General features: G+C 69.8%; 50 protein-coding genes, 1 tRNA gene and 1 riboswitch (1 of these 52 cut by a window edge). Of the genes, 28 read left to right on the top strand and 23 right to left on the bottom strand.

Going from position 1 to position 56,146, the window contains the following annotated elements:
* The first annotated feature begins 248 nt into the window (after positions 1-248).
* A complete protein-coding gene (locus tag KF708C_RS20175) occupies positions 249-1,076 on the top strand; it encodes a DUF1266 domain-containing protein (RefSeq protein WP_231586538.1) in 828 nt (275 codons plus the stop codon).
* A gap of 100 nt (positions 1,077-1,176) precedes the next feature.
* A complete protein-coding gene (locus KF708C_RS20170) occupies positions 1,177-1,467 on the top strand; it encodes a hypothetical protein (protein ID WP_059413033.1) in 291 nt (96 codons plus the stop codon).
* Positions 1,468-1,608: 141 nt separating this feature from the next.
* Here KF708C_RS20170 and KF708C_RS20165 read toward each other — a convergent pair whose 3' ends face one another.
* Entirely contained in the window at positions 1,609-2,115 is a 507-nt protein-coding gene (locus KF708C_RS20165) for a hypothetical protein (protein ID WP_156173884.1), read from the bottom strand.
* A gap of 268 nt (positions 2,116-2,383) precedes the next feature.
* Between KF708C_RS20165 and KF708C_RS20160 the strand changes: the two genes are divergently transcribed.
* Entirely contained in the window at positions 2,384-3,067 is a 684-nt protein-coding gene (locus KF708C_RS20160; RefSeq protein ID WP_029044030.1) for a Fe2+-dependent dioxygenase, read from the top strand.
* A 222-nt stretch (positions 3,068-3,289) separates the two neighbouring features.
* Here the strand turns inward: KF708C_RS20160 and KF708C_RS20155 are convergent, their stop codons facing one another.
* Entirely contained in the window at positions 3,290-3,589 is a 300-nt protein-coding gene (locus KF708C_RS20155) for a hypothetical protein (RefSeq protein WP_029044031.1), read from the bottom strand.
* 266 nt (positions 3,590-3,855) lie between these two features.
* Between KF708C_RS20155 and KF708C_RS20150 the strand changes: the two genes are divergently transcribed.
* Both KF708C_RS20150 and lpxO read left to right on the top strand, forming a co-directional pair.
* Complete coding sequence (locus KF708C_RS20150) at positions 3,856-4,167, top strand: hypothetical protein (protein ID WP_020205036.1); 312 nt, start codon at positions 3,856-3,858, stop codon at positions 4,165-4,167.
* Between the two features lie 179 nt (positions 4,168-4,346).
* Positions 4,347-5,249 carry a lipid A hydroxylase LpxO gene (lpxO, locus tag KF708C_RS20145; protein WP_020205037.1) on the top strand — a complete coding sequence of 301 codons (903 nt, stop codon included), beginning with the start codon at positions 4,347-4,349 and terminating at the stop codon, positions 5,247-5,249.
* Between the two features lie 91 nt (positions 5,250-5,340).
* On the opposite strand, the gene KF708C_RS20140 is transcribed toward lpxO, so the two are convergent.
* From KF708C_RS20140 to KF708C_RS20135, 3 genes are all read right to left on the bottom strand, one after another.
* A complete protein-coding gene (locus KF708C_RS20140) occupies positions 5,341-6,915 on the bottom strand; it encodes a GGDEF domain-containing protein (protein WP_082079650.1) in 1,575 nt (524 codons plus the stop codon).
* Positions 6,916-6,997: 82 nt separating this feature from the next.
* Positions 6,998-7,180 carry a hypothetical protein gene (locus tag KF708C_RS35780; RefSeq protein WP_156173883.1) on the bottom strand — a complete coding sequence of 61 codons (183 nt, stop codon included), beginning with the start codon at positions 7,178-7,180 and terminating at the stop codon, positions 6,998-7,000.
* A 395-nt stretch (positions 7,181-7,575) separates the two neighbouring features.
* Entirely contained in the window at positions 7,576-9,063 is a 1,488-nt protein-coding gene (locus KF708C_RS20135) for an aminotransferase-like domain-containing protein (RefSeq protein WP_059413030.1), read from the bottom strand.
* Positions 9,064-9,237: 174 nt separating this feature from the next.
* On the opposite strand from KF708C_RS20135, the gene KF708C_RS20130 reads away from it, so the two are divergent.
* Positions 9,238-9,657: a hypothetical protein gene (locus tag KF708C_RS20130; RefSeq protein WP_059413029.1), complete on the top strand. Its 420-nt coding sequence runs from the start codon at positions 9,238-9,240 to the stop codon at positions 9,655-9,657.
* Positions 9,654-10,628, top strand: a complete 975-nt coding sequence (locus KF708C_RS20125) for a threo-3-hydroxy-L-aspartate ammonia-lyase (protein WP_020202979.1) — start codon at positions 9,654-9,656, stop codon at positions 10,626-10,628. Before KF708C_RS20130 ends, KF708C_RS20125 begins: the two co-directional genes overlap by 4 nt.
* A gap of 19 nt (positions 10,629-10,647) precedes the next feature.
* Here KF708C_RS20125 and KF708C_RS20120 read toward each other — a convergent pair whose 3' ends face one another.
* Positions 10,648-10,953 carry a single-stranded DNA-binding protein gene (locus KF708C_RS20120; RefSeq protein WP_020202980.1) on the bottom strand — a complete coding sequence of 102 codons (306 nt, stop codon included), beginning with the start codon at positions 10,951-10,953 and terminating at the stop codon, positions 10,648-10,650.
* A gap of 210 nt (positions 10,954-11,163) precedes the next feature.
* Between KF708C_RS20120 and KF708C_RS20115 the strand changes: the two genes are divergently transcribed.
* Positions 11,164-12,780 carry an NAD(P)/FAD-dependent oxidoreductase gene (locus KF708C_RS20115; protein WP_059413028.1) on the top strand — a complete coding sequence of 539 codons (1,617 nt, stop codon included), beginning with the start codon at positions 11,164-11,166 and terminating at the stop codon, positions 12,778-12,780.
* 15 nt (positions 12,781-12,795) lie between these two features.
* Here KF708C_RS20115 and KF708C_RS20110 read toward each other — a convergent pair whose 3' ends face one another.
* Positions 12,796-14,079 (bottom strand): TIGR03862 family flavoprotein, encoded by a 1,284-nt coding sequence (locus tag KF708C_RS20110; RefSeq protein WP_059413027.1) that lies wholly within the window; start codon positions 14,077-14,079, stop codon positions 12,796-12,798.
* A 122-nt stretch (positions 14,080-14,201) separates the two neighbouring features.
* On the opposite strand from KF708C_RS20110, the gene KF708C_RS20105 reads away from it, so the two are divergent.
* Both KF708C_RS20105 and KF708C_RS20100 read left to right on the top strand, forming a co-directional pair.
* A complete protein-coding gene (locus KF708C_RS20105; protein WP_059413026.1) occupies positions 14,202-14,588 on the top strand; it encodes a hypothetical protein in 387 nt (128 codons plus the stop codon).
* Between the two features lie 56 nt (positions 14,589-14,644).
* The gene (locus tag KF708C_RS20100) at positions 14,645-15,199 is read left to right on the top strand and encodes a DUF1415 domain-containing protein (RefSeq protein WP_059413025.1); all 555 of its coding nucleotides are present in this window, start codon (positions 14,645-14,647) and stop codon (positions 15,197-15,199) included.
* A gap of 23 nt (positions 15,200-15,222) precedes the next feature.
* Here KF708C_RS20100 and KF708C_RS20095 read toward each other — a convergent pair whose 3' ends face one another.
* Positions 15,223-16,122 (bottom strand): class I SAM-dependent methyltransferase, encoded by a 900-nt coding sequence (locus KF708C_RS20095; RefSeq protein ID WP_059413024.1) that lies wholly within the window; start codon positions 16,120-16,122, stop codon positions 15,223-15,225.
* Between the two features lie 109 nt (positions 16,123-16,231).
* Entirely contained in the window at positions 16,232-17,176 is a 945-nt protein-coding gene (locus KF708C_RS20090) for a bestrophin family protein (protein ID WP_020202986.1), read from the bottom strand.
* Positions 17,177-17,566: 390 nt separating this feature from the next.
* Here KF708C_RS20090 and KF708C_RS20085 point away from each other — a divergent pair, with 390 nt between their 5' ends.
* Positions 17,567-19,186, top strand: a complete 1,620-nt coding sequence (locus KF708C_RS20085) for a DUF342 domain-containing protein (protein ID WP_059413023.1) — start codon at positions 17,567-17,569, stop codon at positions 19,184-19,186.
* Positions 19,187-19,586: 400 nt separating this feature from the next.
* On the top strand, positions 19,587-20,084 hold the full coding sequence (locus tag KF708C_RS20080) for a response regulator transcription factor (RefSeq protein ID WP_020423776.1): 498 nt from the start codon (positions 19,587-19,589) through the stop codon (positions 20,082-20,084).
* 264 nt (positions 20,085-20,348) lie between these two features.
* On the opposite strand, the gene KF708C_RS20075 is transcribed toward KF708C_RS20080, so the two are convergent.
* The 3 genes from KF708C_RS20075 to KF708C_RS20065 form a co-directional block, all read right to left on the bottom strand.
* Entirely contained in the window at positions 20,349-21,251 is a 903-nt protein-coding gene (locus KF708C_RS20075) for a hypothetical protein (protein WP_059413022.1), read from the bottom strand.
* Positions 21,252-21,612: 361 nt separating this feature from the next.
* A complete protein-coding gene (locus tag KF708C_RS20070) occupies positions 21,613-22,098 on the bottom strand; it encodes a hypothetical protein (RefSeq protein WP_059413021.1) in 486 nt (161 codons plus the stop codon).
* A gap of 584 nt (positions 22,099-22,682) precedes the next feature.
* Positions 22,683-23,057 carry a hypothetical protein gene (locus KF708C_RS20065; protein WP_020202991.1) on the bottom strand — a complete coding sequence of 125 codons (375 nt, stop codon included), beginning with the start codon at positions 23,055-23,057 and terminating at the stop codon, positions 22,683-22,685.
* A 152-nt stretch (positions 23,058-23,209) separates the two neighbouring features.
* Between KF708C_RS20065 and KF708C_RS20060 the strand changes: the two genes are divergently transcribed.
* The 10 genes from KF708C_RS20060 (at position 23,210) to KF708C_RS20015 (ending at position 36,095) form a co-directional block, all read left to right on the top strand.
* Complete coding sequence (locus KF708C_RS20060; RefSeq protein ID WP_156173882.1) at positions 23,210-25,702, top strand: TonB-dependent siderophore receptor; 2,493 nt, start codon at positions 23,210-23,212, stop codon at positions 25,700-25,702.
* A gap of 8 nt (positions 25,703-25,710) precedes the next feature.
* Positions 25,711-26,478, top strand: coding sequence for an energy transducer TonB (locus KF708C_RS20055; protein ID WP_059413019.1), 768 nt, complete (start codon positions 25,711-25,713; stop codon positions 26,476-26,478).
* Between the two features lie 29 nt (positions 26,479-26,507).
* On the top strand, positions 26,508-27,236 hold the full coding sequence (locus tag KF708C_RS20050; RefSeq protein ID WP_059413018.1) for a MotA/TolQ/ExbB proton channel family protein: 729 nt from the start codon (positions 26,508-26,510) through the stop codon (positions 27,234-27,236).
* Between the two features lies 1 nt (position 27,237).
* On the top strand, positions 27,238-27,645 hold the full coding sequence (locus tag KF708C_RS20045) for an ExbD/TolR family protein (RefSeq protein ID WP_020202995.1): 408 nt from the start codon (positions 27,238-27,240) through the stop codon (positions 27,643-27,645).
* Between the two features lie 19 nt (positions 27,646-27,664).
* Positions 27,665-29,464 (top strand): ABC transporter ATP-binding protein/permease, encoded by a 1,800-nt coding sequence (locus KF708C_RS20040; protein ID WP_059413017.1) that lies wholly within the window; start codon positions 27,665-27,667, stop codon positions 29,462-29,464.
* Positions 29,465-29,528: 64 nt separating this feature from the next.
* Complete coding sequence (locus KF708C_RS34195; protein WP_082079649.1) at positions 29,529-30,821, top strand: thioredoxin family protein; 1,293 nt, start codon at positions 29,529-29,531, stop codon at positions 30,819-30,821.
* Positions 30,822-30,922: 101 nt separating this feature from the next.
* Positions 30,923-32,389, top strand: coding sequence for a metalloprotease TldD (tldD, locus tag KF708C_RS20030; RefSeq protein WP_059413016.1), 1,467 nt, complete (start codon positions 30,923-30,925; stop codon positions 32,387-32,389).
* 21 nt (positions 32,390-32,410) lie between these two features.
* Complete coding sequence (gene pmbA, locus KF708C_RS20025) at positions 32,411-33,781, top strand: metalloprotease PmbA (protein WP_059413015.1); 1,371 nt, start codon at positions 32,411-32,413, stop codon at positions 33,779-33,781.
* Positions 33,782-34,568: 787 nt separating this feature from the next.
* The gene (locus KF708C_RS20020) at positions 34,569-35,072 is read left to right on the top strand and encodes an RNA polymerase sigma factor (RefSeq protein WP_020203000.1); all 504 of its coding nucleotides are present in this window, start codon (positions 34,569-34,571) and stop codon (positions 35,070-35,072) included.
* 45 nt (positions 35,073-35,117) lie between these two features.
* Positions 35,118-36,095, top strand: coding sequence for a FecR family protein (locus KF708C_RS20015; RefSeq protein ID WP_082079648.1), 978 nt, complete (start codon positions 35,118-35,120; stop codon positions 36,093-36,095).
* 131 nt (positions 36,096-36,226) lie between these two features.
* On the opposite strand, the gene KF708C_RS20010 is transcribed toward KF708C_RS20015, so the two are convergent.
* The 3 genes from KF708C_RS20010 to pepN all read right to left on the bottom strand — a co-directional run bounded on the left by KF708C_RS20010 (position 36,227) and on the right by pepN (position 40,328).
* A tRNA-Thr gene (locus KF708C_RS20010) sits at positions 36,227-36,302 on the bottom strand.
* 174 nt (positions 36,303-36,476) lie between these two features.
* Complete coding sequence (locus KF708C_RS20005; protein WP_020203002.1) at positions 36,477-37,493, bottom strand: class 1 fructose-bisphosphatase; 1,017 nt, start codon at positions 37,491-37,493, stop codon at positions 36,477-36,479.
* A gap of 135 nt (positions 37,494-37,628) precedes the next feature.
* Entirely contained in the window at positions 37,629-40,328 is a 2,700-nt protein-coding gene (gene pepN, locus KF708C_RS20000) for an aminopeptidase N (RefSeq protein ID WP_059413013.1), read from the bottom strand.
* A gap of 254 nt (positions 40,329-40,582) precedes the next feature.
* On the opposite strand from pepN, the gene KF708C_RS19995 reads away from it, so the two are divergent.
* Positions 40,583-41,200 carry a DUF4136 domain-containing protein gene (locus KF708C_RS19995; RefSeq protein ID WP_059413012.1) on the top strand — a complete coding sequence of 206 codons (618 nt, stop codon included), beginning with the start codon at positions 40,583-40,585 and terminating at the stop codon, positions 41,198-41,200.
* Positions 41,201-41,405: 205 nt separating this feature from the next.
* Positions 41,406-43,727 (top strand): NADP-dependent malic enzyme, encoded by a 2,322-nt coding sequence (locus KF708C_RS19990; RefSeq protein ID WP_059413011.1) that lies wholly within the window; start codon positions 41,406-41,408, stop codon positions 43,725-43,727.
* A gap of 155 nt (positions 43,728-43,882) precedes the next feature.
* Here the strand turns inward: KF708C_RS19990 and KF708C_RS19985 are convergent, their stop codons facing one another.
* The gene (locus KF708C_RS19985; RefSeq protein ID WP_029043610.1) at positions 43,883-44,128 is read right to left on the bottom strand and encodes a hypothetical protein; all 246 of its coding nucleotides are present in this window, start codon (positions 44,126-44,128) and stop codon (positions 43,883-43,885) included.
* 519 nt (positions 44,129-44,647) lie between these two features.
* Here KF708C_RS19985 and KF708C_RS19980 point away from each other — a divergent pair.
* Positions 44,648-46,825, top strand: a complete 2,178-nt coding sequence (locus KF708C_RS19980; RefSeq protein ID WP_059413010.1) for a TonB-dependent receptor — start codon at positions 44,648-44,650, stop codon at positions 46,823-46,825.
* 144 nt (positions 46,826-46,969) lie between these two features.
* On the opposite strand, the gene KF708C_RS19975 is transcribed toward KF708C_RS19980, so the two are convergent.
* From KF708C_RS19975 to KF708C_RS19955, 5 genes are all read right to left on the bottom strand, one after another.
* Positions 46,970-48,055, bottom strand: coding sequence for a porin (locus KF708C_RS19975; protein WP_059413009.1), 1,086 nt, complete (start codon positions 48,053-48,055; stop codon positions 46,970-46,972).
* Between the two features lie 207 nt (positions 48,056-48,262).
* Positions 48,263-48,781: a 2-oxo-4-hydroxy-4-carboxy-5-ureidoimidazoline decarboxylase gene (gene uraD, locus KF708C_RS19970; protein WP_059413008.1), complete on the bottom strand. Its 519-nt coding sequence runs from the start codon at positions 48,779-48,781 to the stop codon at positions 48,263-48,265.
* Entirely contained in the window at positions 48,778-49,728 is a 951-nt protein-coding gene (gene puuE, locus KF708C_RS19965) for an allantoinase PuuE (RefSeq protein WP_059413056.1), read from the bottom strand. The genes uraD and puuE overlap by 4 nt, the downstream gene beginning before the upstream one ends.
* A 73-nt stretch (positions 49,729-49,801) precedes the next feature.
* Positions 49,802-51,208: a nucleobase:cation symporter-2 family protein gene (locus KF708C_RS19960; RefSeq protein WP_059413007.1), complete on the bottom strand. Its 1,407-nt coding sequence runs from the start codon at positions 51,206-51,208 to the stop codon at positions 49,802-49,804.
* 146 nt (positions 51,209-51,354) lie between these two features.
* Entirely contained in the window at positions 51,355-52,095 is a 741-nt protein-coding gene (locus KF708C_RS19955; RefSeq protein ID WP_059413006.1) for a GntR family transcriptional regulator, read from the bottom strand.
* A gap of 323 nt (positions 52,096-52,418) precedes the next feature.
* On the opposite strand from KF708C_RS19955, the gene uraH reads away from it, so the two are divergent.
* The 3 genes from uraH to KF708C_RS19940 all read left to right on the top strand — a co-directional run bounded on the left by uraH (position 52,419) and on the right by KF708C_RS19940 (position 55,114).
* Positions 52,419-52,772 carry a hydroxyisourate hydrolase gene (gene uraH, locus KF708C_RS19950; RefSeq protein ID WP_059413005.1) on the top strand — a complete coding sequence of 118 codons (354 nt, stop codon included), beginning with the start codon at positions 52,419-52,421 and terminating at the stop codon, positions 52,770-52,772.
* 30 nt (positions 52,773-52,802) lie between these two features.
* A complete protein-coding gene (locus KF708C_RS19945) occupies positions 52,803-54,008 on the top strand; it encodes a urate hydroxylase PuuD (RefSeq protein WP_059413004.1) in 1,206 nt (401 codons plus the stop codon).
* Between the two features lie 305 nt (positions 54,009-54,313).
* On the top strand, positions 54,314-55,114 hold the full coding sequence (locus tag KF708C_RS19940; RefSeq protein ID WP_059413003.1) for an NADPH-dependent F420 reductase: 801 nt from the start codon (positions 54,314-54,316) through the stop codon (positions 55,112-55,114).
* Between the two features lie 19 nt (positions 55,115-55,133).
* Here KF708C_RS19940 and KF708C_RS19935 read toward each other — a convergent pair whose 3' ends face one another.
* Both KF708C_RS19935 and KF708C_RS19930 read right to left on the bottom strand, forming a co-directional pair.
* Positions 55,134-55,709, bottom strand: a complete 576-nt coding sequence (locus KF708C_RS19935) for a TMEM165/GDT1 family protein (RefSeq protein WP_029043615.1) — start codon at positions 55,707-55,709, stop codon at positions 55,134-55,136.
* A gap of 86 nt (positions 55,710-55,795) precedes the next feature.
* A riboswitch (yybP-ykoY riboswitch) is annotated at positions 55,796-55,954 on the bottom strand.
* A gap of 34 nt (positions 55,955-55,988) precedes the next feature.
* Positions 55,989-56,146 carry the end of a fatty acid desaturase gene (locus KF708C_RS19930; RefSeq protein WP_020203018.1) on the bottom strand. 943 nt of this gene lie beyond the right edge of the window, so only the last 158 of its 1,101 coding nucleotides appear in the window; the start codon falls outside the window, past its right edge — the gene reads right to left on this strand; the stop codon is at positions 55,989-55,991.

The following is a 56,146-nucleotide window of genomic DNA, read 5'->3' as shown; positions in this document are numbered from 1 at the left end:
CGCGTCTTCCGTTCCCGCCATCGCCAGGCCATCCGCCCGCGGTTGCCCGCCGCGGCGCGCGCATCCACGCGAATCAGAGTTGTCGCATCGCGCGCCGTTCTTGCCGCCGCTAATCTCGGTCCGGTGCGCACATGGTACGCGCCGATCGCCGCAACGCGGCGCGGCCGGTTTTTTTCCGGCCGCGCGCGCGTTGCGCGATCGCTTTCTCCGAACGGCTTTCTCCGAACGTTTCTCCGAGGGCTTCCACGATGCGGGCTTTACCCTGGTTCGTCTCCGTCCTGCTGCTTGCCGGGCTGGCCCGTGCCGCGCGGCACCAACGCCGCGCCGCGTGCGCGCCGCCGCCCATGCCCGCGTGCCGGCTGCCGGCCGGCAAGGGCGGCGCGGTCCGCCGCGCGGCGGCCATGCCAGGCGCGGCCGAGCGCGCGCACGGCTTGCTGCTCGGCCTGCTGCACGACGGCGGCCCGCGCGGCAATGCGCACACGCTGGCTACCGGCGCCGATGCGCGCGCGCAGGTCAACGCGCTCGCCGACGACTGGCATATCCACACCGCCGGCGAGGCGCGCGGCACGCTGGCGTGGCTGCTCGAGGAAGGGCATCGCGCCCTGTACCCGCAGGTCTGCCGCATCCTGTTCAAGGTGCCGCGCGCCGCGCGCGAGCGCGAGATCGTGCGGCTCGACCAGTTGTTCGATCCGGTGCGCCTGGCGCTGTGCGTCGACAATCTCGAGCGCGCGCTGCCGGGCCTGCGCGCGGCGCGCTTCATCGCCTCGGGGCAGGATCTCGCGCGCGGCGTGCTGGCGTGGGACATGAGCCGCGCCATCCATCTCGCGCGCATGGCCCACGACTGCGGCATGCAGACCGACGCGCAGGCCTGGGCCGTGATCGAGCGCGCGGCGGCGCAGGCGTTCGCGCACTATGCGTCGTGGGAGCAGGTGGTGGCGGGCTACCTGCTCGGGCGCGCCATGTGGGCCGGCCCGGATGCCGGCTTCGCGCGCCACATGGCATTCGCGCGCGCCTGCATCGACGATCCCGCCGGTCCGTGGCGGGCCTCGCCGTATCCGCGCCGCGTCCCCGTGTAGGCGGGCGCCGGCTTGCGGGCGCGCGGCATGCGGGCTAGGCTGGATCGGGTGGCGCGGCGCGGGTGGCCGCGCCCGGCCACGGGCAACGCAGGAGGATGTCATGAACCATTCGGACTGGCGTGTCGAAGCCTATCGCGGCATGGATGTCTACGTGCTGGTCTCCGGGCAGGAGGAAGAACAGGGCGCGGGCATCGCGACGCTGGGCGGGGCAGGGAAGTGGCGATACGAAGTGCGGGTCGCGCAGGAAGGCGCGGACCCTTCCGATGCGGGAGACACCGAGCGCTCGTCGGCGCAGGGCGCGCCCTATGCGACCCGGCATGCTGCGGAGGAAGCGGCATTCATTGCCGGCTACCGGCTCGTCGACCAGCTGGTCGGCCGCGCCGAGAGCTAGGCCGGCGGCGTTCGCCGCTGGCCGGATCGGGGCACTGAAGGCAGGCACGCCGGCGCGAACGCGCCGCGCGGCTGGCGGTGGCTTGGCGCGCGCTGTCGTGCGTGCCGCCGTGCGCGCGCATGCCGGCGAGGCGGCGCGGTTTCAGCGCCGTCCGCCCCGGCCGCCGCCGCCGCCACCACCGCGGCCGCCGGCGCCATGCCGTCCGCCACCCCAGCCGCCGCCGCGGTAGTAGCCGTGGCCGGCGCCCGGGCGAGCGGGATAACCGCCCCGGTAGCCATAACCGCCGCGATACGGATAGGCGCCGTGATAGCGATACCAGGCGTGGGGCGCGCCGCCGCGGTAGTAGCCGCCATAGCCACCATAGCCGTGGGAACGGTAGCCATAGAAGACGGCGCCGCCGCCATAGAACCCGCCATAGAACGGCAGCGGATAGTCGTAGCCGTATCCATCCCCATATCCATAGCCGCCGTAGCCGTACCACGCGGGCGGGTAGGCGGCGCCGGGGCCGTAGAACGCATAGGGATCGTAGGCACCGTAGGCATCGTAGGGGCCGTATGGCGAGTAGTCATAGTCGCTGTCGAAGGCGACGCAGGCTCCCAGCAACAACAGCGGCAAGGCCAGCAAGAGGCGGAGCGGAGCGCGGTGCATGATGCGTTCGGTCGGGCGGTAGGCTGCCCGGCGTGTGCCGGGCGATAACGGTTAGAGATGGCCGGCGCCCGCGAGGTTCATCGCCGCGTCCGCGGGGCAGGGCGGTGCCCGTCACTGGATGAGAGACATCCTATCCGACTTGCTCCAGGTCAAGCAGGTTCTCTCTGGAAATGATTCCTATTTGAGCATCGTGGACCTTTCTCATACAATCGGCGCTCGCCTGTTTGTCCCACGACCCATACATTATCTTGCCGAGGTAACTGAAATCATGATGCTGCATATCCCCGATGTGCTGACGCCGGCCCAGGTGGCCGAATGCCGTGCGTTGATGGACGCGGCGGAGTGGGTCGACGGCAACGTCACTTCCGGGCATCAGTCGGCACTCGCCAAGCGCAACATGCAGCTGCCCGAGGGCTCGCCCGCGGCGCGGCAGGTCGGCGACCTGATCCAGGATGCGCTGGCCGCCAACCCGCTGTTCTTCTCCGCGGCCTTGCCGCTCAAGGTCTATCCGCCGCTGTTCAACCGCTACGAGGGCGGGCAGGCCTTCGACAACCATGTCGACAATGCCATCCGCCATCTGCGCGGCACCAATTTCCGCATCCGCAGCGACCTCTCCGCCACGCTGTTCCTGACCGCGCCCGAGGACTACGACGGCGGCGAACTGGTGGTGGAGGATACCTACGGGCAGCAGCGCGTGAAGCTGCCGGCCGGCCACATGGTGCTGTATCCGGCGACCAGCCTGCACCACGTCAGCCCGGTCACGCGCGGGGCGCGCGTGTCGTCGTTCTTCTGGATCCAGAGCATGGTGCGCGACGATGGCCAGCGCTCGGTGCTGTTCGAGCTGGACTCGCAGATCCAGCGCGTGGCGCAGGCCCTGAGCCACAAGGAGCCCGCCGTGGTCGGACTGACCGGCGTGTATCACAACCTGCTGCGCCGCTGGGCCGACGCCTGAACGGGCCGCGGTGGCGGGGTAGGGGAAAGGCGGGAAAGGCGGGACAGGCGACCAGGGTGCCGCAGTCGGATGCGAAATATCCGGCGGGCCATGCCGGGAACCGAATATCGGGAGGGAACAGGAAGGAATGGAAGGTTCGGATGATGCCGGATTCTCCCGAACCCGGCACCGGCCGTTCGCCATGCGGCGCTACGGCATCCGGCTGGCGCTGCCGGCGGCCGCCTACTCGCGGTCGCGCCGGTGCGGCGGCAGGGGTATCGCGGCGACGCGCCGCCGCGCGGGCTTGAGCGCGCGGGTCGGCCAGAAGACATAGGTGGTATGCGGATCCATCGGCTTGCCGAAGTAGGACACCCACACCTGCACGCCCTGTTCGGTTTCCGCGACGATGGCGGCCACTGCGCGGGCCGCGACTGCGGGAGATTTGAGCAAGGTCGCCAGCGCTTCCACGCCTTGGACCACATGGTGCTTGACACCGCCGAACCATGCGTATTGGCGCATGGCTGACAACAAACGTTTGGTCATTGAACGCTAGTGTTGGTGAGTGAGCTGATGAGACCCGAGCTTACTCCCTTTGTTCAGTGCCGGACGATGGGACTTCGCTATCGCTTTCCCTGAGTCATCGGATGTCGCGGCGGATGTTGCGGCGCGGCGGCCAGCCGTCGCCTTTTCGCGCGTGTCGGCAGCCCGCCGCATTGACAAGGCCCGGGCCGAGGATTAGCGTCATTGGCAGGGCTGCCGCGGCGCGAGGCGCCGGCCGGCCACGCCCGTCTTTCCCGGGGAGCTTGCCGATGACCGAAGAGATGCTGATGCAACTGATGGTCGAAGTCGAGAAGGAAGACCCGATCGACTACGCCGACCTGCCCTTCGACGACGCCACGCTGCGCAGCCTGGCCTGCCGGCTGGTGGCGCAGCGCTCGCACGCGATGGAGTCCGCCGGCATGCCGGTCGGCGACCTGCTGGCCACCATGTGGGCGTCCACCGCCAAGCTGGTGCTCGAGAACATGGTGCTCAATGCGCGCCTGCTCGCGCTGCGCGGCCAGTCCGAGGACGCCGCCGCGCTGATCAGCCGCATCGCCCGCCAGTCCCGCGGCAACACTTGAGCGGCAGCACCGGCATACGCGGGTGGCCGCCGGCCGCGCGCCGGCGCGCTGTGCGCCCGCGATCTCATTTAGCAGGGCGCCCTGCGTTTCGCTACACTACGGGTTTTCGCGCCCCCGATGCTGTCCCGTTGCCCGCGAGCGCAACGGTGTTCGATGCTGCTGATTTGGAGGATTTTCGGGTGATCAAGTGGATAATCGTCGCGGCGTACCTGGGAGCGATCCTGTACGTGCATTTCCGCGGCAAGGTAAGGCTGCGCATCTGGCGCCAGTTGCTGGATCATTCGGCGCTGGTGGCGCCGATCAACTGCTTCATGTACATGTTCTCGGGCGTGCCGCGCACGCCCTACATCCCGGTCGAACGCTTCCCCGAGCTCGAGACGATCCGCGCCGCGTGGCCGCAGATCCGCGACGAAGGGCTGGCGCTGGCCGCCATGCGCAAGATCAAGGCCGCGGAGAAGAACGACGATGCCGGCTTCAACTCGTTCTTCAAGTACGGCTGGAAGCGTTTCTACCTCAAGTGGTACGAGGCGCGCCATCCGTCGGCCGAGGTCCTGTGCCCGCGCACGGTGGAATTGCTGCGCGGCCTGCCCAGCGTGAAGGCCGCGATGTTCGCCGAGCTGCCGCCCGGCGGCAAGCTCAACCCGCACCGCGACCCGTTCGCGGGCTCGCTGCGCTACCACCTCGGGCTGGCCACGCCCAACGACGACCGCTGCTTCATCGAGGTCGACGGCGAGCGCCACAGCTGGCGCGACGGCCTGGGCGTGGTGTTCGACGAGACCTACCTGCACTGGGCCGAGAACAAGAGCGACAGCAACCGGCTGATCCTGTTCTGCGACATCGAGCGTCCGATGCGCTACCGCTGGGCCGCCGGGTTCAACCACTGGATGGGCCGCAAGGTCATGACCGCGGCCAGCTCGCCCAACGAGGAAAGCGACCAGACCGGCATGATCAACCGGCTGTTCCGCATCGTCTGGCTGGGCGGGCAGTACCGCCGCCGCTTCAAGGCCTGGAACCGCCAGGCGTACTACGTGGTCAAGTTCGGCCTGATCGCGGCCGGCGTGGCGCTGATCATCTACATCTGAGCGCGGCGCGGTTTTCCAGTGAAAAGGGCCGGCGCAAGCCGGCCCTTTTCACTTCCGCGCCGTCCGCCGCGCCACGCGCGCGGCAGGCGCCTTAGCGCCGCCGGCGCCCGCGCTCGTCGTCGAGTTCTTCGTAGTGGGCGCGCTTGGCCTGGTACATGCGCGAGTCGGCGAGCTTGATGGTGTCGCTCAGGCGCTCGTCGATGCCGCAGGTCGCGGTGCCGATCGACAGGCTCAGCGCGGTGCCGGGATAGAACTGGTTGTTCAGCTCCACCACCTGGTGGATCTGCTCCACCACGGCGGCCACGCCGCGCTCGTCGCGTCCCGGCAGCAGCACCATGAACTCGTCGCCGCCCACGCGCGCCACGCACATCTGGTCGCCCACGGCCTTCTTGAGCGCCTCGCCGGCGCGGCGCAGCAGCGCGTCGCCGTCGCCGTGGCCGAGCTGGTCGTTGACCTGCTTGAGGCCGTTGAGGTCCACCGCGATCACGCTGACCGGCCACGGTCCCTTGCGGCCCAGGCGCGCGAGCTCGTCCTCGTAGTAGGCGCGGTTGTAGAGCTTGGTCAGCACGTCGTGCTTGCCGAGGAATTCCACATAGGCCTCGGCCTTCTTGCGCGCGGTGATGTCGGTCAGCGAGACCAGCACCTGGTCCCAGTCCGACTCGTGGCCGGGAAAGACCGACCATTGCATGAACACGTCCACCGCCCGGCCGTCGAGCGCGTAGTTGACGACCTCGCGCTGCTGCCACAGCTTCTCGTTCCACAGGTCGACCAGCTGCTCGGCGAACTGGAAGCGCATGTTGTCGCGGAACACGTCGCCCAGGCGCGACAGCAGCTCGGCCTTGGAGGTGGCGTTGAACATCAGCAGCGTCTGCTGGTTGACGTCGAGCACGCGGATTTCCTGCATGCAGCGCGAGATGAAGTCCGGATGCACGTTGAGGAAGGTGCGGAAATCCGTGATGCCCGCGCCGCGCACTTCGTCCAGCAGCAGCTTGACCGCGCTGAAGTCCTCCACCCACAGCGACACCGGCGAATGCTCGAACAGGCCCAGCGCGTACTGCTCGCTGCGGCGCAGTTCGCGCTCGGTGGCGGTGCGCACCGTGATGTCCTCGATCGACAGCAGCACGCGGTCCCAGGTGTCCTCGTGGCCCGGCATGACGGTCGCCTCGAGGCGGATGTCCAGGCGCTTGCCCTCGAGCGTGTAGTTGACGGTCTGGCTGGAGAAATGCGTGCTGCCGTCCCACAGCTGGCCCAGCTCCTCGACGTGCTGGTCGAACATGTCGTCGCGGAACACGGTGTCGAGATTGCCGACCAGGTCGGCGAGGTCGGAGGCGCGGAACAGGTCCAGCGTGCGCTTGTTGACGTCCAGCACGCGGATCAGCGCGGAGCAGTGCGCCACGTCCTGCGGATGCCGGCGCAGGTGGCTGCGCAGGTCGGTGACGCCGCGCGCCCGCAGCACCTGGAAATGCTCGCGCACCGCGCTGAAGTCTTCAAGCCACAGCGAAACCGGCGCGAGCTGGAACAAAGTCTGGTATTCGGCGTCGATGCGCGCCGCGTCGGTGATGGCCGTCAATGTGTTCTCTCCCTTTCCCGTTGGCGCGCCGGGCCGGCCGGCCCGGGCGTCCCGCTCTCCGGCGGGGCGCCGCCATGCGCGCAACGGCGATAGCATAGGGCAGCGCGGCGGAAAATGGGGAGATGTGTGGCGTAAAAACCGACGCGCGCGCGGCACCCCCTCCCGCGGAGGGGCAGGTTCAGGCCTGTGGCGAGAGTTCGGCGATGCGCGCCGGCGCGGCGCGGCGCGGTGCTTTTTCCTGCTCGGCGATCAGTTGCAGCGTGGCGGCCTGCAGCAGCGAGCCGGCGGTCAGATGGGAAGCCAGCGCGCGCAACTCGTCGAGCTTGTCGCGCATCGGGGGCTGGAGGGCGAGGGCGGTCATGTCGCGGGTGCCTGGCTCGGAAACAGCAGGCATGGTAGCGGCGCCCGGGGTCGCCGCGCTTTGCGCTGCGTCATGCGGCGTGTTCGTGGCTTCTCCTTCGTCCCGCGCGCCCGGGCCGGGGCGGGCGTGGCCGGCCTCGGCGCGCGCCGGCTGGCGATGGGCCTGGCCGGCGCGGCGCAAGGCGCACGGGCGCGGCGCGGCGGCGTCCTTGCACGCGGCGAGAGGGAGGAATGGGAGCTGCATCGGTTTCTCCTGGTGAGCGGCCTGCCGCCTTCGACAAGCCTTGCCAGCATGCCGCGCGCCGCCCGGCGTGCCCAGCGCGCTGCGATGAACGGCCGGATCGGCGGTGCGAAAAGCACGGCGCGGTGCCTGAGCCGGCACGCCGCGCGCGGGCGTCAGCCCGCCGCGCGCGCTCCGGCGCGGGCGCCGCGCGGCGGCTTGCCGGCCAGCCGCGCCGCCACCGCGGCCAGTTCGCGCAGCGCGCGCTCGATCTCGGGCGAGAACGGCATGCCGCAGTTCAGGCGCAGGAAATGGTCGAAGCGGTTGGAATTGGAGAACATCACGCCCGGCACCACGCGGATGCCGGCCTTCAGGGCTTCGTCGAACACGGCCTCGGACGATACCGGCCCGGGCAGCTCCACCCACAGGTGCAGGCCGCCGTGCGGATCGGAGGCGCGCGTGCCGGCCGGGAAATCGGCCGCGATCGCCTGCGCCACCTGCGCGCGCTGGCCGCGCAACTGCTCGCGCAGGCGCCGCAGGTGGCGCTCGAACGCGCCCGAGCCCATGTAGTCCGCCAGCGCCATCTGCGCCAGCAGCTCGTTGGGGCGCGACTGGCTGTACTTGAGCATTTCCACGCGCGCCTGCCAGCGGCCCGCCGCGATCCAGCCCAGCCGCATGCCGGGCGCGAGCGTCTTGTGCAGCGAGGCGCAGTGGATCACGCCGCCGTCGCGGTCCCATGACTTGAGCGCCGCGGGCGGCGTGTCGCCGTCGGCCAGCGCGGAGAAGCAGTCGTCCTCGACCAGCGCGATGTCCCGCTGCGCGCACCACGCCACCAGCCGGGCCTTGTTGTCGTCCGGCATGATGCAGCCGAGCGGATTCTGCAGGTTGGGCACCACCACCACGGCGCGGATGTTGTCGTAGGTCTGCGCGGCCAGTTCCAGCGCCTCGAGCGAGATGCCGGTCTGCGGGCTGCTGGGGGTCTCCAGCGCGCGCATGCCCAGGCTCTCCAGGATCTGCAGCAGGCCGTAGTAGGTCGGCGATTCCACCGCGATCACGTCGCCGGGGCGCGCCACCGCGCGCAGCGCGAGGTTGAGCGCCTCCGTGCAGCCGTGCGTGACGAGGATGTCCTCGGGCGCCACCGTGATGCGCGACAGCAGCGCGTGCCGCGCCAGCACCGCGCGGAAGGCGGGGTGCCCGCCGGCATCGGCGGCCGTGCCGAACAGCTGCGGGTGGCGCCGCAGCGCGCGTGCCGCCGCGTCGCGCAGCGCCTGCGCCGGGTAGAGCGAGGGCGCGGCGCAGGCGCCGGCGAAATTCACCGCCACCGGGCGCTGGCGCCCGCGCGCGGTGATGGCCGAGATGCGCTCATGGATGCCGACGTACTGCGCCGGGTCCGGCAGCGTGGCCGCCGGCTCGGCGATCGGCGCCAGCGGCTTGTGCGGCGCGCGCGCCGGGGGCCGCACGAAGTAGCCCGAGCGCGGCCGCGCTTCGAGCAGCCCGTCGCTTTCCATCTGCCGGCAGGCCTGCAGTGCGGTGGACAGGCTCACGCCGTGCAGCTCCATCAGCGTGCGCACCGACGGCACGCGGTCGCCCGGCTTGAGCGTGCCGGCCTCGATGGCATGGCGGTAGTGCTGCGCGAGCTGGCGGTAGAGCGGGGCGGAATCCATGCGGCATGGTGGCGCGGCGGCGGCCTGCGCAACAGATACAGATGCGGGGGTTCTGTATCGTAACAGATGGCCTGCGTGTGTTCTGTTATGGTCCGCCCCGCGCGGGCGTGTGCCTGTTTCGCCCCGGCGCCGGCCGATAGTCTGGAGCCCTGTCCATACCGCAGGAGCCGCACCATGCCGGGCTACCGTTCCGACCCTTCCGATCTCATGCAGCCGACCGCGCCGGTGATGACGGTGATGCCGGCCACGCCGGCCGCCGCGCCGCAGGCGCAGATGCTCGACCTCGAAACCAGCCGTGTGCTACGGTTCCATGCCAAGGCCGGCACCACGCTGCACGTGCTGGAGGGCGAGCTTGCCGTGTCCGGCGCGCCGCGCTGGCTGGCCGGCACGGTGTGGCGGCAGCCGCAGCGCCTCGCCGCGGGCAGCATGGTGGTGCTGCCCGCGGGCTGGGTGGAGGTGCTGGCCACGCGCGCCGCCACGCTGCGCCTGCACGCGCCCGCCGCGCGGCCGTGGCCGCGCTGGCTGGCCCGCTGCCTGTCCCTGGCCGCGCCGGCCAGCGCATCGCAATGTTTTCACGGAGAGCAACACAAATGAGCGAACTGGCAATTTCCTATGACGACGTGGCCGCGGCCCACCGGCGGCTGGAGGGCGTGGCCCACCGCACGCCGGTGATGACCTCCACCTATGCCGATGCGAACAGCGGCGCCGAGCTGTTCTTCAAGTGCGAGAACTTCCAGCGCATGGGCGCGTTCAAGTTCCGTGGCGGCTACAACGCCATCGCGCAGTTCACGCCGGCGCAGCGCAAGGCGGGCGTGATCGCGTTTTCCTCGGGCAACCACGCGCAGGCCATCGCGCTGTCGGCGCGGCTGTTCGGCGTGCGCGCGGTCATCGTGATGCCGCAGGACGCCCCGGCCATCAAGATCGCCGCCACGCGCGGCTACGGCGGCGAAGTGGTGCTGTACGACCGCTATACCGAGGACCGCGAGGCCATCGGCCGGCGCCTGGCCGAGGAGCAGGGCTTGACCCTGATCCCGCCGTACGACCACCCGCACGTGATGGCCGGGCAGGGCACGGCCGCCAAGGAGCTGTTCGAGCAGGCCGGCCCGCTCGATGTGCTGATCACCCCGCTCGGCGGCGGCGGGCTGCTGTCCGGCTGCGCCGTGGCCGCGCGCGCGCTCAACCCGGACTGCCAGGTGATCGGCGTCGAGCCGGAAGCCGGCAACGACGGCCAGCGCAGCCTGCGCAGCGGCAAGATCGTCCATATCGACACGCCGGAGACGCTGGCCGACGGCGCCCAGACCCAGCACCTCGGCAACCTCACCTTCCCGGTGCTGCGCAGCCTCGTGGACGACGTGGTGACGGTCAGCGACGCCGAGCTGGTCGAGGCGATGGCGTTCTTCGCCGGCCGCATGAAGATGGTGGTCGAGCCGACCGGCTGCCTGGGCGCGGCGGCGGTGTTTTCCCGGCGGATCGACGTCGGCGGCAAGCGCGTCGGCGTGGTGCTCTCGGGCGGCAACGTGGACCTGGCGCGCTTCGCCTCCCTGCTGCAGGCGGCGCGGCCGTAGGCGGCGACCCCGGCGGCGCTCAGGGCTGCGCGTCGCGGGCGCTCAGCAGGCCGTGCGCGACCATGTCCAGCGCCGGGCGCGTGTCGCCGTTCTTGTCGGTCCAGACCTTGGGCGTGAGGCTACCCGACAGCGCCACCGATTCGCCGTCCTCGAGCGCCAGCAGCGCGGCGCGCACCTTGTCGGCAAACGCGATCACGTTGACGATCACGGTATCGCCGTCGCCGGCCGTGGCCTTGAGCCGGGCGGTGACGAACAGGCTGCCGCCCTGGCCGCTGCGTTCGCTGGCGTGGCCGTGCAGGCGGCCGCTGACTAGTCCGTCGATCATGGTGTTCCTTGCTGTCATGGGAGTGGCCGCCGTCGCTGAGTTCGCCGCCGGGGTGCGGAAGATCTCATAATTTCGCCGCCGCGGGGCGAAGAATGCGGGGCCGGGGCCGAAAAACTATAAAATTGCGGTCCGGCCAGCCCGACGCTCAACCAGAGTGCAGTCCACGCCCCACGCGGGGCCGACCCACCGGCCGCAGAATTCCAGGTTCCCATGCTACGTCTAAGTGAAGTCAAACTCCCGCTCGACCATGCCGAGAGCGATCTCGAGGCCGTGGTGCGCGCACGCCTGGCCGAGCTCGGCGTCAAGGCCGATGGCCTGGTCGGGTTCACCGTGTTCCGCCGCGCGCACGACGCGCGCAAGCGCTCCGACATCAAGCTCACCTACATCATCGACATCGAGGTCAGGGACGAGGCCGCGGCGATCCGGCGCATGGCGGGCAAGCCCAACTGGAGCGTGACGCCGGACATGGCCTACCGCTTCGTGGCGCAGGCGCCGGCGCAAGGCACCCGGCTGCGCCCGGTGGTGATCGGCATGGGCCCGTGCGGGCTGCTGGCCGGGCTGATCCTGGCGCAGATGGGTTTCCGCCCCATCATCCTGGAGCGCGGCAAGGAAGTGCGCGAGCGCACCAAGGACACCTTCGGCCTGTGGCGCAAGAGTGTGCTGAACCCCGAGTCGAACGTGCAGTTCGGCGAGGGCGGCGCCGGCACCTTCTCGGACGGCAAGCTGTACAGCCAGATCAAGGACCCGCGCCATCTCGGGCGCAAGGTGCTGGACGAGTTCGTCAAGGCCGGCGCGCCGGAAGACATCCTCTATCTCGCGCGCCCGCACATCGGCACCTTCCGGCTGGTCAGCATGGTGGAGAAGATGCGCGCCGAGATCTTCGCGCTGGGCGGCGAGATCCGCTTCGAGACGCGCGTCGACGATTTCGACATCGACAACGGCAAGCTGCGCGGCCTCCGGCTGCACGGCGGCGAATACCTCGAAGCCGACCACGTGGTGCTGGCCGTGGGCCACAGCGCGCGCGACACGTTCCAGGTGTTGCACGACCGCGGCGTGTTCATGGAAGCCAAGCCGTTCTCGCTGGGCTTTCGCATCGAGCACCCGCAGGGCCTGATCAACCGCAGCCGCTTCGGCAAGTTCGCCGGCAACAAGCTGCTCGGCGCGGCCGACTACAAGGTGGTGCACCACGCCAGCAACGGGCGCGCGGTCTACAGCTTCTGCATGTGCCCGGGCGGCACCGTGGTGGCGGCGGCGTCCGAGCCGGGCCGCGTGGTCACCAACGGCATGAGCCAGTATTACCGCGCCGAGCGCAACGCCAATGCCGGCATCGTGGTCGGCATCACGCCCGAGGACTATCCCGGCGGCCCGCTCGCGGGCATCGCGTTCCAGCGCCACTGGGAAGCGCGCGCCTTCGCGCTGGGCGGCAGCAACTACAACGCGCCGGCGCAACTGGTCGGCGACTTCATCGCGCGCCGGCCTTCGACCGCGCTCGGCTCGGTCGAGCCGTCGTACAAGCCGGGCGTCACGCCGACCGACCTGTCCACCGCGCTGCCCGAATACGTGACCGAGGCCATCCGCGAGGCGCTGCCCGAGCTCGACAAGAAGATCGCCGGCTTCGCCATGCACGACGCGGTGCTGACCGGCGTGGAGACGCGCACTTCGTCGCCGCTGCGCATCCGCCGCGACGACAGCTACCAGAGCATCAACGTGGCGGGCCTGTACCCGGCCGGCGAAGGCGCCGGCTACGCGGGCGGCATCTACTCGGCGGCCATCGACGGCATCGAGGTGGCCGAGGCCGTGGCGCTGAGCATCGTCAACGGCGCCTGAACGCGCGGCGCCGGCTCAGGCCGCGCGCGCCAGCCACGCGGCGGCACCCAGCCCGGCCGCGCGCCCGCTGGCGAAGCAGGCGGTCAGCAGGTAGCCGCCGGTGGGCGCTTCCCAGTCCAGCATCTCGCCGGCGCAGAACACGCCCGGCACGGCGCGCAGCATCAGTTGCGCGTCCAGCGCCTCGAACGTGACGCCGCCCGCGCTGCTGATGACCTCGTCGAGCGGGCGCGCGCGCAGCAGGCGCAGCGGCAGCGCCTTGAGCGCGGCGGCCAGCCGCGCCGGATCGGCGAACTCTTCCTTCGACAGGCATTCGCGCAGCAGCCCGGCCTTGACGCCGGTGATGCCGAGCCGGCTCTGCAGATGGCTCGACAGCGAGCGCGCGCCGCGCGGGCGCAGCACCGCCTCGGCCACGCGCTGCGCGCTCAGGCCGGGCGCGAGGTCGAGTTCGATCACGGCTTCGCCGGTGCTTTCCAGCAGGTCGCGCATCGGCGCGCTGAGCGCATAGACCAGGCTGCCTTCGATGCCGCCCGCGGTGATGACGAACTCGCCCTGGCGATCGTGCCGGTGGCCGTCGCGGTCGCGCAGGCCGATCGCCACGGCCTTGACCGGCTGCCCCGCGAAGCGCGTGCCGAAGTGCTCGCTCCAGGCCACGTCGAAGCCGCAGTTGGCGGGGCGCAGCGGCGCCACCTCGACGCCGCGCGCGGCCAGCAGCGGCACCCACGCGCCGTCCGAGCCGAGCCGCGCCCAACTGCCGCCGCCGAGCGCCAGCACCGCCGCCGCCGCGTGCACGCGCAGTTCGCCCTCGGGCGTGGCGAAGCGCAGTTCGTGCGCCGCGTTGTCAGTTGCGTTGTCCGTCGCCTCGTCCGCCCAGCCGAGCCAGCGATGCCGCATATGGAAGCGCACGCCGGCCTCGCGCAGGCGGTGTAGCCACGCGCGCAGCAGCGGCGCGGCCTTCATGTCGGTCGGGAAGACGCGGCCCGAGCTGCCGACGAAGGTCTCGATGCCCAGGCCGTGCACCCATGCGCGCAGCGCCTGCGCATCGAAGCCGGCCAGCAGCGGCGCGATCCACGTGCCGCGGCTGCCGTAGCGCGCGAGGAACGGCTCGGCCGCTTCCGAGTGCGTGAGGTTCATACCGCCGCGCCCGGCCATCAGGAACTTGCGGCCCACCGAGGGCATGGCGTCGTACACGTCCACGCGCCAGCCGCGCGCGGCCAGCGCCTCGGCCGCCATCAGGCCCGCGGGGCCGCCGCCGATCACGGCGACGCTGGCGGAGGAGGGGGAGACGGCGGGTGCGGGCATGTGGGAATCCGGGGACGGGCGGCGGGGGAGGGCGGAACGGATTATATAGGGCGCCATCTCCGCCGGCGGCTGATAAGATCCGGCCCTCGACTTCATCGATACGCGCATCCACGCGCACCGCCATGACCACGCCGCTGCCCGCCCCGGCCCTCCGCCTTACCACGCGCCGCCTGCTGGCGAGCCTCGCGCTCGGCCTGCTCTGCGTCGCGCCGCCCGCGTTCGCGCAGGAAACCGCGCAGGGGCTGCAGGACAAGGCCATGCGCGGCGACTTCCTGTCCCAGCGCAACCTGTCGTATTGCCTGCAGTCCGGCTGCCTCGGGCTGGAGAAAGACCGCGTGCGCGCCTGCGCGTGGCGCAAGGTGATCCTGCTGTCCGGCGACCGCCATGTGACCGACCTCGACACCGCCAATCTCGAATACGTCTGCGGCAAGCTGAGCGCGGCCGAGCGCGAGTCGGCCATGCGCCAGGCCGACGCGCTGGCCAGGCAGATCCAGGGGCAGCGCCGCTGAGCGGCGGCGCGCGGGGCCGGCGCTAGAATGGCGGTTTCGCGCCGCCAGCCATCGTCATGACTTCTGCCCCGCCGTCCACCGAAACCGTCCTGCACGCCACCCGGCAATGGCTGGAGCGCGCCGTGATCGGCCTCAACCTGTGCCCGTTCGCCAAGTCCGTGCACGTGAAGCGGCAGATCCGCTACGCGGTCAGCGGCGCCACCGACGCCGCAGGCGTGATGGCGGACCTGGAGGCCGAACTGAAGCTGCTGGCCGAGGCCGACCCGGCCGAGATCGACACCACGCTGCTGATCCTGCCGCACGCGCTGGCGGACTTCCTCGACTACAACGACACGCTGTATTTCGCCGAGCGCCTGCTCAAGAGCCTGCGGCTGGCCGGCACGCTGCAGATCGCCAGCTTCCATCCGCACTACCAGTTCGAGGGGAACGGGCCGGACGACATCGAGAACTACACCAACCGCGCGCCCTATCCGATCCTGCACCTGCTGCGCGAAGCCAGCATCGCGCGCGCGGTGGCGGCCTTCCCGGACGCGGCGGACATCTACGAGCGCAACGAGCAGACCATGCGCCGGCTCGGCCTGGCCGGCTGGCAGGCGCTGATGCGCGACTGAGCCGGGCGCGGCGCGTCAACGCGTCACTGCGCCACCGCGCAGGCATCCTCGCTGTGCTCGCCGGTATAGAAGCGCCCCGACATTTCCTCCAGCCCCAGCGTTTTCAGCACCTCGTTGAGGCGCTCGGCGGGCCGGCGGCGCGGCAGGTCCTTGTACTGCGCGATGATGAGCTCATTCTTCATCGAGTGCTCCCAGCCCACCAGCTCGGTCACGCTGACCTGGTAGCCGTGCGCTTCCAGTTGCAGGCAGCGCAGCACGTTGGTGACCTGGCTGCCGAACTCGCGCGTGTGCAGCGGGTGGCGCCAGATCTCGGTAAGCGGGCTGGCCAGCGCGCGCGCCTTGTTCCTGCGCAGCACGCCGGCCACCTCGGCCTGGCAGCAGGGCACCACCACGATGTACTTCGCGTGCTTTTCCAGCGCGAAGCGGATGGCGTCGTCGGTGGCCGTGTTGCACGCATGCAGCGCGGTGACGATGTCGATGGTGGCCGGCAACTGCGGCGAGGCGATCGAGTCCGCCACCGACAGGTTGAGGAAGGACATGCCCGCGAAGCCCAGCCGCGCGGCCAGTTCCTGCGAGGTGCGCACCAGTTCCTCGCGCGTCTCGATGCCGTAGATGCGCGAGCCGTCGAGATGGTCCTTGAAGAACAGGTCGTACAGGATGAAGCCCAGGTAGGACTTGCCCGCGCCGTGGTCCACCAGCGTCACGTCGGGATGGTCCTGCTTGAGGTCCTGCAGCAGCGGCTCGATGAACTGGAACAGGTGGTAGACCTGCTTGAGCTTGCGGCGGCTGTCCTGGTTCATCTTGCCGTCGCGCGTGAGGATGTGCAGCGCCTTGAGCAGCTCGACGGACTGGCCGGGACGGATTTCGTGCGGGCTGGCCGCCGCTGCGGCGGGCGTCTTCGACGCCGGGGACTTCTGGGCCATCTGGGGAACCTGGAAAACGGGGTGGGCGCCGTCGGCGCCAAAGCGGCAGTTTACCGAAAGTCGCCCGCGCCCGGGCGGAGTGACGCCGGCGCCGCTGGCGGCGGCGCGCCTACAGCAGGCAGTAGTCCACCGGCGCCAGCGGCGGCGGCAGGTCGGTCTCGCCGAGCGCTTCCTTGATCGTGATCTCGATGGCGCGGCACATCGCGTCGAGCGGCAGGTCGTTGGGCGAGGTGCCGAACGGCTCTTCCAGCTCGTCGCCGAGCGCGTCGAGGCCGAAGAACGTGTAGGCCACCAGCCCGACCACGATCGGCGTGAGGAAGCCGGTGGTGTCGACCAGCCCGAACGGCAGCAGGAAGCAGTAGAGATAGGCGGTGCGGTGCAGCAGCAGCGTGTACGAGAACGGGATCGGCGTATTGCGGATGCGGTCGCAGGCCACCGCGGTGGCGGTCATGGCCGACAGCGTGCCGTCGATCGCCACCGCCAGGCACGGGTCCACGCGCCGCTGCCGCACGCACTGGCCCAGATCCTCGCCCATGCGCATCATCAGCAGGGCCGGGGCGTTGGTGCTGCCGGCGAGCGCCTCGTGCTCGGCGGCGGCCAGCCACGCGCGGTCGATGCCGGCATCGGCGCGGTTGCCGCGCAGGCGGTTGCGCAGCGCGCAGGCGAAGGCGATGGCGCGCAGCAGCATGCGCCGGCGCACCGCGCCGGGCTCGGCCGGCGCATGGCCCGGCGCGGCGTCGCCGAGCAGGCTCATGCACTGCCGCGCGAGGTCCTGGCTGCGCACCACCAGCTCGCCCCACAGCTTGCGTCCTTCCCAGAAGCGGTCGTAGGCGGCGGTATTGCGAAAGCCCAGGAAAATGGCCAGCGGCAGCCCGATCAGCGAGAACGGGATGGCCGTGAGCGTGACCTTGTGCTGGAAGAAGGCGCCGTGGGTGACGGTGACGGCCACGGCGAGCAGCAGGTTCACCAGCAGCACGCGCCAGATGCGCGACAGGATCGAGCCTCGCAGGACCAGGAACAGCCTGAGTCCCGATGGGCGGTCTCGCACGATCATCTGGTCTTCCCCTTTTTTGTTGCGGTGCGGCGTTGCGCGAATGGGCAGGAGTTTACCTTTTGCCCGGCCGCGAGGCTCAAGTTTTCCCCGAAACAGCCGTTGGTGTAGTGCGCGCTAGAAAGAACATAGATCAGCAGCGCGCAGTGCCTGCCATCAATCGCATGCCCGCCGCGCACGGCCAACATGGCCAAATTGGCGAACTTGGCCAGCAGAGGCTTCCTCGCCGCGAGGCGGGGGCGGGGCGGGATTGCGCAGGGCGCGGCGGTCTGGACCGCGCGCCCGCCAACGATCCATCGGGGGAAAGACGGAATGGAAAGCCGGGGAGAACACCCAGTCAGCGCCGCGGATGGCGCAACGCAAAACACAGCGGAGAATGCGGCGGAAGGCGCAATGGAAAGCGGCCTGCGGATCCGCCTCGACGAGGCCACGCGGCATGTGCATGCCGCCTTTGCCGCGGTGCCGGGCCGGATGCCGCCGGACCGCGCCGCGCTCGAGGAAGCGCTGGCCGCGGCCGGCTGGCGCGGTGCCCGGCTGGACACCGCCACGGTCGGCAATTTTCTCTCGCAATGCCAGCGCGCCACCGAAGGCGCGCCGGTGGAAGCGCTGATCGGCGAGGTGACGGACGGCTATTTCGAGATCGACGTCAGCGCCGACAGCCTGAGCGTGCGGCTCAACCTGCTGCCGGCGCAGGGCGGGCGCGACGTGACGCGCGACGCGGTGCGCGCGGCGCTGGCCGAGCGCGGCATCGTGGCCGAGGTCGATGCCGCCGCGCTGCGCGGCGCCTTCGAGGCGGGCGCCTGCGAGGGCCTGGAGATCGCCGCCGGGCGCGCGCCGCTGCCCGGCACGCCGGCGCGCTTCGAAAGCCTGCTGGCGCCGCGCAAGCCGCTGGTGGAAGAAGACGACAGCGGCCGCATCGACCTGCGCGATCTCGGCACGCTGCTGCTGGTCAACCCGGGCACGCCGCTGATGCGCCGCATCCCGGCACGCCAGGGCACGGACGGTCTCGACGTGTTCGGCAAGGTCGTACCGGCGCCCGAGGCGGAAGACCCGCCCTACGCCGACGGCCTGACCGGCGTGGTGCCAGACCCCGCCGATCCGCAGGTGATGCTGGCGGCCATCTCCGGCTCGCCCGCGCTGCTGCCGCACGGCGTGTCGGTCAGCCCGGTGGTGGACGTGGAAGCGGTGGACATGCATTCGGGCAACGTCACCTTCGACGGCACCCTGCGCGTCAACGGCGACATCAAGACCGGCATGACAGTGCGCGTGACCGGCGACGTCATCGTCAGCGGCACCATCGAGGCCGCCCACGTGGAGGCGGGCGGCGACGTGGTGGTCAAGGGCGGCATCATCGGCAAGGCCGAAGGCCCGCACCCGGCCGGCGACGGCGCGGCGGCGCTGGCGAGCGTGCGCTGCAAGGGCCGGCTGCACGCGCGCTTCATCGAGAGCGCGGTGGTCGAGGCCGGCACCGACGTCACCGTGGAAAGCGGCATCCGCCAGAGCGAGGTGGCCGCCGGAAATGCCGTGTTCGCCGGCCCCAAGGGCGGGCAGGGCAACATCACCGGCGGGCGCATCCGCGCCAAGACGATCGTGCGCACCGCCACGCTCGGCGCGACCGCCGGCACCGCCACCGTCGTGCAGGTCGGCACCAATCCCTATGCCGAGGCGGAAAAGGCCGAGGTCGAGGCGCAGCGCCGCCAGATCGACGCCGAGCAGGCCAAGGTGCAGCAGCTGGTCAGCTTCTTCGCCAAGCATCCGGAGAAGGCTTCCGGCGACCTGCGCGAGAAGGCGCGCGCCACCCTGTTCAAGCTGACGCGGGACGCCATCGGGCTGGACGCGCGGCTGGCGAAGCTGGCCGAGCAGCTGCACCCGGCGCCCGACGCGGTGATCGAGGTGAGCCGGCGCATCCACGGCGGGGTGGTCGCGCATATCGGCCAGAAGTCGCTGAAGATCATGGAAGACAAGCCGGGCGGCCAGTTCCGCATGGTCGAGGGCCGCGTCACGCTGGTCTGACCCGCGCCGGCGCCAGGGACCGCCCGCGTTGCCGGGCGGTTTTTTTTTGCGCGCCGCGCGCCCGCCCGCGTGGCCGGCTGTGGCGGTGCGGCGTTTCGCCGCGGTAGCGCGCCGGTACGTGCCGGTAGCGCGCCGGTAACGCGCCGGTAACGCGCGGCGGAACACGTTACGTGACGCGTAACACGCGGGAACGCGCCGCCATGCGCGCCATCCCGTCATCCCAGATTTTCCGATTCCCGCAGATCCTTGCCAGGCAAGGGTTTGCGGGCCGCGCCGCGCGTCCGGCCGGGCCGGCGGAACCGGCGCCGGCGCCTGGCATGTGCCTTGCGATCTCTCTGCATCATCGGGCGTCCGCCGCTGGCGCCATCCGGATCACAGAGCACAGAGCAGAGGAGCAATCATGGATATGGCACTCACCGCACGCGCCAACGTCGACAGCATCATCCCGCGCGGGCTCGCCTCGGCCCGGCCGCAGTGGCAGGGCGTGCGGCCGCAGAGGGCCGCGCACGACGCGGCGCCCGTGCGCGCGGTGGTGATCGACGAATGCGCGCTGCTGCGGCTGGGCCTGAGCCGCATGCTCGAGGCCATGCCCGGCGTCGCGCGCGTGGAAAGCGTGGACCCGGACGAGCTGCCGGGGCACGCCGGCGCCATCAGCGAGGCCGAGCTGCTGGTCTTCGGCATGCCGCAGGACGTGACCAGCGGCTGGCGCATGCTGCGCCAGTTGCGCAGCATGCTGCCGACGCAGCGCGTGCTGCTGCTCTCGGACAATATGTGGCTGCACATGCCGCCGCCGGAAATGGGCTACGGCATCTGCTGCTGCCTGCCCAAGACGGCCGCGCTGGTGACGCTCGAAGCGGCCATCGCCAGCATGCTGGAGGCGCAGGTCCTGGCGGCGTGAGGCGCGTGCCGGCGCGCCGGCACGGGCGGTAGCCGTCACGGCCACCGCCCGCGCGGCGGATTTGCGGAAATTTCTGGATACCTGTTCGGAAGCGGCTGATTGGTCGGGACCGTTCTACTGGCTACAGTAGCTTCGTACCGCTCTCTCCCCGGGGGTGGTATTCCCGATGAGGGTCCATCCCTTGGCCCTCCTTCCGTAGCGCCGCATGCTTCCGCATGCGGCGTTTTTTTTACCGCGTTCTCGCATCACGCGCGCCGGGCACGTTCAGGCCGGCGCGGCACCCGTGGCGATCTCCGCGCCGCGCGTCGCGGCGCGCCACGACGCGCGGCTGTCGCGCTCGGTCAATTCGCCGCGCATCCCGCGCATTCCGCGCACGTCGTGCGTTTCCTGCGTTTCGCGCATCTCGCGTGCATCGGCAAAGTCGGCGGCGTCGAGCCATACCGACAGGAAGGCGCCCATCGCGTCGAGCAGGGTGTCGGAGTTGATGCCGGTGGGGCCGCCCACCTTCGGGCAGATCACCAGGCGCGTGCCTTCGTGCGAGTACACGCGCAGCGTCTTCACCAGGTCGGCCGGCTGCAGGCGATGCTCCGAGCAGGGCACGCCCTGGAAGCCGAGCGCCAGCAGGAATTCCTCTTCCTCGGCCTGTCCCGTGCACAGGATCACCTTGGGCCGCATGCGGCGGCGCAGCTCGGCGATGAAGCGGAAGCGCCCGCCCTGGCGGCAGAAATCCACGTAGCGCCAGTTCGGGCTCAGGTAGGGATTGCGCCGGAAGGTCTCGATCTGCGAGAGGTCCATGTGCTGCGGCTTGGGCAGCGGGTAGAGGTTGAGCTTGAATTCCCAGCCGCCGGGCGCGTAGAGATGCCGCTCGAAATACGCATGCCAGTCCAGGGCCGGTATCGTCTCGCGCAAGGTGGCCGCGCGCGTGGCCGCCATGATGCGGGCCAGGCGCTGGTGCGTCTGCCAGCGCGGCATGTCGTGGCGATGGCGCTCGCGGAAGGCCGCGTCCCATGCCGGCGGCTCATGCGCGGGCGCCACCGCCGCGCCCGCGGCCAGCAGATGCGGCTCCTTGTCGCAAAGCCAGATCGCCGCACCGATGTTCCCGCCCTCCATGCCGGCGTATGACGAGAAATATGCGTCCAGCTCCTCGCTGCTGAAAATCGATGCCATTGGATGTCTCATTGATGCAAGCTCGCCATTCCCGCTCCCCGGTGTCTCTGCTGGACATATGGGGTTCCCGTTCTGCCGTCGGCGGCCGGCCGGGAAGCCGGCGCACGACGTTCTGCCGTCATGCATGCGCAATCGCCGTGCCACCGGCGCGGCGCGGCGTCCGCGGGCGCGCGGGCGGGCCTCGCCGCGCGCCCGCGGCCAGGCCGCAAGCCGCGCCGCGCAAGGGTTTGCGGGGAACGGGACAAGGCCGCGGACGGGCACGGCGGCGCGGCGGGCGCGCGCGCGCCGTGCCGCCGCGGCGTTACGCGTTACGTAACGCCGGCGCGGCGCGGGAACATCGCGAACGGGGCGCCGCCCGCGCCTACCAGACCCGTATCCGGATCTGCAGGGAGATGCAGCCGTCGACCTTGCCCCTGATCGTCGGCACGTAGATCAGGGTCGCGCCCACGCGGCCGTACTCGATGCCGATCACCGGCGCCGCCATCGGCGACCAGCCGCCGTTGTTGACGTCGGGATAGCCGCGTATCGCGCCGGCCGTGGCGCCGATCCGCAGCGGCCCCAGATGCAGCGGCTGCCAGGCCACCGTGGCGTAGGTCGAGTGGCGGCGCACGCTGTTGCGGTACTCGCCGGCGGACAAGGTGAAGTCCTCGCTGACGCGCACGTCTGCGCCGAACCCCCAGTTGTACGCGTTGTAGTGCGCCGCGCGCTTGAAGTGGTAGGAGAGCAGGCCCGGGTTCAGCCAGACCTGCGGCCAGACCTGCGGCCGGGCTTGCGGCGAATCCGCCGGCGCGGCCGGCGGCGATGCCGTGGGCAGCTCCGCCGCGGGCGCTGCGATGACTGGAGGCACGGCATCATCCGCGCGCGCCGGGGCTGCTGCCAGTGAGGCACATATGGCAAGCAGCGCGAGGCAACCGCGCGGAAAAAGGCAACAGCTCGCCGCGCCAGGGAATGGACAAGCATCCATGGCCGCTTCCTTTGTTCTTGTTGTGGCTGGGACCGGCGTGGCGCGCGCAAGGCGCGGGCGCGGCAATCCTGCGATACCGGCGCGGCGCCGGTTATGTGATGGCGGTCTGCATGCTGTTCCCCGGTTGCGTGGCAATCAGCGAACGCGTGCCGGGCGTGTGCCGGCCGGTTCGTCGTGTTTCCGCGGGCGGCTGGAATCGCGGCCCGTCGTTTTACTTGTCGTGTGATGCCAGTCTGGTACGCGGGCCGCGGCGATTCAATGGATCGAACGCCGTAAGCCTAAGGAAGGGCACGGCAGACGGGAGACTGTCAACGGTTCGCGCCGCCATGCCTTTGGCGGACCGGCGTGCGGGGAAAGGCGCGGGGAAGGACGCGTGAAAGGACGCGGAGAGGAGGTGAAAGCGGGGCGGGAAGGGCGCCCGCCGCCGCGCATGGATGCATCGGCGCGGCGGCGAGCGTGTCAGCGCATCAGCGCTTCCAGGCGACCGGCGCGGTGGCCGAGCATGTCGCCATCCTGCCGTACCAGTTGCGGCTGGTGGCGAGCCTGACGCGCTGCGCATCGATCGGCTCGATCTGGCGCTGCCGGCGCTCGGCGAGGTTGTTCGCCACGCTCGCGAGCATGGCCCTGCATGCCGACTCCGCGGTGCCGGTGCGCACCGTGAAGCCGGAATAGCGATGGTTGACCATCAGCGTGAAGCCGTCGGCGACGTACTCCACCGTGTACTCGGTGTCGGTGTCGTAGGTGGACATCTGCCGGCCATTGCCCGGCATGGGCGCGGGCGTGGTGGTGCAGGCCGCCGCCGCCAGGCAGGCCATCGCTGCCAGCACCTTGGTGAATTTCACAGCATGACCTCCGTGGCATTGCTCGTGGATGGAAAGGGGCGCCGGCTGGCTCGCGGGCGCGCCCTGGGGCTGGATGGTACCAAGAATCGGGAAGCGCGCACCTCACTTGTCCCGCCACTTGTCCTGCATTTGTCCCGCATTTCCCCGCCGCCTTGCGCGCCGCCCGCTCCATAGGTCGCGCCTATCGGTCTCGTTTTCCGATCAAAAAGATTTCCGGGCTCGGACGGTACCGCCGCGGCTGCCTGATCGGCTTTAGAGGTAAGGGCGCGTGCTTGCCGGCAGCGAAGCGCAATGGCGGAAAAACGAAGACAAAGGGAAAACTGCTCATGCCTTTCAGATGGAATCAGAAAACGCGGGCGTGCCATGCGCTGGGCGCGGCCCTGGCCGTGGCGAGCGCCAGCCTGTGCGCGCAGACGGCGATCAACATGCAGGCCCAGCCGTTGTCGACGGCGTTGTCGCAGCTTGCGCGGGAACGCGGCGTCAATATCCTGGCGCTCGACAATCTGGTCGCCGGCCGCGCCGCGCCGGCCGTTTCCGGCGTGATGAGCGTGCCGCAGGCGCTCGACCGGCTGCTGCAGGGCAGCGGGCTGACGGCGCAGCAGCAGGACGAGAAGACCTACGTGATCCGCGCGTTGCCGCCCGCGCGCAAGGAGCCGGCCTCCGGCGCGGGCGCCAGCGTGCTGCCGACCATCACCGTCACCGACAGCAGCGCGCCATCGGATTCGGGTTTCGTCGCGGTGGCGACCTCGACGGCCACGCGCACCGACACGCCGATCGCGGAAATTCCGCAGTCGGTCCAGGTCGTGACGGAGGACGTGCTGAAAAGCCAGCAGGTGCAGTCCGTCGGCGACGCATTGCGCAACGTCAGCGGTGTGTCGATCTCGAACGCAGGCGCCGACAGCATCGGCGGCACGCCGTACATCCGCGGCATGACGGCGGCGGTCAGCGTCAATGGCGGCATAAGTCTCGCGCGCGCGGATACCGCGCTGTCGCTGCCGGCGATCGCGCTCTCGAGCGTCGAAGTCCTGAAGGGAGCGAGCGCCATCCTGGCGGGCGCATCGGATCCCGGCGGCATCGTCAACATCAACGTCAAGCGTCCGCAGGCGGAGCCCGTGCGCGAAGCGACCCTGCAGACCGGCTCGTACGGCAACCTGATGGGCGGGCTCGACCTGGCCGGCGCATTCTCGGAGGACAAGAAGCTGATCTACCGCTTCGTCGTCTCGGGCGAGCGCAACAGCCGCGATTTCATCGGCCACGACGGCAAGCGCGATTTCTATGTGGCGCCGTCGATCGGCTGGCGCAGCGGCGGCACCGACCTGGCGGTGGGCTTCGAGCAGCATACGGGGCGGCAGCCGCCCCCCAGCTATACCTTCCCCCTGTTGAGCGGCCCGGCGCCGCTCACCGGGCTGTCGGGCCGCGTGGACGACCACATGTCCGTCAACAGCACCTCGGCGTACTACGACCTCAAGCAACAGCTGACGCCCGGGCTGACCCTGCAGAGCAAGGCGCGCTATATCGCCGACAGCTCGATCAACTCGGCCTACACGGCTTTCCCCGCCGACATGGGCACGTCCGATCCCGTGGCTGTGTACACCGGCGTTGCCAGCCGCACCAGCGTGCGTTCCTTCAATCTCGACAACAGCCTCAAGGCCCGGTTCGCCACCGGCCCGGTCCGGCATACGATGCTGGCCGGCTTTGCCTATACGACTGCGTGGACTTCGGTGAACGGCGGCTACGGAGGCATGGCGTTCGGGGCGTTCCCGATGTCCGATCTGCCGCCGCTGAGCCAGGTGGTTACTCCGCAGCCGTCTTTTACCTATTCGGAACGCACTTACCAGAACGTCTTTTATCTGCAGGATCAGCTGAAGTGGGACAGGCTCACCGTCCTGGCGAGCATCAACCACGGCCAGGCCTGGTCCAGCCTGCAGCCTTCGGTGGACGCCTGGTCGCCCGGCATCGGCTTCGTGTACCAGCTTACCGATGCGGTGGGGATCTACGCCAACGCGCTGCGCAGCTTTTCGCCGCAATCCAATATCAGGCGCGACCTCGGCAGGGCCGAGCCCATGCCGCCGCAGACCGGCCGTTCGGTGGAAGCCGGCGTCAAGCTGAACCTGCTCGATGACCGCCTCACGGGGACGCTGGCGGTGTACCGCGCCGCCAAGTACAACGTGGCGATGAGCGATCCGACGAATCCGGGCTTTTCCTTCCTGGTGCCGGGCGTCGTGAGCCGCGGCTTCGAAATGGACCTGACCGGGCGCCTGATGCCGGGCTGGAACATCATCGCCAGCTACACGTACGCCAATCAGTTGCCGACCGAGGGCAACATCAGCCAGCTGCCGCGAAGCTCCGCCAGCCTGTGGACGACCTATGACCTGCAGGGCGAGACCCTGCGCGGCTGGGGCGTCGGCGTCGGCATCTGGGCGCGCACCCGCTATCAGGCCACTGCCTTCACCGGCGAAAACCGCTCGATTCCCGGCCAGGCCCGCACCGACGCGAGCCTCTATTACCGCGACAGGCAGTGGTCGCTGACGCTCGGCGTGAAGAACCTGTTCGCCCGCACGCTGTACGGCGACTACGCCAGCCAGCAACTGGTGGAAGTCCTGCCGGGGCGCCTGGTCTACGTCACCGCGACCCACAACTTCTGAGGCGCCTCATGGAGATCTTCGTGCCCTCGCCGCCGTGGCGGGCTCGCCCGGCGCCCGATGGAAAGCCGCGGCCATCCGCGCATGCGCGCCGGCTCGGCGGCGTGGCGTTCACGCTGCTGCTGCACGGGCTGGCGCTGTTCGGCATCGCGCGATACGCGCCGCCCGCCTCGCTCGCGGCCGCCGGCCGCCCGGTCTCCGGCGCGGGGGTGCGGGTCACGCTGGTGTCGGCGCCCGCTCCGGCACCGGCGCCCGCGCCGGAAAAACCGGCACCGGCGGCCCGGCCCGCGCCGCCGCGCCAGGCCGTGCCGCGGCACGCGCCGGTGCTGGCCTCGGCGCGCTCGCAGGCGGCGCGCAGCGTGCCGGCGGAAACCGCGCCGGCCACGCCGCCCGCGCCGCCCGAAGCGGTCACGCCGACGGCCTCGCCAACGGCGCAGGCGGCGGCGCCGACCGCGCCCGCGGCGCTCAACCGCGAGCTCAACCTGCCCGGGGCCAATGCGGTCAGGGACGTCGCCCGCATCGTGTGCCATTTCGCCCAGCCCGCCTATCCGGCGGTGGCCCGGCGGCTGCGCCACGAAGGCACGGTGATCCTGCGCGTGACGATCGACGTCACCGGCAGGGCCGCCCAGGTCGAGGTCGACACCAGCAGCGGCTTCGCCGAGCTCGACGCCGCCGCGGTGCAGACCCTGCGCGCCGGCCGCTGCGATCCGTACCTCGAGAACGGCTTGCCCGCCAGCGTGCGCGCGGTGCAGACGCTGGCATTCAACCTCACCAACTGACTCCACCGGATTCCAAGGAGAACCTCGCTATGCAATACGGACTGAACGCGGTCTGGCAGCAGGGCGACGCCGTCGCGCGCGCCATCATGCTGCTGCTCATCCTCATGTCGATGCTGTCATGGGGCGTCATCTTCTACAAAGGCATGGAGCTCGTCCGCCTCAAGCGGCGCGCCACCGCCGCCGAGCGGGATTTCTGGCTGGCGGGGTCGCTCGTCGAAGCGCAGGCCTCGCTGGGGCGCGCGGGTCCGGGCAACCCTCACCTGGACCTGGTGGAGGCGGCGCAGGAGGCCTATCGCGGCCCGCACTCGGAAGAGATGATGGCGCCCGACGAATGGCTGCACCGCTGCCTGGGCATCGCGCTCGACGAACATCTCGCCCGCCTGGCGAGCGGCCTGGGCGTGCTGGCCTCGATCGGCAGCACCGCGCCGTTCATCGGGCTGTTCGGCACGGTATGGGGCATCTACCACGCGCTGATGGCGATCAGCGCGGCGGGCCAGTCGAGCCTGTCGCAGGTGGCCGGCCCGGTCGGCGAATCGCTGGTGATGACCGCCTTCGGCCTGTTCGTGGCGATCCCGGCCGTGCTCGGCTACAACACCATCGCGCGCAACAACCGCGGCGTGGCGCACAAGCTGCACCGCTTCCGCCACGAGCTCCATTCGTTCTTCGTGCGGGGCGAGCGCGGCCGGGCCAGCAAGGGGACGAACATCGCGCCGTCCTCGCGGCCCGCGCTGTCGATCATGATCCAGCAGGGGATCTGACATGGCGCCCTCGTTCGAAGAGCACGACGACGTCGTCACCGAGATCAACATGACGCCGCTGATCGACGTGATGCTGGTGCTGCTGATCGTCTTCATGGTCACGCTGCCGGCCATCACGCACGCGGTCAAGCTCGAGCTGCCGCGCGCGAGCAGCACGCCCGCCGACAACCAGCCCGAGCGCGTCGAGGTCTCGGTCGACGCGGGCGGCGCCGTCGCGTGGAACGCCCGGCCGGTCGACGAAGGCGCGCTGGCCGCCAGGCTGGCGGTGGCGGCCGGGCAGCAGCCGCAGCCGGCGCTCCAGCTTTACGCCGACCGCGCGACACCCTACGAGGCGGTCGCCGGCGTGCTCGCGGCCGCGCAGCGCGCCGGGCTCACGAACATCAATTTCGTGACGACGCCGAAGTCCTAACCCAGCCGAGAGTCCATCCGTGAAGTCCCTTTTTCGCGAATCCGGCGCGGCGCCCCGCGCGGCGGCGCCGATCGTTCCGCCCGGCGGCACCCTGCGCGCCGCCTGGCGCCTGGCGTCTCCGGTCCTGGGCACGCCGCTGCGGTGGAAGGCCGTCGCGCTGCTGGCCCTGGCCATCGGCCTGACCCTCGTCACCAACCACGTGATGGTGGCGTTCAACGCGTGGCACGGCGTGTTCATGGACGCGGTGCAGCGCTACGACGTGGCCGGCATGGGCCCCATCGCCCGCCAGCTCGCCGCCATCATGGCCGCGATCGCGGTGCTCGCCTCGCTCGACATCCTGCTGCGCTCGACGCTGGAGATCGGCGGGCGCAGATGGATGACCGAACACATGATCGACAAGTGGCTCGCGCGCGGCGCGTTCTACCGCATCGAGCGCGACCAGTTGGTCGACAACCCCGACCAGCGCATCACCCAGGATGTGGCCCAGTTCGTCTCGCTCGGCTACACGCTGACCATCGGCTTCATCGCGGCGCTGGTGAGCCTGGCGAGCTTCTCGGAGATCCTGTGGCGGAAGTCGGGGCCGATCGACTTCGTTCTCTTCGGCCACGCGGTCGTGGTGCCGGGCTATCTGTTCTGGGCCGCGGTGCTGTACGCGCTGGGCACCTCGTGCCTGGTCCACCTGGTCGGCAAGCCGATGATGCGGCTCAATTTCGCCAAGGAGCGGGCCGAGGCCGATTTCCGCTTCATGATGACGGGCGTGCGGGAGCACGCCGAGCAGATCGCGCTGTATCGTGGCTCGCGGACCGAAAGCCAGCGGCTGCGCCGCGGCTTCGACGCCGTGTGGCGCAACGCATGGCAGATCGTCCGCTTCGACGTGCGCTTCACCCCGCTCAACGTCGTGCTGCTGCACATCTCCGTGTTCGTGCCGACGTTCATCGTGCTGCCGCGCTACCTGTCGCACGCGATCACGCTCGGCGACATGAGCATGATGGGCTCCGCGTTCACCACGCTGGTGATCACGCTCTCCTGGTTCATCGCGAACTACCAGAGCCTGCAGAACTTCCGCGTCATCGTCTCGCGCCTGGACGGACTCGAGCGGGCCACCGGCGCGGCGGACGACGCGCCGCGCCGACCGGCCATCGCGCACGCGGCCACGGCCGGGCAGCGGCTGGGCGCCGCCGGCCTGACGCTGGCCACGCCCGGGGGACGCATCCTCGCCCGCGATCTTTCGTTCGAGCTGGCGCCCGGCGAGCGCTGGCTGGTGCGCGGGCCGTCCGGCGCGGGCAAGAGCACGCTGATGCGCGCGCTGGCCGGCATCTGGCCCTACGGCGGCGGCACCGTCACGATGCCCGGCGGCGCGAAGATCCTGTTCCTGTCGCAGAAGAACTACCTGCCGGCCGGCACGCTCAAGGCGGCGCTGTGCTATCCCTCGGCCGAGGACGCCTTCCCCAACGCCGTGTGCCGCCAGGTGCTGGTCGATTGCCAGCTCGGGCAGTACTGCGGCCAACTGGAAGAATCCGCGCCCTGGGGCCACCGGCTGTCGCCGGGCGAGCAGCAGCGCCTGGCGATCGCGCGCGCGCTGCTGCAGCGGCCCGACTACCTGCTGATGGACGAGTCGACCAGCGCGCTCGACCCGGATACCGAACGCCATCTCTACAACCTGCTCGTGCAGCGCTTGCCGGACACGGCGCTGTTCAGCATTTCGCACCACGCGACGCTCGGCGCGTTCCACACGCACGTGCTGCATGTGCAGGACAGCCTGTCCGCGCAGGGACCCGCCGCGCGGACCGGTTCCGCCGTTTCCATGCTGTCCGTCTGATGTCCGTCCGGCGTCTGTCCGGCGGCCATCCGGCGTTTCTCCGAACCAAAGGAAGCCATTGATCATGAGTGCTTTGATCCTCAATACCACCGACGCGACCTTCGAGCAGGATGTCCTGCAGTCGGAGCCTCCCGTGCTGCTCGATTTCTGGGCGCCCTGGTGCGCTCCCTGCAAGGCGCTCAACCCCATGCTGGAGCGCCTTGCCGGCCAGTACGCCGGCAGCATCCGGATCGTCAAGCTGAACATCGACGAAAACCCCGAAACCGCGAGGCGGTTCGGCATCCGCAGCATCCCGAGGCTGATGTTGTTCGGGCAGGGCGAACTGCGCATGCCGCACGTCGCGCATTCGCAGGCCGGCCTCAAGGTGCTGTTCGACGACCTCACGAAGGCCGTGCCCGCAGCCGCGGCGCCGGCGGCTGCGGCCGTGCCGAGCTTCGGCGGCGATCCCGCGCTCAAGGCGGACTATCTGCGGCGCCTGCGGGCGGCGGTGTTCGACACCGACAACCTTCCCGCCGACAGCGCGGCGACGCGCGCCGGCGCGTTCGCCGGCACCACCGGCGGCCCGCACACGCTGGGCAGCCTGCTCAACGGGCTGTGGTGGGTCGTCCGGGAGCCGGAAGACGGTGCGCCGGCCCACGACTGGGTGGTCGATTTCGTGGAAGGCATCCCGGTCGGCATCGACCTGGCCCGCGTCTCGCTCGTGCTGGCGGACTGGCTGCTGCACGACCCCGGCATCGGCAGCGCGCGCAACGCGCCGACCGAGGCCGCGCGCGCGCTGTGCGAGCGGCTGGCCGCGTTCCACCGGCGCGAACTGGACGGCGAGCCGGCCACGGAGCAGGAATGGTCGGTGCTGCTGCGCGACGTGGTCGCGCTCGCGCCGCCGCCGTTCGATCCCGATGCCGGCGGCGAGCTGCCCGACTGGTCGCCCGAGCAGGGGTTCCTGGTCAACTTCGAGCGCACGACGATGGCGCTGGCGGAGTGCGACATCTCCGCGCTGTTCTTCGCGTCGTACAGCCGCGCCCTGACCGCCGAGATGGCGCGCCTCGGCTGCTGGGGCGGCGAGGACCAGAAGCAGATGCAGTCCGTCTACGAGGCAACGTGGAAGGGGCTGTCGTCCACGCTCGGCGAGCGCCCCGCCGACGGCGACGCCGAAGCGCTGGCGCGATGGGAAGCGCGCAGGCAGGCGCTGCGCGAGCAGGTGCGGCCGACCGTGCGCAAGACCCATCCGGCGCTGCAGGCGCGCCTGGAGGCATGGGAGGCGGTGCAGCAGGCCAATGGCAGCCGCCTGGCCAATCTCGTCGGCGCCCGCTTCAAGGCGCTGTGCGCGGCGGCGCCCGTGATGGCAGCCGCCGACTGAAGACCGACCGGCTGCCAGCGAGGCGCCGAAGACCGGCGACGGACCGCCGCGCGAGCCATGCCGCGGCGCCTCGCCATGCCAGCCAACACCACCTGTTCACCATGCATATCCCCGAACCCGGCATCCGCCACCTCGCGCTCGCGCAGGACATCCTGCTGGCGCCATACGGCCACGACGAAACCCTGCTCACCGGGACGCTCGCCGACATTTTCACGCACCAGGTCGACTACGCCGACCTCTATTTCCAGTCCACCCGCAGCGAGGCGTGGAGCCTCGAGGACGGCATCGTCAAGTCGGGCAGCTTCAGCATCGACCAGGGCGTCGGCGTGCGCGCGGTGGTCGGCGAGCGCACCGCGTTCGCCTACTCCGACGACCTCTCGCCGGAAGCGATCCGCGAGGCCGCCGCCACCACCAGGGCGATCACCCGCGCCGGCGGCGGCAGCCGGAAGATCGCGGCGGCGCCGGCGCTCCGGCGCGCGGCGGGCCGCGACCTGTACCGGCCCGCCGATCCGCTGGCGTCGCTCGACGCCACCGCGAAGGTGAAGCTGCTCGAGCGCGTCGAGCGGATGGCCCGCGCGCGCGACCCGCGCGTCAGGCAGGTGATGGCCAGCCTGACCGGCACCTACGACGTGGTGCTGGTGGCGCGCAGCGACGGCGTGCTCGGCGCCGACGTCCGCCCGCTCGTGCGGCTCTCGGTCACGGTGATCGCCGAGCAGAACGGCCGGCGCGGAGAAGGCGCGGGCGGCGGCGGCGGCCGCACCGACTACGGCGGCTTCACCGACGCGGTGCTGGCGCGCTACGTCGGCGAGGCGGTGGACACCGCGCTGGTCAACCTGGAGGCGCGCGCCGCGCCGGCGGGCGTGATGACCGTGGTGCTCGGGCCGGGCCTGCCCGGCGTGCTGCTGCACGAAGCGATCGGCCACGGCCTGGAGGGCGACTTCATCCGCAAGGGCTCGTCGGTGTTCGCCGGCCGGCTCGGCGAGCAGGTCGCGGCCCGGGGCGTCACCGTGGTCGACGACGGCACGCTGCCGGGCCATCGCGGCTCGCTCAACATCGACGACGAAGGCAACCCGACCCAGTGCACGACGCTGATCGAGGACGGCATCCTGACGGGGTACATCCAGGACACCCTGAGCGCGCGCCTGAACGGCATGCCGGTGACGGGCAACGCGCGCCGCGAGTCGTACTCGGCGCTGCCGATGCCGCGCATGACCAACACCTACATGCGCAACGGCGACAAGGACCCGCGCGAGATCGTCGAATCCGTGAAGCATGGCCTGTACGCATGCAAGTTCGGCGGCGGCGAGGTCGACATCACGAACGGCAATTTCGTGTTCTCCGCCTCCGAGGCCTACCTGATCGAAGACGGCAGGATCACGCACCCGGTGAAGGGCGCCACGCTGATCGGCAGCGGGCCGGAATCGCTCAAGTACGTCAGCATGATCGGCAACGACATGGCGCTCGACGCGGGCGTCGGCAACTGCGGGAAGATGGGGCAGAGCGTGCCGGTGGGGCTCGGCCAGCCGACCTTGCGGATCGACCGGATGACGGTCGGCGGAACCAACTGAAGCATCGACGGATACATGACAATGGCTGTTACTTCCGATACGCGGGCGCGGCATTTCGCGCACACGCAGGACCAACTGAAAGACATGGCGGCGGACATTCTCCGCCACGCCAGGGCGCTCGGCGCGACCGACGCGGCCACCGAGATTTCCGAAGGCGACGGCCTGTCGGTGTCGGTGCGCCGCGGGGACGTCGAGACCGTCAAGCGCAGCCGCGACAAGACCGCCGGCGTCACCGTCTTCATCGGCAAGCGGCGCGGCGCCGCCAGCACCTCGGACTTCTCGCCGGCGGCGCTCAGGGATACCGTCGCGGCCGCGTGCAACATCGCGCGCTTCACGGCCGACGACGACGCGGCAAGCCTGGCCGACCCCGACCTGCTCGAGACCGCGCCGCGCGACCTCGACCTGTACCACCCGTGGCCGCTTTCCGCCGACGACGCGGTGGCAGTCGCCCGCCGCGCGGAAGCGGCGGCGTTCGCCGCCGGCGCGCAGGTGCGCAACTCGGACGGCGCGAGCGTGTCGGCCCGCCACTGGCAGTTCGTGCGCGCGACCTCGCAGGGCTTCGCCGGCGGCTATCCGCATTCGCAGCACTACATCGCGTGCGCGCCGATCGCGGGCAGTGGCGCCGACATGCAGCGCGGCAACTGGTACACCGTGCAGCGCAGCGCGGACGATCTCGCGTCGCCGGAGTCGGTCGGCCGCCGCGCCGCGCAGCGGGCGCTGGCGCGCATGGGCGCGCGCCGTCTCGACACCTGCAAGGTGCCGGTGCTGTTCGAGGCCGCGCTGGCGGCGGACCTGCTTGGCGTGTTCGCCCACGCGGCCAGCGGCGGCATGCTGTACCGCAGGTCGTCGTTTCTCGCCGACAGCCTCGGCAAGCCGGTGTTCGCGCCGCACGTGCAGATCGCCGAGGACGCGCACCTGCAGCGCGCGCTGGGCAGCGCGCCGTTCGACGCCGAGGGCGTGCGCACGCATGCGCGCAGCCTCGTGAAGGACGGCGTGGTGGAGGGCTATTTCCTGTCGACCTATTCGGCGCGCCGGCTCGGCATGCGCAGCACCGGCAACGCCAGCGGCCCGCACAACCTCGCGCTGCGCAGCGCCCGCACCCGCGGCGGCGACGATTTCGGCGCGATGCTCAAGACGATGGGCACGGGCCTGCTGCTGACGGAGCTGATGGGCAACGGCATCAACTACGTGACCGGCGACTATTCGCATGGCGCGGCCGGGTTCTGGGTCGAGAACGGCGCGATCCAGTATCCGGTCGAGGGGATCACGGTGGCCAGCACGCTGCAGGACATGTTCCGCAACATCGTCGCGGTCGGCGCCGATGCGATCGTGCGCGGGACCAACGAATCCGGCTCGGTGCTGATCGAGCAGATGACGATCGCCGGCAAGTAAGCCGCGGCCTGCCGGCCGCTCCCATGCCTGTGTCCGGCGCGCGTACGATGCCGGGCACAGGCGCCGCACATCGCCGCCGACGCGCGGCAACCGTCCCGAGTCCCCACGCAGGCCTGTCCCGATGCCGCCGCCTTCGCGGGCGAAGGCACGCCGTCATGCCACGTTCCGCATGCGCGCTCCGCATTTTTTTTCGACGTCATCGCGGCGAGTTTCGCGGCCTGCCAGCCGCCGGAGCGGGGCCGGTTTCACGATGGTTCCCGCGCTGCACCGCCTTGGTGTGGATGGCCGCCGAACGGCCGCGCGCTGCTGCATGCCGGTGCAGCCGAAGCGCGCGAAAACGCGGGGCGCGCTGCCGGCGCGAGCCCGTCCTCGCGCATCGCGCGCCGCCGCGAAAACCGCGATCGCGCGGCAACCTGGCCTGACGTGCCCGTGACTGCGCAGCCGGGCGCAACCGCGGGCAAGAAAGGCCGCTTCGCCGCGCATTTCATTGCGCATGCGCGTCGCGCGGCGCCGCTGCGGCGGCACGCTGGCACGGCAGTTGCAATGAAGAAACCGGGAGCCCGGTGCCGCCATGCATGCCGGACCGGAACGAAGAAAAGGGAGAGAAAAACCATGAAGAAGTCGGCCCCCGCAGCCGGTGCCAGCGCGCTCGCGCCTGGCGCGCTTGCATCCCCGTCCCGATGAGCGCCGGTCGCCGCCCGGCGCCGGGCGCGATGGATTGCCGCGGCGGTCCCGACAACATCGTCCGCGCGGGAATGCCGCCGCGCGCGCCTGGAGCCGCGTGACCATGAATTTCGTCGATGAACTGGTGAACGGCTATCAGGAACTGGTGCGCATCCTGTCGCGCGAGCTCAACGTGGACGATGCCCGCGACGTGGCGCAATCCTCGTTCGAGCGCGCGCTGGTCTACGGGCAGACGCATCAGGTGGCGTCTCCGCGCGGCCTGCTGTTCCGCATCGCGCAGGGGTTGCGGATCGATCATGTGCGGCGGCGTTCACGTGTATTGTGGGAATCGTTTCATGCATCCAGCGAGGAGGGCGACGACGACTTCGACCGGTATGGCCACGTCGAAGTAGGCCCGGAGCAGGAAGCCGTGAGTCAGCAGACACTGCGGAAACTGTGCGAAGTGCTGGACGGACTGCCGCCCCGTTGCCGCGAAGCGTTCGTCCTGTGTAAACTTCATGGCCTATCCTATGACGAAGCCGCCGCCGAAATGGGCATCAGTGCCGCCGTCGTGCACAAGTACCTGATCCAGGCGATGCGGGCCTGCCGTGGCGCGACGCAATCATAACGAGCGGCTTCGTTTCCTTCACGCCAGTCGTCCAGACATGCCGACATGCCGTTAACTCCGTCCGAGCAGGACTATGCCGAAAGCCTCCTCGTGTCCGCCCAGTTCGGCGACACGGCGCAGAGCGCATCGGCCAGGGCCGCTCTGGATGACTGGACCCGCCAGAGCGGCGAGCGCCAGGCCTACGTGCGCCAGCTCGAAGCGGCCGACCGCTCGCTGGACCGGAACCTGTCCGACCTCAAGGTCCGCTATGCCCGGCACGTCGAGCCCACCCCCGCGCCGCGGCTCGCGCCGGCGCGCACGCTGCGCTGGCACCGCTCGCCCGCCACGTACCTGCTGGCCGCCGGCCTCGCGGCCTCGGTGCTGTGGACGGTCAATCCCGTGCTGTCCCGGCAGGAAGCCTCGTCCGCGATCGGGCAGCAGCGCACCATCGACCTCGACGACGGCAGCGCGGTGCTGCTGAACACCAACACCGCCGGCCGCTTCGTCAACCGCCTGCGCTCGCGCGAATGGACGCTGGAGCGCGGCGAGGCGCTGTTCTCGGTCAGGCACAGCCAGTGGCGCCCGTTCCACGTGTTCGCGGACGCGATCGACATCCGCGACATCGGCACGCGCTTCAGCGTGCGCAGGCTGGCCGGCGGCGTCAGCGTGGCGGTGCTGGAAGGGCGCGTCGAGGTCAGCGCGGCCGGCGCCGCCGCGCCGGCCGAACTGGGGCCGAGCGAGGCGGTGCGGGTCGACGGCTCGGTGCTCACCAGCCTCGACCCGAAATCGTTCGATACGCTGGTGAGCTGGAAGGACCGGCGCCTCGACTTCAACGGCACCGCGCTGACCGACGTCGTCAGCGAACTCCAGCGCTACCGCGCCGCGCCCATCGTGCTGGCCGACGCGCGCGCCGGCAAGGTCCAGATCACCGGCGGCTTCTCCAGCGCCGACCCGGACCACCTGCTCGACATGCTGCCCGTGGTCGCCCCGGTGGCCGTGTCGCGCAAGCAGGACGGCACGGTGGTCATTTCTTCGCGGCGGTAGCGCGCGTGGCCGGGGAGGAAGGCGAGGCGGCGCCATGCGCAGGAGGTCTTTCCGGCGGGCAACAAAAAACCCGGAGAGCCGTGGGCTGTCCGGGTTTTCCGCATGCCGCCGGGTGGCGGCAAGAATTCTTGTGGTGCCGAAGAGAGGAATCGAACCCCCGACCTTCTCATTACGAATGAGCTGCTCTACCGACTGAGCTACTTCGGCCTCACCATCCGTGAAACAACTACTGGATGAAGCCCGCAATAATAGCAACGTTTTCTGGGGATGGGAAGTCCCTGCCGCAAAAAATTCGCGCCTTCGCGAGCACGTTGCGGCACGGCCGGCGGCGGAAAAAAGGGACGTCCGCGGACGTCCCTTTTTCGTGGCCAGCCGCGACTGTCAGCCGGCGGCCTGCTCTTCCTGGTGGTAGCGCGTGACGCGCTCCACCTCGTTCTTCGAGCCGAGGATCACCGACACGCGCTGGTGCAGCTTTTCCGGCTGGATCTCCAGGATGCGCTGCTGGCCGTTGGTGGCGGCGCCGCCGGCCTGCTCGACCAGCATGGCCATCGGGTTGGCTTCGTACATCAGGCGCAGCTTGCCGGGTTTTTCCGGCTCGCGCTTGTCCCACGGGTACATGAAGATGCCGCCGCGCGTGAGGATGCGGTGCACGTCGGCCACCATCGAGGCGATCCAGCGCATGTTGAAGTTCTTGCCGCGCGGGCCTTCGTCGCCGGCCAGGCATTCGTCGATGTAGCGGCGCACGGGCGGGGCCCAGTGGCGCATGTTGGACATGTTGATGGCGAATTCCCTGGTGTCCTCGGGAATCGTCACGTCCGACTGGGTGAGCACGAAGCTGCCCGCTTCGCGGTCCAGCGTGAACATGTGCACGCCGTTGCCGACGGTCAGCACCAGCGTGGTCTGCGGGCCGTACACGGCGTAGCCGGCGGCGACCTGGTGGGTGCCGGGCTGCAGGAAGTCGGCGTCGGTCACGGTCTGGCCCGGCTTGGGCATGTGCAGCACGGAGAAGATGGTGCCGATCGAGACGTTGACGTCGATGTTGGACGAGCCGTCGAGCGGGTCGAACATCAGCAGGTATTCGCCCTTGGGATAGCGGTTGGGGATCTCGTAGAAGCTGTCCATCTCCTCCGAGGCCATCGCGGCGAGGTGGCCGCCCCATTCGTTGGCGTCGAGCAGGACTTCGTTGGCGATCACGTCCAGCTTCTGCTGGGTCTCGCCCTGCACGTTGCCGGTGCCGGCCGAGCCGAGGATGCCGGCCAGGGCGCCCTTGCTGACGGAGTTGGAAATGGCCTTGCAGGCGCGCGCCACGACCTCGATCAGCAGCCGCAACTCGGGCTGGATCGTGTTGTGTTTGCGCTGCTCCTCGACCAGGTAGCGGGTGAGGCTGATGCGACTCATGCGATTTCTCCTTGAATGGGCGCAATTCTACATGGGGCGCATGGCGCGCAGGCCGCCCGCGCGGGGGGATCGGCGCGGGCCGCCCGCGCGCGGACGGCCCGCCGGGGCGGCGCTTGCGGCGCTTGCCTACGACATTTACGGCGCCAGCGCCTTGCCCACGATCTCGCGCACGTCGCGCGACAGGTCGCGGGCGGCGGCCACCTGTTCCAGCGCGGCGCGCATGCGCTCGCGCAGCGGCAGCGCGTATTTCTGCCAGCGGTCCATCACGCGCGCCAGGCGCGAGGCGACCTGCGGGTTGATGGCGTCGAGCGCCAGCACCTGCTCGGCCCAGAACGCGTAGCCGGAGCCGTCCGCGGCGTGGAACTGGGCCGGGTTGGCGGCGCAGAAGCTGAAGATCAGCGAGCGCGCGCGGTTGGGGTTGCGCAGGTTGAAGGCCGGGTGCGTCATCAGCGCGCGCACGGTGTCGATGGTGTGCTTGCCGGCGTGGCCGGTGTCGCGCGGCTCCACCGTGCCGCGCTGCATGCCTTGCAGCGAGAACCATTTGTCGATCACCAGCGCGTCGTGCTCGAAGCGCTGGTAGAAATCGGCCAGCGCGGCTTCGCGCCCCGGGGCGAAGCTGTTGACCAGCGCGGCCAGCGCGGCGAAGCGGTCGGTCATGTTGTCGGCCGCGTGGTACTGCGCCTCGGCCAGCGCCTGCATGGCGGCGTCGCCGCTGTCGGCGAGGTAGCCCAGCGCCAGGTTGCGCAGCGCGCGCTTGCCGGCGGAGACGGCGTCGGGGCTGTACTCGCCGGGCGTGGCGTTGGCGTGGTAGGCGGCCAGCCAGTCGGCCTGGAGCTGGCGCGCCAGCGCTTCGCGCATGAACTGGCGCGCGCGGTGGATGGCGGCCGGGTCGGCCACGCCCATGCGCTCGGCCAGGTAGCCTTCGGCCGGCAGCGTGAGCGCCTGCTCGCGGAAGGCGGGGCTGAGCTGCCCGTCGTTGAGCACGGTGCGCAGCGCCGCCACCAGCGCCGGGTCGAGCCTGAGCTCGCGTGCGGCCTGCGCGTCCGACACCAGTTGCAGCAGGGCGCGCGTGGCCAGGCGCTGGCCGGCTTCCCAGCGGTTGAACGGGTCGCTGTCGTGGGCCAGCAGGAAGGTGAGCTGGGCTTCGCTGTAGTCGGCGTCGACGATCACCGGCGCGGAGAAGTCGCGCAGCAGCGACGGCAGCGGCGGCGCCTCGCCGCGCGGCAGGTTGACGAAGCGGAAGCTTTGCTCGGCCTCGGTGAAGTCGAGCACGCGCGTGGTGGCGCCGGGCCGGCTCTCGCCTTCGAGCTGCAGCGGCAGGTCGCGGCCGCCGGCGTCGATGAGGCCCAGCGCGAACGGGATGTGGAACGGCAGCTTGTCCGGCGTGCCGGGGCGCGTCTCGATGCCGACCTTGGGGCAGTGCTGCGCGAGCGTGAGCGTGAGGCTGCCTTCATCGCCGTTCCAGGCGGTGCGCACGCTCACCACCGGCGTGCCGGCCTGGCTGTACCAGCGGCCGAACTGGCCCAGGTCGCGCCCGTTGGCGTCGGCCATCGCGGCGCGGAAGTCGTCGCAGGTCACGGCCTGGCCGTCATGGCGCTGGAAGTACAGGTCCATGCCCTTGCGGAAGCCGGCGCGGCCCAGCAGGGTCTGGTACATGCGCACCACCTCGGCGCCTTTCTCGTAGACCGTGACGGTGTAGAAGTTGTTGATCTCCTCGTAGCTGTCCGGGCGCACCGGGTGCGCCATCGGGCCGGCGTCCTCGGGGAACTGCACCTGGCGCAGCACGCGCACGTCCTCGATGCGCTTGACCGCGCGGCCCGACTCGGAGCCCATCATGTCGGCCGAGAATTCCTGGTCGCGGAACACGGTCAGGCCTTCCTTGAGCGAGAGTTGGAACCAGTCGCGGCAGGTCACGCGGTTGCCGGTCCAGTTGTGGAAGTACTCGTGGCCGACCACCGATTCGATGTTGCCGAAGTCGGCGTCGGTGGCGGTCTGCGCGTTGGCCAGCACGTACTTGGTGTTGAAGATGTTGAGGCCCTTGTTCTCCATCGCGCCCATGTTGAAGTCGCCCACGGCGACGATCATGAAGCGGTCGAGGTCGAGCTCCAGGCCGAAGCGCCGCTCGTCCCAGCGGATCGAATGGATCAGCGAGTCCATCGCGTGGCGCGTCTTGGGCAGGTCCTGCGGCTCCACCCAGACCTGCAGCAGCTTTTCCTTGCCGGAGGCCGCGGTGATGCGTTCCTCGATGCGCTCTAGCTTGCCGGCCACCAGCGCGAACAGGTAGGACGGCTTCTTGAACGGGTCTTCCCACACCGCTTCGTGCCGCCCGCCGGGCAGCTCGCGCTCGCCGACCAGGTTGCCGTTGGACAGCAGCACCGGGTAGGCCGCGCGCTCGGCGCGCAGCGTCACGCGGAAGACGGACATCACGTCCGGGCGGTCCAGGTAGTAGGTGATCTTGCGAAAGCCCTCGGCCTCGCACTGGGTGAAGAAATTGCCGTTGGAGACGTAGAGGCCGGACAGCGAGGTGTTGGCGGCTGGCTGGCAGGCGGTGACGATCTCCAGCGTGCCGTGCGCGGGCAGCTCGGGCAAGGTGAGGGTGCCGGCCTCCTGGCGGGCATCGCCGAGCGGGCGGCCGTCGAGGCTGACGCTGACCAGCTCGAGTTCTTCGCCGGCCAGCACCAGCGGGCCGGGCGCCTGGCGCCGGAAGCGGAGCGTGTTGGTCACCACCGTGCGCGCCGGGTCGAGTTCGAGCACGAGGTCGACGTGCTCAAAAGCGAAGGCCGGCGGAGTATAGTCTTTGCGGTGGACGGTAACGGGCGTGTCGGTGCGCAGCATGAAAGAATCCTGTCCTCTGAAGGCCACATGAGCGGCATGGGCGGCATGGGCGCCATGCGGGGAAACCGGCGCGGCGGGCGAAAGGCCCAGCGGCCGCGCCGGCATGGCGCTGAAGAACCCATTGTAGCCAAGCGCGCCCCGGCCGGACATGCCAAGTACGGAAGAACAATCTTGCGAGGGGCATCATGACAAGACAAGGAGTGGCCGGCGCATGGGCGCGGCTGGCGGGTGGGGGCGCGCGGCGCGCCAGGGCGATGGCCGGCGCGGCGCTGCTGGGCGCGGCGCTGCTGTCGGGCTGCGCCAGCACCGTCACCACGGAAGTGACCGCCTTCCGCCAGGGCAACTGGCAGAACGACCCGCCGCGCACCTACGCCTTCGACCGCGCGCCGGGCCAGGACGCCCAGCTCGAGGAGCAGACCTACGAGCAGTGGCTGGCGCAGACGCTGTCCGGCGTCGGCTTCGAGCAGGTGGCGCGGCCGCGGGCGCGCTACCTGGTCAGCATGGAGTACGACAGCAACCAGCGCCTGATGCGCGTGCAGGAGACCACCTATCCCGATCCGTGGTACGGCGGCCCGTACTGGGGTCCCTACTGGGGACCGTACTACCGCCCGTGGGGCTGGGGCGGCCCGGGCTACTGGCCGCCGGTCACGACCGTGCGCGACGTGCCGGTGACGCTGTCCATGCTGCGCGTGGTCTTCAAGGAGGCGGCCAGCGGCAAGAAGGTCTACCAGGTCAGCGCGTATCACCGCGGCGAGGGCTCGTCGCTGCAGGCGGCCATGCCCTACCTGATCCGCAGCGCCTTCACGCAGTTCCCAGCCGAGAGCGGCCGGCCCCATCGCGTGACCCTGCCGCTGGAGCCGGGCGACAAGTGAGGCGAGGGCATTGCCCCCGCCGCGGTAAAAACTGAATTGCCCGGCGCGGGGCCCGCAAGCCCTGCCCGCGCCGGTGGCGGGGGCTTCGCGCCGCGCCTGCCTGAGCTAGAATGACGGCTCGATTTTTCGGCCCGAAAGGCCGGAGCACGCCGAGAGCAGCGCGGGAGCGGCGGACTCCGGCCGGGCCACTACCCGGACGAGCACAATGAGCAGCAAGACCGGCGGTGATGCACCGCAACATGTCCCCAACAGCCCCGAAGCGCAGTTGCGCCTGGCGGCCCTGGAATATCACCGCAGCCCGACCAGGGGCAAGATCCAGGTAACGGCGACCAAGGCGCTGTCGAACCAGCGCGACCTGTCGCTGGCGTACTCGCCGGGCGTGGCCTACGCCTGCGAGGAAATCGCCAAGGACCCGGCGATGGCCGCCGAATACACCTCGCGCGGCAACCTGGTGGCGGTGATCACCAACGGCACCGCGGTGCTGGGCATGGGCGACATCGGCCCGCTGGCCGGCAAGCCGGTGATGGAAGGCAAGGGCTGCCTGTTCAAGAAGTTCGCCGGCATCGACGTGTTCGACATCGAGCTCGACGCGCGCGACCCGGACAAGATCGTGGAGATCGTGGCCGCGCTGGAGCCCACGCTCGGCGGCGTGAACCTCGAGGACATCAAGGCGCCCGAGTGCTTCTACATCGAGCAGAAGCTGCGCGAGCGCATGAACATCCCGGTCTTCCACGACGACCAGCACGGCACCGCCATCATCTCGACCGCGGCGCTGCTCAACGGCCTCAAGGTGGTGGGCAAGGACATCGCCAAGGTCAAGGTGGCGGTCTCGGGCGCCGGCGCGGCGGCCATCGCCTGCCTGGACACGATGGTGAGCCTGGGCGTGACCCGCACCAACATCACGGTGGTGGACTCGAAGGGCGTGATCTACGTCGGCCGCGACGCCAGCATGGAGCCCAACAAGGCGCGCTACGCGCAGGAAACCGCCGACCGCACGCTGGCCGACATCGTCAACGGCGCCGACGTGTTCCTGGGCTGCTCGACCGCCGGCGTGCTGACCGCCGAGATGGTCAAGACGATGGCCGACAAGCCCATCATCCTGGCGCTGGCCAATCCCGAGCCGGAAATCCGCCCGGAGATCGCCAAGGCCGCGCGCCCGGACTGCATCATCGCCACCGGCCGTTCGGACTACCCGAACCAGGTCAACAACGTGCTGTGCTTCCCGTACATCTTCCGCGGCGCGCTCGATTGCGGCGCCACCAAGATCACGGAAGCGATGAAGCTGGCCTGCGTCAAGGCCATCGCCGAGCTGGCCGAGGCCGAGCTCAACGACGCGGTGGCGGCAGCCTACGGCGGCCAGGAACTGAAGTTCGGCCCCGACTACATCATCCCGACGCCGTTCGACCAGCGCCTGATCGAGAAGATCGCGCCGGCGGTGGCCAAGGCGGCCGAGGAATCCGGCGTGGCCACGCGCCCGATCAAGGACCTGGAAGCCTACCGCCAGCAACTGTCGCAGTACGTCTACCACACCGGCCTCATCATGAAGCCGGTGTTCTCCGCCGCCAAAGCCGCGCCCAAGCGCGTGGTCTACGCCGAGGGCGAGGAAGAGCGCGTGCTGCGCGCGGTGCAGGGCGTGGTTGACGAAGGCCTGGCGCGCCCGATCCTGATCGGCCGCCCGCACGTGATCCAGATGCGCATCGAGAAGGCCGGCCTGCGCCTGAAGCCGGGCGTGGACTTCGAGCTGGTCAACCCGGAAGACGATCCGCGCTACCGCGCCTATCACGAGGCCTACCACGCGCTGCGCGGCCGCGACGGCGTCACGCCCGACATGGCCAAGGTGGCGCTGCGCCGCTCCAACACGCTGATCGGCACCATGCTGATGCACATGGGCGACGCCGACGCGATGCTGTGCGGCACCGTGGGCCGCTTCGAGGCGCACCTGGAGCACGTGCGCGACGTGATCGGCCTGGCGCCGGGCGCCAAGGTGTTCGCGGCGATGAACGCGCTGATGCTGGAAAAGTACACGCTGTTCATCACCGACACCTTCGTCAACGACGACCCGACCGCCGAGGAACTGGCCGCCATCACCCAGCTGGCCGCCGAGGAAATCAAGCGCTTCGGCATCCAGCCGAAGGTGGCGCTGATGTCGCACTCGATGTTCGGTTCGTCGAACCGCCCGTCGGCGCGCAAGATGCGCGCGGCCCACGAGATCCTGGCGCAGGTCGCGCCGCACCTGGAGGTCGAAGGCGAGATGCAGGGCGACGCGGCCCTGGTCGAGGACGTGCGCCGCCACTTCCTGCCGGGCACCCAACTGGCCGGCAGCGCCAACCTGCTGGTCATGCCGACGCTGGACGCGGCCAACATCGCTTTCAACCTGCTCAAGATCACGGGCGGGCAGGGCGTCACGGTCGGCCCGGTCCTGCTGGGCGCGGCCAAGCCGGTGCACATCCTCAACCCGCACGCCACCGCGCGCCGCATCGTCAACATGACGGCCGTGGCCGTGGCCGAGGCCAACTCGGTGCGCTGACGCGGCGCCGCGCGGCTGCGGGCCGCGCCATGAAAAACGGGGCTCCTCATTGGAGCCCCGTTTTTTTGGGCCGGCTTGTGAAGCAGTCCCGCCGGTCCGGCAAAACCCTCGATGTTCCTGCGCCTGCCTCAGGCGCCGCAGCCTGCCGTCGCAGCCTATTGCAGCAGGTTGTACTGCTCGCGCATCACCACGATGATCGATTTGGCGGCTGCCAGCTTGGTCGGCAGGTGGTCATCGCATTCGCGCGGGAAGTCGACTTCCGCGCTCCAGTTACAGCCGGTGTGGTCGGGCTGGTGCACGCGCATGGCGTGCAGTTCGCATTCGCCGCACTCGGGATTGTTGTTGAGGAACTGGTTCAGGATGGCCATCAACTCCGACCGGGTCTTTGCATCACGCCGCATGAGTCACCTCGTCCGTTGCCGTTTTGTTGCCTGGAACATAAATCTAGGCAGGCATCGGCGTGCTCGCCAATTGAATCGGTCTATTAAACAACGGCTTTCGATCCCGATGACACGGTAGACTGTCTCTATCGCATTGCAACAATCCCATCGTTGCCGCGGCGTTCCGCCGCAGGCCCGGCGCCAGCCTCCCGCCGGAGCGCTCCGCAGCGATGCCTCCCCCGAAGCCACTTCCCGAGCCGCCGTCCAGGCCCGCGCAGGTCATTTCTTGCGTCCATTGGTGTGGAAATGAAACGATAATACAAATCAATATCATTTACATTTGACCCGTTGTTCTGAAATAATCCGCCCACACCGTCCAGAACGCCCACGCCGCGTCGTTGCCGCGCGATGGACGCACAGGTTGTCTTGGGTCAGCAACGTGCCCCTCGCGGGCACGCACAGAACATCGGGAGTTTTACCTTGTCTTCAGCTTCACGTGGTTCGCATGTGCCTTGCGCGGCACTGCGCGCTCGCGCCGCCATGCGGCTTGCGCATTCCGGCCGTTTCCTCGCCGCCGCCCGGCTGCGCCCGCTGGTGACGGCACTGGCCGTGGCCGGCGCCCTGCCTTCCTTCGCGCTGGCGCAGCAGGCGGCCCCGGCGCCCGCCGAGAGCCTGCCGGAAGTGACCGTGCGCGCGCCCGCCGCCGCCGCCGACCAGACGCCGCCCGCCTATGCCGGCGGCCAGGTGGCGCGCGGCGGCCGGCTCGGCATCCTGGGCAACCAGGACATCATGGACGTGCCGTTCAGCGTGACCTCCTATACCGCCGAGCTGATGCAGAACCAGCAGGCGCGCAGCATCGCCGACGTGCTGGCCAACGATCCGGGCGTGCGCAGCAGCTACGGCTTCGGCAACTACGCCGAGTCGTTCGTGGTGCGCGGCTTCCAGCTCACCGGCGACGACATCTCCTACAACGGCCTGTACGGCATCGCGCCGCGCCAACTGGTGGCGGTGGAGGGGCTGGAGCGGGTCGAGGTGTTCCGCGGCGCGAGCGCGTTCCTCAACGGCGTGACGCCGGGCGGCTCGGGCATCGGCGGCGGCATCAACCTGGTGCCCAAGTTCGCCACCGACGCGCCCATCACCCAGGCCACGCTCGACTACGGCAGCGACGCGCAGGTCGGCGGCCACATCGACATCGGCCGCCGCTTCGGCGAGCAGAAGCAGTTCGGCGTGCGCATCAACGCGCTGGCGCGCGGCGGCGACACGCCGGTCGACCGCGAGAACCGGCAGCAGCGCCTGTTTACCGCCGGGCTCGACTACCAGGGCGACAAGGTGCGCCTGTCGGCCGACGTCGGCTACCAGAAGCAGAGCATCTACGGCGGCCGCTCGATCGTCCAGCTCAACGGCACCACCTTGCCCGCGGTGCCGTCGGCCAGCGCCAACTACACCCAGCCGTGGGCCAACTCCATGCTGGAGGACACCTACGGCACGCTGCGCGGCGAGGTCGACATCGCGCCGGCCTGGACCGTCTACGCGGGCCTGGGCGCGCACCACACCAACGAGTTCGGCAACTACTCCACGCCCACCGTGGGCGGCAACGGCATCGGCACCGCCGGGCGCCTGACCGTGCCGTACAAGGCCGACACCACCTCGGAAGAGGTCGGCGTGCGCGGCCGCTTCGAGACCGGCCCGGTCAAGCACCAGGTCAACCTGGCGTGGTCGGGCATGCAGACCAAGAAGAACGCCGCCTACGACTTCGGCTCGTCGGTGCCGGCCAACCTGTACGACTTCGTCTCGGCGCCGCGCCCCGGCACCATCCTGGTCGGCGGCAACATGACCGATCCCGGCACCACCGGCCGTACCAACCTGAGCAGCGTGGCGGTGTCGGACACGCTGTCGTTCCTGCAGGACCGCGTGCTGCTCACGCTCGGCGTGCGCCAGCAGACCCTCAGCGTGCGCGGCTACAGCTACGACGGCCCGCAGACCAGCGACTACAACCGCTCGGCGACCTCGCCCGCGTTCGGCCTGGTGGTCAAGCCGTGGCGCAACATCTCGCTGTACGCCAACCACATCGAAGGCCTGGCACAGGGGCCCACGCCGCCGACCACGGTGATCAACCGCAACGACGTGTTCGCGCCGATCAAGTCCAAGCAGGACGAGGCCGGCGTCAAGTGGGACAGCGGCAAGTTCGGCGCCACGCTGGCGGTGTACCAGATCAAGCAGCCGGTCGGCGTCACCGACGCGGCCACCAACACCTTCGGCATGGCCGGCGAGCAGCGCAACCGCGGCGTCGAGCTGAGCGGCTTCGGTGAGCCGCTGCCCGGCGTGCGCGTGCTGGCCGGCATGGCCTACATCGACGCCAAGCTGACCAACACCGAGAACGGCGCCAACAACGGCAACAAGGCCATCGGCGTGCCGAACTACACGCTGAACCTCGGCGCGGAATGGGACCTGCCGTGGCTGGCCGGCGCCACCGTGACGGGCCGCTACCTGTATACCGGGCGCCAGTACCTCGATGCCGCCAACGCCGTGAGCATTCCGTCCTGGAACCGCTTCGACCTCGGCGCGCGCTATACCTTCAAGGCCGCGCAGCAGCGCTACACGGTGCGCGCGCTGGTCGAGAACGTGGCCAACAAGGCGTACTGGGCTTCGACCTACGGCGGCTACCTGCTGCAGGGCGCGCCGCGCACGTTCAAGGTGGCGATGACGGTGGATTTCTGAGGCGAGAAAAACCCGCCACGAGGGCGGGTCGGCTTGCTGACGGAGTCAGCCTGCTGCTGGTGGCCGCCCCTCTCCCATTGCATGGGAGAGGGGCGCGAACTTCCGGCAATCCGGCCCGCCGCCAAGGCGGGTTTTTTCTTGCCTTCAGAACTTGTGTCGCACGCCCACGCCGAACGTGTCGCCGTGCGACAGGTCGGTGATCTTGTCGTAGAAGTACGCCGCGTAGACGTCGGTGCGCTTGGACAGGTTGTAGTCGTAGGCGAGCGCCACCGTGTTGCGCTTGAAGTCCGCGACCGAGTTCTTGGTCTTGTCGTAGGCGTAGGACGCCAGCACGCTGCCCGCGCCGATCGGTACCGACACGCCGACCTGGCCGTTGTAGTGCTTGATGTCGCCGTTGGGGTTGTTGTTGATGTCGGACTTGATGTATTGCCCCTGCGCGAACACCTTCACCACCTGGAAGTCGTAGCTCAGGCCGGCCTGCACGGCGTTCTGCTTGCTGAAGCCGACCAGCAGCGGGCTGGACGACGCGGTGACGTCGCCCGGCGTGCTGTCGAACTTCACCTGCTGGAAGGCCAGCGTGGCGGCGAGCGGGCCGTTGAAGTAGGTCAGGTTGCCGCCCCACTTGTTCTGGCCGATCGAGCCGACCTTCTCGCCGAACGAGTAGATCACGTTGGCGGTCAGGCCGCCGATGGTCGGGGTGGAGTACAGCACCGAGTTGTTCCAGCCCGAGTCGCCGATGATGCCGGGGTCGTTCACGCGCGCGTTGGACGCGCCGAAGTAGGTGTGGAACACCATCGGCGAGAACACGTAGGAGTCGATCAGCGGGTTGAACAGGATGGTCGACACGAAGTACGGCGTGGTGTTGCGGCCCAGCTTGACCGAACCCAGCTTGTCGCTCTGCAGGCCGACGAAGGCGTTGCGGCTGAACATCGAGTCGCCGTCGAAGCGGCCCGAGCGGCCGCCGTCGGTGCGGAAGAAGCCGTTCAGGTCGAACACGGCCTTGGTGCCGCCGCCGAGGTCCTCGGTGCCCTTGATGCCCCAGTACGAGGTCTGCATGCCGCCCGAGTCCGCGACCCAGGCGCGCCCGGCCGAGCCCACGCCCTTGGTGCCGCCGACGAACATGTCGGCCTGGCCGTACAGCGTGACGCTGGACTGCGCGGCGGCGGCGCCGCTGACGAGGGCGGCAGCCACCGCCGCCAGCTTGAGTGCCGGCTTGAATTGCTTTTGCATTGGTGATTTCTCCGTGGTTGATCCGTTGCGTGCTTTTGTGTACTGGGTCCCTGACGGGTTCTATTCGTTCTTGGGGCATGCTCCGGCGGTGGCTTCCGCTGGCTCGCGGAACCCCGCCGGATGCTGCCCGGGCGCCTGTGACCGATGTCCTGCAATCGCGTCTTGCAACCGTGTCCTGCAATCGATAAGCAGGCTGCCCATTTCAACTCAGCGGGATACTAAGTCGTCCAGCCGGAACTGCGCAATGCGATGGATCTGATTGATGCATGTTTGCAACTCCGCGGCGGGCTCGTTGCCGACGCGCCGGGCGAATTCGCCGATGATGCCAGCGCGGTCGTAGCCGCGCACCGCGAGGATGAACGGGAAGCCGAACTTCGCGTTGTAGCGGCGGTTGAGATCCTGCAGCCGTTCGAACTCCTCGGCCGAGCACTGGTCGAGGCCCGCGCCGCTCTGCTCGCGCGTCGATTCGGCGGTCAGCTCGCCGCGCACCGCGGCCTTGCCGGCCAGCTCCGGGTGGGCGCGCACCAGCCTGACCTGGGCTTCGCCGCCGGCGCCGTCGACGATGGCGCGCATGGTGTCGGCCAGCGTGGCGATGTCGGCGAACGGGCGTTTGGCGGCGGCCGCCTCGGCCACCCACGGCGAGTGTTCGTAGATGCCGCCGAGCACCTGCACGAAGCCGGCGGCGGGCAGCGCGTTGAGTTGTCCGAGGGTGTAGGTCTGGCTCATGCTTGTGCCTTCGCGCGATAGGGATGGGTCTCGATCCAGTGGCGCGCGATGTCCACGCGCCGGCAGATCCACACCTTGTCGTGGCCCTGCACGTAGTCGAGGAAACGCTGCAGCCCGCGCATGCGGCCCGGGCGGCCCAGCAGGCGGCAGTGCATGCCGACCGACAGCATCTTGGGCCGGTCCAGGCCCTGCGGGTCGCCCTCGGCGTAGAGCACGTCGAAGGCGTCCTTGAGGTACTGGAAGAACTGCTCGCCGGTGTTGAAGCCCTGCGGCGTGGCGAAGCGCATGTCGTTGGAGTCCAGCGTGTAGGGCACCACCAGGTGGGGCTTCTTCTCGCCGCCGCCGACCTCGACCTCGGTCCAGAACGGCAGGTCGTCGCCGTAGTAGTCCGAGTCGTAGAGCAGGCCGCCGTGCTCCACCACCAGGCGGCGCGTGTTGGGGCTGTCGCGGCCGGTGTACCAGCCCAGCGGCAGCGTGCCGGTCAGCTCCTTGATGATCTGCATGCCGATGCGCATGTGCTCGCGCTCGGTGGCCTCGTCGATGCCCTGGTAGTGGATCCAGCGCCAGCCGTGGCAGGCGATCTCGTGGCCGAGCGCGACGAACGCGCGGGTCAGCTCGGGATGGCGCTGCAGCGCCATCGACACGCCGAAGATCGTGAGCGGCAGGCCGCGCCGCTCGAACTCGCGCAGGATGCGCCACGCGCCCGCGCGCGAGCCGTACTCGTACACGCCTTCCATGCTCATGTGGCGGTCCGGGTAGGCCGCCGCGCCGATGATCTCCGAGAGGAACTGCTCGGAGCCGGCGTCGCCGTGCAGCACGTTGTTCTCGCCGCCTTCCTCGTAGTTGAGGACGAACTGCAGCGCGATGCGCGCGCCGCCCGGCCAGCGGGCATGCGGTGGCTGGCCGCCGTATCCGATCAGGTCGCGTGGATAGTTGTTGCTTGTCATCAGGGTCATGGTGTCTCAGGAAACGGTGCCGGACGCCGCCGGCTCGTAGTGCTGCGCGCTTGTTGTACAGCGCTCATTCGGTGCCGTGCGAATTCGCCGCGGCGTGGCGCATCGCGTCTTCGCGCGACTGCATGCCGTTGAAGAAGAGGTTGAGCAGCACCGCCACGATGGTGCCCAGCACGATGCCGCTGTGCGTGAACGGGTCGGTCCATTTGGGCAGGTACTGGAACAGCGTCGGCGACAGCGTGGGGATCATGCCGAAGCCGATCGAGATGGCGACGATGAACAGGTTGTGGCGGTTGCGGTTGAAGTCGCACGAGCCGAGGATGCGGATGCCGGTGGCCGCCACCATGCCGAACATCACGATGCCCGCGCCGCCCAGCACGAACTGCGGCACCGAGGCCACGATGTGGGCCATCTTGGGGAACAGCCCCAGCGCGATCAGGATGACGCCGCCGGCCGCGGCCACATAGCGCGAGCGCACGCCCGTCACCGTGACCAGGCCCACGTTCTGCGAGAACGAGGTGTACGGGAAGGTGTTGAACACGCCGCCGATCACGGTGCCTAGGCCGTCGGCGCGCAGGCCGCGCGTGAGGTCGTCGTTGGACAGGCGCTTGCCGGTGATGTCCGCCAGCGCGAGGAACATGCCGGTGGACTCCACCAGCGTGATCAGCATCACCACGCACATCGACAGCGTGGCCGCGAGGTCGAAGCTGGGCATGCCGAAATGCAGCGGCGTGATGAAGGCGAGCATGCTGGCCTCGCGCACGCCGTCGAACGATACCTTGCCCAGCGCCATCGCCACCAGCGTGCCGGCCACGATGCCCAGCAGCACCGCGCAGTTCGACACCAGGCCGCGGCCGTATTTGCTCAGCAGCAGGATCACGGCCAGCACCAGCCCGGCGATGCCGAGCGCGCCGAGGTCGCCGTAGGCGAGGTTGGGCACTTCCTTGACCACGCCGTCGATCACCGCGCGCGTGGTGGGCTGGCCGCCGCCGGCCCAGTTGATGCCCACGCGCATCAGCGACACGCCGATCAGCGTGATCACCGTGCCCGTCACCACGGGCGGGAACAGGCCCAGCATGCGTCCCATCAGCGGCGCCACCAGGATGCCGAACACCCCCGCGGCGATCACCGCGCCGTAGATGCCGAGCAGCCCCACGTTGGGGTCCGAGCCGATCGCGATCATCGGCGCCACCGAGGCGAACGTCACGCCCATCATCACCGGCATGCGGATGCCGAACTTCCAGATGCCGACCGCCTGGATCAGCGTGGCCAGGCCGGCGGCGAACAGGTCGGCGTTGATGAGGAAGGCAAGCTGGTCCTTGGGGAGCTTCAGCGCGCCGCCGATGATCAGCGGCACCGCAACCGTGCCGGCATACATCACCAGTACGTGCTGCAGGCCGAGCGCGAGCAGCCGGCCCGAGGGCAGCCGCTCGTTGGTGAGGTCCGCGGGGACCGTGGTGCTGGCGCTAGTCATGGGTGTCTCTCCTCTCCTTTGGATTTTGACGGGAACGCCGCCGGTGGCTGGCCCTGTTCGTGGTTCCGGCCCGCGCGCATCGTCGGGGACGCGTTCTCTTGAGCAGGAATCGGGCCTTGGCCGCGGGTGGCGGCGGGAACATCGCGCTAGGTGGAGTGGCCCAGCACGCTGCGAAGATCGAAGTTGCCGGGCTCGTCGGGCTGCACGCGGTCGGCGCAGGCGCCGAGATGGTGCGCCATGCGGCGCTGGGCCAGCGCCGCGTCGCCCTGTTCCAGGGCATCGAGGATCTCCTCGTGCTCGTCGAACGAGCAGGCGTTGTTGCCCGGCGCCTCCACGCTGGCGATCATCAGCGTGGTGCGCGACACCAGCCGGCGCATCATCGTGACCAGCAGCGCGTTGCCCGAGAGCTCCGCCAGCGCGGTGTGGAACTCGGCCGACAGGCGGATCCACTTGGGCCGCTCGTGGCCGAGGAAGGCCTGGCGTTCGGCCTCCACCATCTTGCGCAGCGGCGCGATCACGCGCTTGACGTCGCGCAGCGCGGCGAGCTTTTCCAGCACCGCGCGCTCGAGCATCTGGCGCAGCTCGAACATGTCGTGCGCCTCGTCGGTGGACGGGCTGGCGATGAACGCGCCGCGGTTGGGCTCGAGGTCGACCATGCCGTCGGCGGCCAGCCGCGCGAGCACCTTGCGCACGGTGTGGCGCGCGGTGGCATAGATTTCGCAAAGCGAGTGCTCGGTCAGCTTGGTGCGCGGCGGCAGCCGGTGTTCCATGATCGCGTCATAGATCTCGTGATACATGCGCTCCTCGACGGAGCCCTTGCGCGCGGGCTTGATTTCGGCCGGGGCGGCGGCGTCGGCGCCGCCAATCAGCTTGAGACTCTTGGACATCTTGGCACCAGCATATCGGTGAGGAGGGAAGCGGCGCGCTGCGGTGGCCCGGAGGGAAGCCGAGGGAACCGGTGGCGCGCCCCAAAAATTGTTGACAATTATTTGGTTATGCACTCAATATTGTCAACAAAACCGATCTAGGTTTTCGACAACTCAGGGTAATTCCTGCGTTGCCATCCGGAGTGGTGCGAAGCATCTTCGCCCTGCACCAGTCCAGCGCCGGGATGCGTTAGAAATACGTACCGAGCGGGCACCATTCCCACAAATGGTGCTAGTGAAGGCAGCGGCGCCTCTCACAACCCAAAGCCCTAAGGAAGAACAGGATGGGACGCTTGACCACGCATGTACTCGACACCGCAACCGGCAAACCCGGCGCCGGCATGTCGATCACCCTGCATAAAATTGTCGACAATCGCAGGGAGGCGCTGAAGACCGTCGTCACCAATCACGACGGCCGCTGCGACCAGCCCCTGCTGGAGGGCGACAGCTTCGCCGCCGGCGTCTACGAGCTCGAGTTCGGCGCCGGCGACTACTTCCGCGCGCAGGGCGCGGCGCTGCCCGAGCCGGCCTTCCTCGACGTGGTGACGCTGCGCTTCGGCATCGCCGACACGGCCGCGCACTACCACGTGCCGCTGCTGGTCTCCCCCTGGTCGTATTCGACCTACCGCGGCAGCTGAGCGCGGGCCAGGCAACACAGGAGACAAGACATGGAAGGCTATATCCTCGACTGGGCCAATCTGCTGCTGCGCTGGGTGCACGTCATCACCGCCATCGCGTGGATCGGTTCCTCGTTCTATTTCGTCTGGCTCGACAACAGCCTGACGCGCCCGCAGGACCCCGAGCTGCAGGAGAAGGGCGTGGGCGGCGAGCTGTGGGCCGTGCACGGCGGCGGCTTCTACAACCCGCAGAAATACCTCACCGCGCCCAAGACGCTGCCGGAGAACCTGCACTGGTTCTACTGGGAGTCCTATTCCACCTGGATGACCGGCTTCGGCCTGCTGGTGGTGCTGTACCTGTTCAACGCCAGCACGTTCCTGATCGACCGCAACGTCTACGACATGTCGCCCGGCGCGGCGGTCGGGCTGGCGCTGTCCTACCTCGCCGCGGGCTGGGTGGTGTACGACTGCATCTGCCGCCTGTTCGGCAAGAGCGACCGCACCGTCGGCGTGCTGGTGGCGGTCTACGTGGCGGTGGCCGCCTACGTGGCGTGCCACGTGTTCTCGGGCCGCGCGGCGTTCCTGCTGACCGGCGCGATGATCGCCACCATCATGAGCGCCAACGTGCTGGTGTGGATCATCCCCGGCCAGCGCAAGGTGGTGGCGGCGCTGCGCAAGGGCGATCCGGTCGACCCGGTGCACGGCAAGCACGCCAAGCAGCGCAGCGTGCACAACACCTACTTCACGCTGCCGGTGCTGTTCGCCATGCTGTCGAACCACTACAGCATGACCTACAGCTACAAGTACAACTGGGCCGTGCTGGTGCTGATCATGCTGGCCGGCGTGCTGATCCGCCAGTTCTTCATCCTCAAGCACAAGGGCAGGATCAACGTGGCGTGGCCCGCCGCCGGCGTGGCCGTGCTTGGCGTGGTCGCGGTCATGATCGCGCCGGTGCCGCGCGAGACCGTGGCCGGCAAGGACGGCGCGGCCGCCGCGCCGGTGAGCTTCGCCCAGGTGCAGGAGGTCATCAACTCGCGCTGCATCCAGTGCCACGCCGCGTCGCCCAAGCTGATGCCCAGCGCCGCCAAGGGCATCAAGCTCGATACCGCCGACGAGATCAAGGCGCACGCGCAGCTGATCTACCAGCAGGCCGTGCAGCAGAAGGCCATGCCGCTGGGCAACGTCACGCAGATCACCGACGACGAGCGCGCGCTGCTGGGGCAGTGGTTCGAGGCGGGGGCGAAGACGGCGAATTGATGGGGGGCTGGCCGGCGTGATGCACGCTTGGCCGGGTTTGCCGGCATCGCCGGCTTGCCGAAGGTTGCCGGCAATCCAACGGGGCGCAAGCCCCGTTTTCATTTCACCGCCACTACGCCACTACGCCACTACGCCACTACGCCACTACGCCACGATGTGCACCGCGCCGCCACGCACGCGCCATTTTTGGTCTAGAGTGCGAAGGCAGGCCAGCCGTGCCGCCCGTGCCACGCGCTTGCCGGGCACTGGCGGCGCGGTGCCTGCCATGAGTCGCCCCCTGTGGTTCTCGAACTCAGGAGTCAGATATGTCTCGTCCCGATAGTCAGGCCGCCACCACCGTGGCGCATGCCGTGGCCGACCGGCGCCGCCGTTTGCTGCTGGGCGGCTCGGGCGCCGCCCTCGCGGCGCTGGCGCTGGGCCTGCGTCCCGCGCGCGCGCGGGCGCAAGGCAATGCCGGCCCGGCGCGCATCGGCGTGATCGGTTCCGGCAACATCGGCGGCACCATCGGCGAACTGTGGGTGCGGGCCGGCCACCCGGTGCTGTTTTCCTCGCGCCACCCGGACGCGCTCAAGCCGCTGGTGGACAAGCTCGGCCCGCTCGCGCGCGCCGGCACCGTGGCCGACGCGCTGGCGTTCGCCGACGTGATCTTCCTGGCCGTGCCTTACAAGGCGCTGCCCGAGCTGGCCGAGCAGAACGGCAACGCCTTCGGCGGCAAGGTGGTGGTGGACGCGACCAACGCGGTGCGCGCGCGCGACGGCGCCATCGCCGACGAGGCGGCCGGCAACGGCATCGGCATCACCACGGCGAAGTACCTGCGCGGCGCGCGCGTGGTGCGCGCGTTCAACTTCACGGGCGCGGCCGAGTTCGCGCGGGAGAGTCACCGCGCGGGCGTGCTGCTGGCGGTGCCGATCGCCGCGGATGACGCGCAGGCCCTGCGCGTCGGCGCGCAGCTCGTGCGCGACGCCGGCTTCGAGCCGGTGGTGGTGGGCCCGCTGGCCACCGCGAACAGCTTCGCGCCGGGCGGCCCGCTGTTCCGCCAGATGGGCTCGGCCGACGAGCTGCGCGCGCGCGTCGCGCAGGTGCTCGGTAGGCCGGCGCCGCAATAGCGCCGGCGGCGCGGCGCGCTCAGGCGCCCACGCCCAGCAGCGCGAGCACGCCCAGCACCAGGAAGATCGCCGCGGCGATCTTGTGCACCAGCGCGATCGGCATCTTGTTGGCGAAGCGGTCGCCGAGCAGCACGGCGGGCGCGTTGGCCAGCATCATGCCGAAGGTGGTGCCGGCCACCACGCCGATCACCTCGCCGCTGAAGCGCGCCGCCAGCGCCACGGTGGCGATCTGCGTCTTGTCGCCCATCTCCGCGAAGAAGAAGGCCACGATGGTGGTGCCGAGGATGCCGAGCGCGCCCTTGGCCGGCTTGCCCTGCTCGGCGTCGTCGAGCTTGTCGGGGATCAGCATCCAGCCGGCCATCGCGATGAAGCCCGCGCCGAGGATCCAGCGCAGCACGTCGGCGCCGAGCACGTGCGTGATCCAGCCGCCGAGCGCGCCGGCAAAACCGTGGTTGACGATGGTGGCGATGAAGATGCCGAGGATGATGGGCAGCGGCTTGCGGTAGCGGGCCGCGAGCACGAGCGACAGCAACTGGGTCTTGTCGCCCATTTCAGCAAGGGCGACGATGCCTGTGGAGACGAGGAAGGCTTCCATTCTTTTGTGGGTGTGTCCGGGCCGATGCATCGCGAGATGCCAATGACACGCACCTTTCCCGGCCCGGCCAGAAAGGTGATGTCATCGGTCTCGCCAGGCCCTGGAAGCAGGCCGCAGGCCCGCCCCGGAAGCTGCGCACGCCATAACCGCAAGCGGTCAAGTCTGTTGACGTGTGCCCCCGTTTTTTCGCATCCCGCGTTGCGCGGGTGGTGAAAACGGGGCGGCTACTCCCCAATGGAAGCCCGCATTATGCCAAGGCGGGCCGTGCGCGTCCAGTGCCTACAGCGGCACCGGCGCGTTGTCGCTGGTCTGGCGGCCGCGGAAGTCGGTCCAGCACAGCGCCTTGAAGTCATACAGCTTGCAGCGGCGCGCGGTGCCGAAATACCAGCGCCAGCTGAAGTTCTGGATGATGATGCGGCCCGGCAGGGCCTGCTCCA

The organism is Cupriavidus basilensis, assembly GCF_000876015.1.
In the GTDB taxonomy this organism is placed as follows: Bacteria; Pseudomonadota; Gammaproteobacteria; order Burkholderiales; family Burkholderiaceae; genus Cupriavidus; species Cupriavidus basilensis_B.
The sequence above is the reverse complement of the archived record's forward strand: the minus strand, read 5'-3'. Positions and strand labels throughout refer to the sequence as shown.

Coding starts and splice junctions, on each gene's coding strand:
- KF708C_RS20075 (WP_059413022.1), bottom strand. CDS start 21,251: ATGGCATCGATTTTCAGCAGCGAGGAGCTGGACGCATATTTCTCGTCA.
- KF708C_RS19975 (WP_059413009.1), bottom strand. CDS start 48,055: ATGCAAAAGCAATTCAAGCCGGCACTCAAGCTGGCGGCGGTGGCTGCC.
- KF708C_RS19955 (WP_059413006.1), bottom strand. CDS start 52,095: ATGTCCAAGAGTCTCAAGCTGATTGGCGGCGCCGACGCCGCCGCCCCG.
- KF708C_RS20080 (WP_020423776.1), top strand. CDS start 19,587: ATGGATATGGCACTCACCGCACGCGCCAACGTCGACAGCATCATCCCG.
- KF708C_RS20130 (WP_059413029.1), top strand. CDS start 9,238: ATGCCGGGCTACCGTTCCGACCCTTCCGATCTCATGCAGCCGACCGCG.
- KF708C_RS20175 (WP_231586538.1), top strand. CDS start 249: ATGCGGGCTTTACCCTGGTTCGTCTCCGTCCTGCTGCTTGCCGGGCTG.
- KF708C_RS19990 (WP_059413011.1), top strand. CDS start 41,406: ATGAGCAGCAAGACCGGCGGTGATGCACCGCAACATGTCCCCAACAGC.
- pepN (WP_059413013.1), bottom strand. CDS start 40,328: ATGCTGCGCACCGACACGCCCGTTACCGTCCACCGCAAAGACTATACT.
- KF708C_RS20055 (WP_059413019.1), top strand. CDS start 25,711: ATGGAGATCTTCGTGCCCTCGCCGCCGTGGCGGGCTCGCCCGGCGCCC.
- KF708C_RS20160 (WP_029044030.1), top strand. CDS start 2,384: ATGATGCTGCATATCCCCGATGTGCTGACGCCGGCCCAGGTGGCCGAA.
- KF708C_RS20125 (WP_020202979.1), top strand. CDS start 9,654: ATGAGCGAACTGGCAATTTCCTATGACGACGTGGCCGCGGCCCACCGG.
- KF708C_RS20170 (WP_059413033.1), top strand. CDS start 1,177: ATGAACCATTCGGACTGGCGTGTCGAAGCCTATCGCGGCATGGATGTC.
- KF708C_RS20005 (WP_020203002.1), bottom strand. CDS start 37,493: ATGAGTCGCATCAGCCTCACCCGCTACCTGGTCGAGGAGCAGCGCAAA.
- KF708C_RS20090 (WP_020202986.1), bottom strand. CDS start 17,176: ATGATCGTGCGAGACCGCCCATCGGGACTCAGGCTGTTCCTGGTCCTG.
- KF708C_RS19995 (WP_059413012.1), top strand. CDS start 40,583: ATGGCCGGCGCGGCGCTGCTGGGCGCGGCGCTGCTGTCGGGCTGCGCC.
- KF708C_RS20120 (WP_020202980.1), bottom strand. CDS start 10,953: ATGATCGACGGACTAGTCAGCGGCCGCCTGCACGGCCACGCCAGCGAA.
- KF708C_RS20045 (WP_020202995.1), top strand. CDS start 27,238: ATGGCGCCCTCGTTCGAAGAGCACGACGACGTCGTCACCGAGATCAAC.
- KF708C_RS20095 (WP_059413024.1), bottom strand. CDS start 16,122: ATGGCCCAGAAGTCCCCGGCGTCGAAGACGCCCGCCGCAGCGGCGGCC.
- KF708C_RS20135 (WP_059413030.1), bottom strand. CDS start 9,063: ATGGATTCCGCCCCGCTCTACCGCCAGCTCGCGCAGCACTACCGCCAT.
- tldD (WP_059413016.1), top strand. CDS start 30,923: ATGCATATCCCCGAACCCGGCATCCGCCACCTCGCGCTCGCGCAGGAC.
- KF708C_RS19960 (WP_059413007.1), bottom strand. CDS start 51,208: ATGACTAGCGCCAGCACCACGGTCCCCGCGGACCTCACCAACGAGCGG.
- KF708C_RS20140 (WP_082079650.1), bottom strand. CDS start 6,915: ATGCTATCGCCGTTGCGCGCATGGCGGCGCCCCGCCGGAGAGCGGGAC.
- KF708C_RS20110 (WP_059413027.1), bottom strand. CDS start 14,079: ATGCCCGCACCCGCCGTCTCCCCCTCCTCCGCCAGCGTCGCCGTGATC.
- uraH (WP_059413005.1), top strand. CDS start 52,419: ATGGGACGCTTGACCACGCATGTACTCGACACCGCAACCGGCAAACCC.
- KF708C_RS35780 (WP_156173883.1), bottom strand. CDS start 7,180: ATGACCGCCCTCGCCCTCCAGCCCCCGATGCGCGACAAGCTCGACGAG.
- uraD (WP_059413008.1), bottom strand. CDS start 48,781: ATGAGCCAGACCTACACCCTCGGACAACTCAACGCGCTGCCCGCCGCC.
- KF708C_RS19940 (WP_059413003.1), top strand. CDS start 54,314: ATGTCTCGTCCCGATAGTCAGGCCGCCACCACCGTGGCGCATGCCGTG.
- KF708C_RS20155 (WP_029044031.1), bottom strand. CDS start 3,589: ATGACCAAACGTTTGTTGTCAGCCATGCGCCAATACGCATGGTTCGGC.
- KF708C_RS19980 (WP_059413010.1), top strand. CDS start 44,648: ATGCGGCTTGCGCATTCCGGCCGTTTCCTCGCCGCCGCCCGGCTGCGC.
- KF708C_RS20050 (WP_059413018.1), top strand. CDS start 26,508: ATGCAATACGGACTGAACGCGGTCTGGCAGCAGGGCGACGCCGTCGCG.
- KF708C_RS20020 (WP_020203000.1), top strand. CDS start 34,569: ATGAATTTCGTCGATGAACTGGTGAACGGCTATCAGGAACTGGTGCGC.
- KF708C_RS20100 (WP_059413025.1), top strand. CDS start 14,645: ATGACTTCTGCCCCGCCGTCCACCGAAACCGTCCTGCACGCCACCCGG.
- KF708C_RS19935 (WP_029043615.1), bottom strand. CDS start 55,709: ATGGAAGCCTTCCTCGTCTCCACAGGCATCGTCGCCCTTGCTGAAATG.
- KF708C_RS20150 (WP_020205036.1), top strand. CDS start 3,856: ATGACCGAAGAGATGCTGATGCAACTGATGGTCGAAGTCGAGAAGGAA.
- KF708C_RS20105 (WP_059413026.1), top strand. CDS start 14,202: ATGACCACGCCGCTGCCCGCCCCGGCCCTCCGCCTTACCACGCGCCGC.
- KF708C_RS19985 (WP_029043610.1), bottom strand. CDS start 44,128: ATGCGGCGTGATGCAAAGACCCGGTCGGAGTTGATGGCCATCCTGAAC.
- KF708C_RS34195 (WP_082079649.1), top strand. CDS start 29,529: ATGAGTGCTTTGATCCTCAATACCACCGACGCGACCTTCGAGCAGGAT.
- pmbA (WP_059413015.1), top strand. CDS start 32,411: ATGGCTGTTACTTCCGATACGCGGGCGCGGCATTTCGCGCACACGCAG.
- KF708C_RS19945 (WP_059413004.1), top strand. CDS start 52,803: ATGGAAGGCTATATCCTCGACTGGGCCAATCTGCTGCTGCGCTGGGTG.
- KF708C_RS20165 (WP_156173884.1), bottom strand. CDS start 2,115: ATGCACCGCGCTCCGCTCCGCCTCTTGCTGGCCTTGCCGCTGTTGTTG.
- KF708C_RS20085 (WP_059413023.1), top strand. CDS start 17,567: ATGGAAAGCGGCCTGCGGATCCGCCTCGACGAGGCCACGCGGCATGTG.
- KF708C_RS20015 (WP_082079648.1), top strand. CDS start 35,118: ATGCCGTTAACTCCGTCCGAGCAGGACTATGCCGAAAGCCTCCTCGTG.
- KF708C_RS20115 (WP_059413028.1), top strand. CDS start 11,164: ATGCTACGTCTAAGTGAAGTCAAACTCCCGCTCGACCATGCCGAGAGC.
- puuE (WP_059413056.1), bottom strand. CDS start 49,728: ATGACAAGCAACAACTATCCACGCGACCTGATCGGATACGGCGGCCAG.